This window comes from Martinezella lusitana (assembly GCF_014207095.1).
GTDB lineage: Bacteria > Pseudomonadota > Alphaproteobacteria > Rhizobiales > Rhizobiaceae > Rhizobium > Rhizobium lusitanum_B.
In genome coordinates this window covers 286,310-343,360 of sequence record NZ_JACHBG010000007.1, presented here as the reverse complement: position 1 = coordinate 343,360, position 57,051 = coordinate 286,310, and the positions used below count along the sequence as shown (strand labels likewise).

The 57,051-nt window shown below is 59.5% G+C and carries 55 protein-coding genes, 1 pseudogene and 1 riboswitch (2 of these 57 only partly in view); of the genes and pseudogenes, 37 read left to right on the top strand and 19 right to left on the bottom strand.

The features are described 5' to 3' along the window. The 10 genes from GGD46_RS17760 to GGD46_RS17715 all read right to left on the bottom strand — a co-directional run. On the bottom strand, nucleotides 1–29 hold the 5' end (the start) of the coding sequence (locus GGD46_RS17760) for an acyl-CoA thioesterase (protein WP_184706203.1). The gene continues 490 nt to the left of window position 1, outside the view; 29 of the gene's 519 nt are visible here — the first part of the coding sequence; it begins with the start codon at nucleotides 27–29; its stop codon lies beyond the left edge, outside the window. Between the two features lie 4 nt (nucleotides 30–33). Next, entirely contained in the window at nucleotides 34–2,091 is a 2,058-nt protein-coding gene (paaZ, locus tag GGD46_RS17755) for a phenylacetic acid degradation bifunctional protein PaaZ (protein ID WP_184706201.1), read from the bottom strand. 68 nt (nucleotides 2,092–2,159) lie between these two features. Then, nucleotides 2,160–2,915: a Phenylacetic acid catabolic protein gene (locus tag GGD46_RS17750; protein ID WP_184706199.1), complete on the bottom strand. Its 756-nt coding sequence runs from the start codon at nucleotides 2,913–2,915 to the stop codon at nucleotides 2,160–2,162. Nucleotides 2,916–2,944: 29 nt separating this feature from the next. Then, entirely contained in the window at nucleotides 2,945–4,021 is a 1,077-nt protein-coding gene (paaE, locus tag GGD46_RS17745; RefSeq protein ID WP_184706197.1) for a 1,2-phenylacetyl-CoA epoxidase subunit PaaE, read from the bottom strand. A gap of 25 nt (nucleotides 4,022–4,046) precedes the next feature. Then, nucleotides 4,047–4,571: a 1,2-phenylacetyl-CoA epoxidase subunit PaaD gene (gene paaD, locus GGD46_RS17740; protein WP_184706195.1), complete on the bottom strand. Its 525-nt coding sequence runs from the start codon at nucleotides 4,569–4,571 to the stop codon at nucleotides 4,047–4,049. A gap of 9 nt (nucleotides 4,572–4,580) precedes the next feature. Further along, nucleotides 4,581–5,363 (bottom strand): 1,2-phenylacetyl-CoA epoxidase subunit PaaC, encoded by a 783-nt coding sequence (gene paaC, locus GGD46_RS17735; protein ID WP_184706193.1) that lies wholly within the window; start codon nucleotides 5,361–5,363, stop codon nucleotides 4,581–4,583. After that, nucleotides 5,363–5,647, bottom strand: coding sequence for a 1,2-phenylacetyl-CoA epoxidase subunit PaaB (gene paaB / locus GGD46_RS17730; RefSeq protein WP_069061017.1), 285 nt, complete (start codon nucleotides 5,645–5,647; stop codon nucleotides 5,363–5,365). The genes paaC and paaB overlap by 1 nt, the downstream gene beginning before the upstream one ends. Before the next feature lie 30 nt (nucleotides 5,648–5,677). Further along, on the bottom strand, nucleotides 5,678–6,685 hold the full coding sequence (paaA, locus tag GGD46_RS17725) for a 1,2-phenylacetyl-CoA epoxidase subunit PaaA (RefSeq protein ID WP_184706191.1): 1,008 nt from the start codon (nucleotides 6,683–6,685) through the stop codon (nucleotides 5,678–5,680). Between the two features lie 299 nt (nucleotides 6,686–6,984). Then, nucleotides 6,985–7,893 carry a PaaX family transcriptional regulator C-terminal domain-containing protein gene (locus GGD46_RS17720; protein ID WP_184706189.1) on the bottom strand — a complete coding sequence of 303 codons (909 nt, stop codon included), beginning with the start codon at nucleotides 7,891–7,893 and terminating at the stop codon, nucleotides 6,985–6,987. A 76-nt stretch (nucleotides 7,894–7,969) separates the two neighbouring features. Further along, a complete protein-coding gene (locus GGD46_RS17715; protein ID WP_184706187.1) occupies nucleotides 7,970–8,449 on the bottom strand; it encodes an Lrp/AsnC family transcriptional regulator in 480 nt (159 codons plus the stop codon). A 118-nt stretch (nucleotides 8,450–8,567) separates the two neighbouring features. Here GGD46_RS17715 and GGD46_RS17710 point away from each other — a divergent pair, with 118 nt between their 5' ends. Further along, a complete protein-coding gene (locus GGD46_RS17710; RefSeq protein ID WP_184706185.1) occupies nucleotides 8,568–10,646 on the top strand; it encodes a transketolase C-terminal domain-containing protein in 2,079 nt (692 codons plus the stop codon). A 2-nt stretch (nucleotides 10,647–10,648) separates the two neighbouring features. Next, complete coding sequence (locus GGD46_RS17705) at nucleotides 10,649–11,872, top strand: dihydrolipoamide acetyltransferase family protein (RefSeq protein WP_184706184.1); 1,224 nt, start codon at nucleotides 10,649–10,651, stop codon at nucleotides 11,870–11,872. A gap of 86 nt (nucleotides 11,873–11,958) precedes the next feature. On the opposite strand, the gene GGD46_RS17700 is transcribed toward GGD46_RS17705, so the two are convergent. Beyond that, the gene (locus GGD46_RS17700) at nucleotides 11,959–12,444 is read right to left on the bottom strand and encodes a hypothetical protein (RefSeq protein WP_246806364.1); all 486 of its coding nucleotides are present in this window, start codon (nucleotides 12,442–12,444) and stop codon (nucleotides 11,959–11,961) included. A 592-nt stretch (nucleotides 12,445–13,036) separates the two neighbouring features. Here GGD46_RS17700 and GGD46_RS17695 point away from each other — a divergent pair. Continuing rightward, a complete protein-coding gene (locus GGD46_RS17695) occupies nucleotides 13,037–13,786 on the top strand; it encodes an SDR family oxidoreductase (protein ID WP_184706180.1) in 750 nt (249 codons plus the stop codon). Between the two features lie 68 nt (nucleotides 13,787–13,854). Here GGD46_RS17695 and GGD46_RS17690 read toward each other — a convergent pair whose 3' ends face one another. Then, on the bottom strand, nucleotides 13,855–14,460 hold the full coding sequence (locus tag GGD46_RS17690; RefSeq protein WP_184706178.1) for a TetR/AcrR family transcriptional regulator: 606 nt from the start codon (nucleotides 14,458–14,460) through the stop codon (nucleotides 13,855–13,857). A 116-nt stretch (nucleotides 14,461–14,576) separates the two neighbouring features. Between GGD46_RS17690 and GGD46_RS17685 the strand changes: the two genes are divergently transcribed. From GGD46_RS17685 to GGD46_RS17645, 9 genes are all read left to right on the top strand, one after another. Then, a complete protein-coding gene (locus tag GGD46_RS17685; protein ID WP_184706176.1) occupies nucleotides 14,577–15,449 on the top strand; it encodes a metallophosphoesterase in 873 nt (290 codons plus the stop codon). 16 nt (nucleotides 15,450–15,465) lie between these two features. Beyond that, nucleotides 15,466–16,773: an ABC transporter substrate-binding protein gene (locus GGD46_RS17680; RefSeq protein ID WP_184706174.1), complete on the top strand. Its 1,308-nt coding sequence runs from the start codon at nucleotides 15,466–15,468 to the stop codon at nucleotides 16,771–16,773. A gap of 113 nt (nucleotides 16,774–16,886) precedes the next feature. Continuing rightward, on the top strand, nucleotides 16,887–17,828 hold the full coding sequence (locus GGD46_RS17675) for a carbohydrate ABC transporter permease (protein ID WP_184706172.1): 942 nt from the start codon (nucleotides 16,887–16,889) through the stop codon (nucleotides 17,826–17,828). Further along, on the top strand, nucleotides 17,818–18,672 hold the full coding sequence (locus GGD46_RS17670) for a carbohydrate ABC transporter permease (protein ID WP_184706170.1): 855 nt from the start codon (nucleotides 17,818–17,820) through the stop codon (nucleotides 18,670–18,672). The genes GGD46_RS17675 and GGD46_RS17670 overlap by 11 nt, the downstream gene beginning before the upstream one ends. Next, a complete protein-coding gene (locus GGD46_RS17665; protein ID WP_184706168.1) occupies nucleotides 18,672–19,250 on the top strand; it encodes a tyrosine-protein phosphatase in 579 nt (192 codons plus the stop codon). Before GGD46_RS17670 ends, GGD46_RS17665 begins: the two co-directional genes overlap by 1 nt. Beyond that, nucleotides 19,222–19,404: a tyrosine-protein phosphatase gene (locus GGD46_RS34255; protein ID WP_184706166.1), complete on the top strand. Its 183-nt coding sequence runs from the start codon at nucleotides 19,222–19,224 to the stop codon at nucleotides 19,402–19,404. Before GGD46_RS17665 ends, GGD46_RS34255 begins: the two co-directional genes overlap by 29 nt. Nucleotides 19,405–19,665: 261 nt before the next feature. Further along, nucleotides 19,666–19,834, top strand: a riboswitch (yybP-ykoY riboswitch). A 6-nt stretch (nucleotides 19,835–19,840) separates the two neighbouring features. Beyond that, nucleotides 19,841–20,407, top strand: a complete 567-nt coding sequence (locus GGD46_RS17655; RefSeq protein WP_184706164.1) for a manganese efflux pump MntP family protein — start codon at nucleotides 19,841–19,843, stop codon at nucleotides 20,405–20,407. A 143-nt stretch (nucleotides 20,408–20,550) separates the two neighbouring features. Next, nucleotides 20,551–21,438 (top strand): cation diffusion facilitator family transporter, encoded by an 888-nt coding sequence (locus GGD46_RS17650; RefSeq protein WP_184706162.1) that lies wholly within the window; start codon nucleotides 20,551–20,553, stop codon nucleotides 21,436–21,438. Between the two features lie 300 nt (nucleotides 21,439–21,738). Next, nucleotides 21,739–23,301 (top strand): glycosyltransferase family 39 protein, encoded by a 1,563-nt coding sequence (locus tag GGD46_RS17645; protein WP_184706160.1) that lies wholly within the window; start codon nucleotides 21,739–21,741, stop codon nucleotides 23,299–23,301. A gap of 24 nt (nucleotides 23,302–23,325) precedes the next feature. Here the strand turns inward: GGD46_RS17645 and GGD46_RS17640 are convergent, their stop codons facing one another. After that, a complete protein-coding gene (locus GGD46_RS17640) occupies nucleotides 23,326–24,195 on the bottom strand; it encodes a helix-turn-helix domain-containing protein (protein WP_184706158.1) in 870 nt (289 codons plus the stop codon). A gap of 106 nt (nucleotides 24,196–24,301) precedes the next feature. Here GGD46_RS17640 and GGD46_RS17635 point away from each other — a divergent pair, with 106 nt between their 5' ends. From GGD46_RS17635 to GGD46_RS17580, 12 genes are all read left to right on the top strand, one after another. Next, nucleotides 24,302–25,618, top strand: a complete 1,317-nt coding sequence (locus GGD46_RS17635) for an alpha-glucosidase/alpha-galactosidase (RefSeq protein WP_184706156.1) — start codon at nucleotides 24,302–24,304, stop codon at nucleotides 25,616–25,618. A 180-nt stretch (nucleotides 25,619–25,798) separates the two neighbouring features. Continuing rightward, nucleotides 25,799–26,593, top strand: coding sequence for a DeoR/GlpR family DNA-binding transcription regulator (locus GGD46_RS17630; RefSeq protein WP_184706154.1), 795 nt, complete (start codon nucleotides 25,799–25,801; stop codon nucleotides 26,591–26,593). Beyond that, nucleotides 26,590–27,567: an N-acetylglucosamine kinase gene (locus GGD46_RS17625; protein WP_184706152.1), complete on the top strand. Its 978-nt coding sequence runs from the start codon at nucleotides 26,590–26,592 to the stop codon at nucleotides 27,565–27,567. Before GGD46_RS17630 ends, GGD46_RS17625 begins: the two co-directional genes overlap by 4 nt. Nucleotides 27,568–27,580: 13 nt before the next feature. Further along, nucleotides 27,581–28,837 carry an ABC transporter substrate-binding protein gene (locus tag GGD46_RS17620; protein WP_184706150.1) on the top strand — a complete coding sequence of 419 codons (1,257 nt, stop codon included), beginning with the start codon at nucleotides 27,581–27,583 and terminating at the stop codon, nucleotides 28,835–28,837. Next, a complete protein-coding gene (locus GGD46_RS17615; RefSeq protein ID WP_184706148.1) occupies nucleotides 28,834–29,751 on the top strand; it encodes a carbohydrate ABC transporter permease in 918 nt (305 codons plus the stop codon). The genes GGD46_RS17620 and GGD46_RS17615 overlap by 4 nt, the downstream gene beginning before the upstream one ends. Then, entirely contained in the window at nucleotides 29,751–30,608 is an 858-nt protein-coding gene (locus tag GGD46_RS17610; protein ID WP_184706146.1) for a carbohydrate ABC transporter permease, read from the top strand. Before GGD46_RS17615 ends, GGD46_RS17610 begins: the two co-directional genes overlap by 1 nt. Nucleotides 30,609–30,620: 12 nt before the next feature. After that, nucleotides 30,621–31,574, top strand: coding sequence for an SIS domain-containing protein (locus GGD46_RS17605; RefSeq protein WP_184706144.1), 954 nt, complete (start codon nucleotides 30,621–30,623; stop codon nucleotides 31,572–31,574). Further along, a complete protein-coding gene (locus GGD46_RS17600) occupies nucleotides 31,571–32,869 on the top strand; it encodes a D-tagatose-bisphosphate aldolase, class II, non-catalytic subunit (RefSeq protein ID WP_184706142.1) in 1,299 nt (432 codons plus the stop codon). The genes GGD46_RS17605 and GGD46_RS17600 overlap by 4 nt, the downstream gene beginning before the upstream one ends. Before the next feature lie 87 nt (nucleotides 32,870–32,956). After that, nucleotides 32,957–34,033 carry an ABC transporter ATP-binding protein gene (locus GGD46_RS17595; protein ID WP_184706140.1) on the top strand — a complete coding sequence of 359 codons (1,077 nt, stop codon included), beginning with the start codon at nucleotides 32,957–32,959 and terminating at the stop codon, nucleotides 34,031–34,033. Between the two features lie 208 nt (nucleotides 34,034–34,241). Beyond that, entirely contained in the window at nucleotides 34,242–37,943 is a 3,702-nt protein-coding gene (locus GGD46_RS17590; RefSeq protein WP_184706138.1) for an autotransporter domain-containing protein, read from the top strand. Nucleotides 37,944–38,167: 224 nt separating this feature from the next. Beyond that, the gene (locus GGD46_RS17585; RefSeq protein ID WP_184706136.1) at nucleotides 38,168–38,917 is read left to right on the top strand and encodes a 2OG-Fe(II) oxygenase; all 750 of its coding nucleotides are present in this window, start codon (nucleotides 38,168–38,170) and stop codon (nucleotides 38,915–38,917) included. Between the two features lie 293 nt (nucleotides 38,918–39,210). After that, entirely contained in the window at nucleotides 39,211–39,978 is a 768-nt protein-coding gene (locus GGD46_RS17580; RefSeq protein ID WP_184706134.1) for an SDR family NAD(P)-dependent oxidoreductase, read from the top strand. A gap of 129 nt (nucleotides 39,979–40,107) precedes the next feature. On the opposite strand, the gene GGD46_RS17575 is transcribed toward GGD46_RS17580, so the two are convergent. Beyond that, complete coding sequence (locus tag GGD46_RS17575) at nucleotides 40,108–40,803, bottom strand: Pr6Pr family membrane protein (RefSeq protein ID WP_246806363.1); 696 nt, start codon at nucleotides 40,801–40,803, stop codon at nucleotides 40,108–40,110. 364 nt (nucleotides 40,804–41,167) lie between these two features. On the opposite strand from GGD46_RS17575, the gene GGD46_RS17570 reads away from it, so the two are divergent. The 10 genes from GGD46_RS17570 to GGD46_RS17525 all read left to right on the top strand — a co-directional run bounded on the left by GGD46_RS17570 (nucleotide 41,168) and on the right by GGD46_RS17525 (nucleotide 51,301). After that, on the top strand, nucleotides 41,168–41,695 hold the full coding sequence (locus GGD46_RS17570) for a GNAT family N-acetyltransferase (RefSeq protein ID WP_184706132.1): 528 nt from the start codon (nucleotides 41,168–41,170) through the stop codon (nucleotides 41,693–41,695). Nucleotides 41,696–41,829: 134 nt separating this feature from the next. Then, complete coding sequence (locus GGD46_RS17565; RefSeq protein WP_184706130.1) at nucleotides 41,830–42,639, top strand: DeoR/GlpR family DNA-binding transcription regulator; 810 nt, start codon at nucleotides 41,830–41,832, stop codon at nucleotides 42,637–42,639. Then, nucleotides 42,626–44,161 (top strand): alkaline phosphatase family protein, encoded by a 1,536-nt coding sequence (locus tag GGD46_RS17560; protein ID WP_246806362.1) that lies wholly within the window; start codon nucleotides 42,626–42,628, stop codon nucleotides 44,159–44,161. Before GGD46_RS17565 ends, GGD46_RS17560 begins: the two co-directional genes overlap by 14 nt. A 136-nt stretch (nucleotides 44,162–44,297) precedes the next feature. Further along, nucleotides 44,298–45,938: an ABC transporter substrate-binding protein gene (locus tag GGD46_RS17555; RefSeq protein ID WP_184706128.1), complete on the top strand. Its 1,641-nt coding sequence runs from the start codon at nucleotides 44,298–44,300 to the stop codon at nucleotides 45,936–45,938. Nucleotides 45,939–46,004: 66 nt separating this feature from the next. Further along, complete coding sequence (locus GGD46_RS17550; protein WP_184706126.1) at nucleotides 46,005–46,868, top strand: metallophosphoesterase; 864 nt, start codon at nucleotides 46,005–46,007, stop codon at nucleotides 46,866–46,868. After that, the gene (locus GGD46_RS17545; protein ID WP_184706124.1) at nucleotides 46,861–47,877 is read left to right on the top strand and encodes an ABC transporter ATP-binding protein; all 1,017 of its coding nucleotides are present in this window, start codon (nucleotides 46,861–46,863) and stop codon (nucleotides 47,875–47,877) included. Before GGD46_RS17550 ends, GGD46_RS17545 begins: the two co-directional genes overlap by 8 nt. Beyond that, a complete protein-coding gene (locus GGD46_RS17540; protein WP_184706122.1) occupies nucleotides 47,874–48,869 on the top strand; it encodes an ABC transporter ATP-binding protein in 996 nt (331 codons plus the stop codon). Before GGD46_RS17545 ends, GGD46_RS17540 begins: the two co-directional genes overlap by 4 nt. A gap of 2 nt (nucleotides 48,870–48,871) precedes the next feature. Next, nucleotides 48,872–49,807, top strand: a complete 936-nt coding sequence (locus GGD46_RS17535) for an ABC transporter permease (RefSeq protein ID WP_184706120.1) — start codon at nucleotides 48,872–48,874, stop codon at nucleotides 49,805–49,807. Between the two features lie 50 nt (nucleotides 49,808–49,857). Next, nucleotides 49,858–50,715: an ABC transporter permease gene (locus GGD46_RS17530; protein ID WP_246806374.1), complete on the top strand. Its 858-nt coding sequence runs from the start codon at nucleotides 49,858–49,860 to the stop codon at nucleotides 50,713–50,715. A gap of 166 nt (nucleotides 50,716–50,881) precedes the next feature. Beyond that, on the top strand, nucleotides 50,882–51,301 hold the full coding sequence (locus tag GGD46_RS17525) for a hypothetical protein (protein ID WP_246806361.1): 420 nt from the start codon (nucleotides 50,882–50,884) through the stop codon (nucleotides 51,299–51,301). Between the two features lie 122 nt (nucleotides 51,302–51,423). Here GGD46_RS17525 and GGD46_RS17520 read toward each other — a convergent pair whose 3' ends face one another. After that, nucleotides 51,424–51,702 carry a type II toxin-antitoxin system RelE/ParE family toxin gene (locus tag GGD46_RS17520; protein WP_184706116.1) on the bottom strand — a complete coding sequence of 93 codons (279 nt, stop codon included), beginning with the start codon at nucleotides 51,700–51,702 and terminating at the stop codon, nucleotides 51,424–51,426. Here GGD46_RS17520 and GGD46_RS17515 point away from each other — a divergent pair. Beyond that, entirely contained in the window at nucleotides 51,592–52,158 is a 567-nt protein-coding gene (locus GGD46_RS17515; protein WP_246806360.1) for an aldehyde dehydrogenase family protein, read from the top strand. The two genes, GGD46_RS17520 and GGD46_RS17515, sit on opposite strands and share 111 nt — an antisense overlap. A gap of 90 nt (nucleotides 52,159–52,248) precedes the next feature. Here the strand turns inward: GGD46_RS17515 and GGD46_RS17510 are convergent, their stop codons facing one another. Further along, a complete protein-coding gene (locus tag GGD46_RS17510; protein WP_184706112.1) occupies nucleotides 52,249–53,475 on the bottom strand; it encodes an MFS transporter in 1,227 nt (408 codons plus the stop codon). Nucleotides 53,476–53,648: 173 nt separating this feature from the next. On the opposite strand from GGD46_RS17510, the pseudogene GGD46_RS34415 reads away from it, so the two are divergent. Beyond that, nucleotides 53,649–53,825, top strand: a pseudogene (locus tag GGD46_RS34415) (LysR family transcriptional regulator); the annotation flags it as partial. A gap of 48 nt (nucleotides 53,826–53,873) precedes the next feature. Then, on the top strand, nucleotides 53,874–54,545 hold the full coding sequence (locus GGD46_RS17505; RefSeq protein WP_313206310.1) for a LysR substrate-binding domain-containing protein: 672 nt from the start codon (nucleotides 53,874–53,876) through the stop codon (nucleotides 54,543–54,545). Between the two features lie 88 nt (nucleotides 54,546–54,633). On the opposite strand, the gene GGD46_RS17500 is transcribed toward GGD46_RS17505, so the two are convergent. From GGD46_RS17500 to GGD46_RS17490, 3 genes are all read right to left on the bottom strand, one after another. After that, nucleotides 54,634–55,350 (bottom strand): GntR family transcriptional regulator, encoded by a 717-nt coding sequence (locus GGD46_RS17500; protein ID WP_184706108.1) that lies wholly within the window; start codon nucleotides 55,348–55,350, stop codon nucleotides 54,634–54,636. A 104-nt stretch (nucleotides 55,351–55,454) separates the two neighbouring features. Then, nucleotides 55,455–56,660 (bottom strand): amidohydrolase, encoded by a 1,206-nt coding sequence (locus tag GGD46_RS17495; protein ID WP_184706106.1) that lies wholly within the window; start codon nucleotides 56,658–56,660, stop codon nucleotides 55,455–55,457. A 39-nt stretch (nucleotides 56,661–56,699) separates the two neighbouring features. Then, on the bottom strand, nucleotides 56,700–57,051 hold the 3' end of the coding sequence (locus GGD46_RS17490) for an amidohydrolase family protein (protein ID WP_184706105.1). 1,016 nt of this gene lie beyond the right edge of the window; the window shows 352 of its 1,368 coding nt (coding positions 1,017–1,368); its start codon lies beyond the right edge, outside the window; the stop codon is at nucleotides 56,700–56,702.

The window sequence follows — 57,051 nt, the reverse complement described above, 5'->3', positions numbered from 1 at the left end:
CGATGCGGGTCTTGCTCGATCGTCGTCATGCGCTCACTCTCTCGTTTTCGCCACCATCGTCAGAACGTCATACTGCGCGACGACGGCTTCCAGCTGGTTCGTTACCTTGCAATCCCAACGCACCTCGCCATGCTCGGCATTGGCGCGGGGATTGATCTCCTTGCAGGTCAACTGCACCTGAAGCGTATCACCCGGATTGACCGGTGTCAGGAAGCGCAAATTGTCGACGCCGTAATTTGCAAGGACCGGACCCGGCGCCGGATCGACGAAGAGGCCGGCGGCGAAAGAGACGATGAGATAGCCGTGGGCGACGCGACCGTCGAAGAACGGATTGGCCTTTGCGGCTTCCTCGTCCATATGGGCGTAGAAAGTATCGCCGGTGAAGCTTGCAAAATGCTCGATATCGTCGAGCGTGACCGTCCTTTTGGCGGTGACGAGCTGATCGCCGATCTTGAGTTCGGCGAGCGACTTGCGGAACGGATGTTCACTGCCGGTCTGCGCAGCAGCCCCCTCCATCCAGCGACCGGTGACCGCCGACAACAGGCGCGGTGTGCCCTGGACGGCTGTGCGCTGCATATAGTGCTTCACGGCTCGGATGCCGCCAAGCTCCTCGCCGCCGCCGGCGCGGCCCGGGCCGCCATGGACGAGGCCCGGCAAGGGGGAACCATGCCCGGTGGAGCTCTTGGCACTCGCACGGTTGCCGATCATCACACGGCCATGGAACGGCGCAAGACCAAGAACGACCTCCTCGGCGAAACCGGGGTCATTGGTGAAGACGGAGGCAACAAGGCTGCCCTTGCCACGCCGCGCCAGATCGACCGCCTCTTCCGCCGTATCGTAAGGCATCACCGTGCTGACGGGGCCGAAGGCCTCGACATCGTGGATCGCCCGCGCCGAGCCTGGCTTGTCGCAATAGAGGAGCACCGGATTGAGAAAGGCGCCTGCCTTCGCGTCGCCAGACATGATGCTCGGATTGTCGGGATCGCCGACGACGATCTCGGCATCGACGGCCAGGTCGCGGATGCGGGCACGCACTTCCTCGCGTTGATCGAGGCTCGCGAGCGGCCCCATACGAACCGTCTCGTCGGCCGGATTGCCGATCGCGGTCTTGCCGAGACGATCGTTCAAGGCCGAAATGAGAGCATCGCTGTAGGCACGCGGCGCAATGACGCGGCGGATGGCCGTGCATTTCTGACCGGCCTTCACGGTCATCTCGCGGGCGACTTCCTTGACGAAGAGATCGAACTCCTCCGTGCCGGGGCCGGCATCAAGGCCAAGAACGGCCGCATTGAGGCTATCGGCCTCCATGGTGAAGCGAACGGAGTTTTCGATAATGGCCTTATGCGTCTTGAGACGCCGACCGGTCGCTGCGGAACCGGTGAAGGTAACGACATCCTGGCCTTCGACATGATCAAGGAGATCGCCGACCGAGCCGCAGACAAGCTGCAGCGCGCCTTCCGGCAGCAGGCCGGTCTCGACGATGCGGCGAACCATGAGTTCGGTGAGGTAAGCGGTCTGGCTCGCCGGCTTGACAATGGCGGGAACGCCGGCAAGCAAGGTCGGCGCCACCTTTTCCAGCATGCCCCAGCAGGGGAAGTTGAAGGCGTTGATGTGAACGGCAACACCCTGCAGCGGGCTTAGAATATGCTGCGCGGAAAAGCTCTGATCCTTGGAGAGCTGCTCCACGTCGCCATCGAGCAGCACGCGCGCATTCGGCAGCTCGCGCCGGCCCTTGGAAGCGTAGGACAGCAGCGTTCCGATGCCACCTTCGATATCGACCCAGCTATCGGCCCGCGTGGCGCCCGTTGCCGTCGAGAGCGCATAGAACTCTTCCTTCCTCTCGAGCAGAGCCTGTCCGAGCGCCTTCAGCATTGCGGCGCGCTCATGGAAGGGCATGCGTCTGAGCGCCGGACCGCCCTTGTCGCGACCATGCGCCAGTGTCTGCTCGAAATCGATGCCGGAGGAATCGATTGACGCAACGGGTGCACCGGTCGAGGCGTCGAGCAGCGGTACGCCCTCCTTGGCACCGGCGACCCAAGTGCCTCCGACATAGCTCTCAAGCCGGCGCGGCTGGTTTGCCATGATGTTCATCCGTGTTTCCTTCCTTCATTTTCCGGCAATCCCGAATGGAGGCCGCCAGGCGGTTTTCCTGGGATCGCTTAAATCAATCCGAGCGCAGAGAGTTGCGCATCGACGTCGGCCTGCCATTCGGCAAGCAGGGTTTCATTGGGTTGATGGCGCAGACCGAAGCGCGACAATGTTTCGAAGCGGGCGGAACCGGCATGGCCAAAACTCTCCGCAACGCGCGGATACCAATAGGCGACCGAAGCGCGTGCCTTCACCCGTCCCTCGTCATTGGCAATGATGCGGGCAAGACCTGCAGCGCCGAGTTCCGCGTGCCGTCTTTCGCGCGGCAGAATGGTACGAAAGACCTCGGCCAACGGCTGGTAGGATACACGCCCCAACTCTTTTAGCTGTACGATGCTGGCCGCCCCCATCAGAACGTTCATGACGACCGCATCCATCCAGCCCTCGAGCGGGTAATGGAAAACGGAAAGCCGCATGTCACCGCCTTGCCTCACAGCGCCGATGTCGGCGTCACGGGATAGCCGCGCCGCCCAGGGATGGTGGACGGCATAGCGGCCGCCATCGACACCGAAAGTCTCCATGATTTTCAGGACCTGTCCGGCGTGGTCGGTCTTTTCCAGCACGATGCGCGCTGCGGAAATCCGCTCCTGAATGCCGGGCGCGTCGTTGATGATATCGGCAAAGCCGGCGGAACCAGCCAGTTCGCTATCGACGAAGCTTGCCATCAGCCGCAACAACTCGCCGCGATAGCGCGGGCGCACATTGTCGGGCGAGGACAGTACGCCGCCCTCCTGCAGATATTGCTCGATCGGCATCGTCTCGGACATTTCGTTCCTCCCTTCGATGCGGTTTGGCGCTACTGGTCGTAGCTGACGACGATGCGGTCGGTGAGCGGATAGCACTGACAGGTCAGCACATAACCCTGGCGCACCTCGTAGTCTTCGAGCGCGTGGTTGACCTCCATCTCGACCTCGCCTTCGAGAACCTTGGCCCGGCAGGTGGAACAAACGCCGGCCTTGCAGGCGTAGGGCACGTCCATCGCGTTTTCGAGTGCGGCATCGAGCAGGCATTGGCCATGCTTTGGAAACTTGAAGACGCGCGTCGCGCCGTCGAGCGTCACGGTTGCCTCGCAGCTCGTTTCGTGATCGGCCGCGGCGGCGCTCTCCACTTTACGGCGTGCACGGCCGGGCTGCGAGGAGGCGAACAGCTCGAACTTGATCTGGTCGTCCCGCATGCCGTGCTCGCGCAGCGCCGCAGCGATTGCGAGCATCATCGGCTCGGGGCCGCAGATGAAGGCGGTCGCGACCGACGTCAGATCGATCCAGTGCTTGAAGAGCGCCTTGCATTTTTCAGCGTCGATCCGGCCGGTGAACAAATCGATTTCCTGCGCCTCGCTTTCAAGGACGTGCAGGACCGAAAGGCGACCGAGATAGAGGTTCTTCAGATCCTCCAGCTCTTCGCGGAACATGATCGAGCTGATCTGCCTATTGGCATAGACCAGCGTGAAAACCGAGTGAGGCTCGCGCGCCAACACCGTCTTGATGATAGAGAGAACCGGCGTGATGCCGCTGCCGCCGGCAAAGCCGAGATAATGCCTTGCGACGTCAGGTTCGATGAGAGTGAAGAAGGCGCCCATCGGCGGCATGGCTTCCAGCGTGTCGCCTGCCTTCAGGTTTTCGTTGATCCAGGTCGAGAAACAGCCGCCATCGACACGCTTGATGCCGACCTTCAAGACGCCCTCATCCTTGCCGGCGCAGATCGAATAGGAACGGCGCAGCTCCTCGTCATCGAACTTGCGGCGGAAGGTCAGATACTGCCCCTGCGTGAAGTCGAAGACAGCCCGATCCTCCTCGGACGGCGCAAGCGTGACGACGACCGCATCGCGCGTCTCGCGGCGTACATCGGTGACGGTCAGGGGATGGAAACGTGCCATGGATGCGGGCCTCGTCCTGTTGGGGTCAAATGCACTTGAAATAGTCGAAAGGTTCCAGACAGTCGGTACAGCGATAACTCGCCTTGCAGGGCGTCGAGCCGAATTGACTGATCTTCTCCGTATTTGCCGATCCGCAACGCGGACAGGCGATCGTGAGGTTGGAACGGCCGGCGAGCCGGTCGACACGCTTCATCAAGATGCCGTCGGCAGCCGTGCCGTCGATCGGCGGGGCGATGCCGTAGGCGCGCAACTTCTCGCGGCCCTCGGCACTGATCCAATCCGTCGTCCAGGCCGGCGACAGCCGTCGCTCCAGCCGCACCCGGTCGACGCCTTTCTCGGCGAGCGCGCGTTCGATATCGAGATTGATCACGGTCGTTGCGGGACAGCCCGAATAGGTCGGCGTCACCGTGACGACAAGCGTATCCTCCTGCCAGCCGACATCGCGGATGATGCCGAGATCGGTCAGCGAAATCACCGGGATCTCCGGGTCCGGCACTTCCGATAGCCAATGCCAGATCTCTTCGACCGGAGGGTGGAGTGCGGTCGCCATGCCAGCCTCCTACCAGGTTGCGCCCGGATAGGCGCGCTGCAGGAATTGCAGCTCAGTGAGGATGAAGCCCAGATGCTCGGTATGAACGCCACGGCGGCCACCCTTATGCATATAGCCATCCGCCGGACGTTTCAGCGTCGCTTCCGTCAGCGTGTCGGAGACGATCTCGTCCCAACCGGCTTTGAGGCTTTGCGGCTCCGGGATCACGCCGGCCTGCGCCAGCGCTGCATCGGCCGCATCGCCGACGAACATTTCGCCGGTAAACGGCCAGAGTTCGTCCAAGGCTTCCTGCATGCGGCGATGGCTTTCGGCCGTGCCGTCGCCAAGGCGGATGATCAGGTCGCGGCTGCGATCGAGGTGATAGGACACTTCCTTGAAAGCCTTCTCGGCGATCTCGGCAATGCGCCGGTCGGTTGAGCCTTTCAATGCCCTCAGCAGCAAATAGTGCCAGGCATCGAAAAGAAATTGCCGCATGAGTGTCTTGCCGAAATCGCCATTGGGGCGTTCGACCAGCAGGATATTGCGGAACTCGTAACCGTCGCGCAGATAGGCAAGAGCATCGGCCGAGCGGCCGTTGCCCTCCACCTCGCCCGCAAGCCCGAGCCAGAGCTGGGTCTGGCCGATCAGGTCGAGCGCGGTGTTGGCGAGCGCGATATCCTCTTCCAGCGCCGGCCCGCGGCCGCACCATTCGGAAACGCGATGGCCGAGGATCAGCGTGTTGTCGCCGATGCGCAGAAGGAATTCGACAAGAGCGGCCTGGTCGACCGCCGGATCTAGTGCAGCGGTTGCCATCACATATGCCCCACTTCATCGGGAATGTCGAAGAAGGTCGGATGACGATAGACCTTGGAATTGGATGGATCGAACAGCGGCCCCTTTTCCGAAGGCGCACTGGCCGTGATCTCGGACGAGCGCACCACCCAGATGCTGACGCCCTCATTGCGGCGGGTATAGACATCGCGCGCATTGTTGATCGCCATTTCGGCATCGGGCGCATGCAGGCTGCCGACATGGCGATGGTTGAGGCCATGCTGACCACGGATGAAGACTTCCCAAAGCGGCCATTCGCTGGACATGTTTTTCACTCCCTGAAAATTCGACCCGCCTTATTCGGCGGCGATCCTGGCGGCGGCACGGCGCTCGGCCGCTTTCTCGGCATGCGCCGTCAAACCGTCGCGGAACCACGCACCATCGTCCCATGCTTGCTTGCGGGCATTCAGCCGCTCCGCATTGCACGGGCCGTTGCCGGCGATCACGTTGAAGAACTCTTCCCAATCCGGCTCGCCGAAATCGTAGCCGCCTTTTGCCTCGTTCCACTTCAGATCGGGATCGGGAACGGTCAGGCCGAGATATTCGGCCTGTGGCACGGTCTGGTCGACGAATTTCTGACGCAGCTCGTCATTGGAATTCTGCTTGATCTTCCAGGCCATCGACTGGGCCGAATGCACGGAGGCATCGTCCGAAGGGCCGAACATCATCAGCGACGGCCACCACCAGCGGTTCAGCGCATCCTGCACCATGGCCTTCTGTGCCGGAGTACCCAGCCTCGCCATCTTCATCAGGACATCGAAGCCCTGGCGCTGATGGAAGCTCTCCTCCTTGCAGATCCGGATCATCGCCCGCGAATAGGGACCGTAGGAGCAGCGCTGCAGCGGGACCTGGTTCATGATGGCAGCGCCATCCACCAGCCAGCCGATCGCACCGATGTCGGCCCAGGTCAGCGTCGGATAGTTGAAGATCGAGGAATATTTGGCCTTGCCGGAATGGAGCTGCTCATACATCTCGTCGCGGCTGATGCCGAGCGTTTCGGCGGCGCAGTAGAGATAGAGGCCGTGGCCCGCCTCGTCCTGAACCTTGGCAAGCAGGATCGCCTTGCGCTCCAGTGTCGGAGCGCGCGTAATCCAGTTGCCTTCGGGAAGCTGGCCGACGATTTCGGAATGGGCGTGCTGGCTGATCTGGCGGATCAAGGTCTTGCGATAGCCTTCCGGCATCCATTCCTTCGGCTCGATCTTCTGTCCGGCATCGACGCGTTCCTGAAAAGCGCGCTCCTGAGGATCCATCTCGTCGAGGGAACGGATGCGGGTGCCGTCGGTTTTCACCATCTGTGCGTACATTGATCTTTCCTCCGTCTTCGCGCGTCGAGCGCGCTTGAGAATGATCGCAGGCCTACGGTTGTCCTGAGGCTTGCCGGCAAGGCCGACGCTTCACGCTACCAACAGTATAGGCCTGTTTTTCGTTCTCCTCCACGAAACCTCACATCGTCAGTCATCGAATTAACCGACCGATCGGTCATTGTATTAGCATGCTATATGTCACAATTCAAATCAAATTTCAGAAATTTTTGTGACATTTGAGGTGCCTGGGCCGACGTCAACGGCGACAGCATCGCTATATGATTGAACAGATTGAGCTTTCAGCGAAACTCGAGGCGACTGAGCCTTGCTTGGCTGGCTGAGGTCGTCTCCTGAAGGGTGCCGGCATCATTGACGAAATAGCGGCCGACATAGCCCTCGGCCTTTTGGGAGAGGCGCAAATAGAGATCGGCAAATAGGTGTCGCGCCTCGTCGCCCGGCCAACCCTCCGGCAAAGCCGATTTGGGAAGATGCGGCTCGCGCAGCATGATCAGGCGGTACTGATGAACGAGGAGCAGCCGTGCGATCAGGCAATCGAAGGATGAGAGGACTGCACAATCCGCGACACTTTGTGAAAACGACCCGAAGCGACGCAGGAAGTCATGATAGGCTTCGGCAAAGCGCGGCAGGTTCCAGGCCTCTTCGGCGAATTCCCTCAAGGCGCCGTTCTCGGTTGCTAGCTGGGCATCGAAGACCACGACGCGCCCCGGCAAAGGCGGCGCCGGATGCGTTCCGACCGCCAGGCGCGGATTCAATCTCGCAAAGCCATCCCGCTCCAGACCCTGCATGATCTCCTCGGGAGCAGGACCATTGATAAGGACGAATTGCCATCTGACCTGCGGCTCAGGCCCGTAGAACAGGCTGGCGGCTTGCGAGAACTCGGCTTGTGCCGTCTCCGTCAGCCGGTAGAAGCTGCGGCGCCCTTCCCGTTCGCCCACAAGTCGGCCCGCCGTGACCAAGCGCGAGACTGCAGTCCGCACCAGCGTTTCCGTAATACCGACGCTTTTGCAGGCCTCGATGAGGTTGCCGATCCAGACCACCCCTCCCCGCGGCTCGACGACGTCGCCATAGATCGTGACGATGAAACTCGCCGCCTTGATGGGCAGATCGACGAGCAGCGCTTCAACCGCCTTGTTCAGACCATCTCCGGGTTTCACATTATCAGGTGACAATCGAGCTCTGCTCCGCATCTGCAAACTGCAGGTCTATTAGCTTGGGTCGGCAGTCCTGTTCAAGGCAAGCAAGCGCCAAAGGAAGATACGCCTACTATCGCGACGCATTCGTCGGCAAGGCCGTCGTATATTTCACGCATTTCAATGAGAAGTGCGACGAGGAACTGAGGACCGCTTCATGCGTCAGGATGCCCCGCATCAAAAGCCCTTCATATTCCCTGACATCAGCCACGACAGCGCGGATAAGATAGTCCCATTCACCGGACATGGAATAGCATTCAAGAACTTCGCGATAGCTCGCTATGAACTGCTCGAAATCGCGACGGGTCGCAGGGTCATGTGTCTTCATCTTGACCTGGCAGAAGACGTTCAACCCCTTGCCGATCTTGTCGGCGTCGACGAGACGAACCGTCCGGCCCAGCACGCCGGCACTTTCCAGTGCCTTTATTCTTCTCCAACAGGAGGCAGGCGATGCGCCGACCTTTTCGGCAAGTGCCGCCTGGCTGATATCGCCTTCTTCCTGCAGCACGCGCAGAATCGCCCTGTCGACATGATCGAGATCGAAATCTTCCATTCAAAAAATCGCCATTTATGAAACATGAATTTCAAACTCTATCCCGAAAACAGAAAGATTGAAAGGAATAGCGCGAGGGTTTGAATTAGAATCATTGGGCCATTTGGAGGAGGATCACATGGCCCAGCTAGCCGTCAGGAAGCATGAGAGGAACGCACCAGACGATCGCATCGATTGGCGCAGGGTCGCCCATCTCGTCCAACTGTCCCGGGCACTCGATGAGATGGAGGAAAAGCGGCTCGTTCCGGAAAAGAAGGTTCTCTATCAGTTTTCCGCGCGCGGTCACGATATGGCGCAGATCCTTTTGGGGACGCAGCTTACCGGTCTGCACGATGCCACTTGCGGCTACTATCGCTCGCGGCCGCTTCTGCTTTCACTTGGCGTCGATCCGGCCGATGCGCTCGGCTCCGCCATGGGCCGAGCCGGCGGCTATTCCGGCGGACGCGACATCGGTGTCGTCTTCAACTATCCGAACCGCGCCGGTGCGTCCGCTCTGCCCATGTGCGGTGGCGTTGGCGCTCAATATACGCCGACCGCCGGCTGGGCACAGGCGATGAAATATTACGCGACCACGTTGGGTCGTGGCGACTATTCCAAGGATATTGGCGTCGTCCTTGGCGGCGACGGCTCGGTTGCCTCCAACGGCTTCTGGGCGGCGCTCACCGCCGCAACGACACAAGCATTGCCGATGCTGTTCTATATCGAGGACAATGGCTTTGGCATCTCCGTCCCTTCGGCGGTCCAAACGCCCGGCGGCAATATCGCCGCCAATCTTGCGAGCTGGAAGAACCTCGCGGTTTTTGATGGCGACGGGTGCGATCCGGCTGAGGCAGCAAACCTCATACAGGACGCGGTCTCCTTTGTCCGGGAGGAGCGCAAGCCCGCTCTGCTGAGGCTGACGGTTCCGCGCCTTGAAGGCCACAGCTTTCAGGATACGCAGACCTACAAAAGTGAGGAGACGGTCAGGCGTGAATGGGAGCGCGATCCACTGCCGCGACTGAGAGATTTCCTTGTCCCGGCGGTCATGACGACGGAAGAATGGAGCGCTTGCGAAAGCGACGCACGTCAGATGGCCGAAAGCGCTCGCGCCGCAGCTGAACAAAGACCGGTTGCCGATCCCTCATCGGTAACCCGCCATGTCTTCTTCGATGGCGAAATGCAGGTGATGGGCGGCCAGCATCCGATGGGGTATGTGCAACCGGCGACAACGACGGAAGCCGAGACACCCGGTGTCCGCATCAACATGGTCACCGCCATCCGCAAGACCCTCGAACACGAGATGTCGATCAATGAGCGGGTGGTGATCTTCGGCGAGGATGTCGGCCCTAAGGGCGGGGTCCATGCCGTGACGCTCGGAATGCAGGAAAAATTCGGTGACGAGCGGGTGTTCGACACGTCTCTTTCCGAAGAGGGAATTATCGGCCGGGCAGTCGGCATGGCGCTCGCTGGGCTTGTGCCGGTTCCAGAAATCCAGTTCCGAAAATATGCTGAGCCGGCTACCGAGCAACTGAACGATTGCGGCACCATTCGCTGGCGCACCAACAACCGCTTCGCGGCACCAGTCGTAGTCCGCATGCCGGGTGGTTTCTTCAAATGCGGCGATCCCTGGCATAGCCAGACCAACGAAGTGGCTTTTGTCCATCAGCCCGGCTGGAAGGTGGCGGTTCCATCAAATGCGACAGATGCTGTCGGCCTGCTGCGGACCTCGATCCGCGGCAACGATCCCGTTATATTCTTCGAGCACCGGGCAATGCTTGACCACGCCTGGGCGCGCCGCCCCTATCCAGGTGACGATTTCGCGCTGCCTTTCGGCAAGGGAAGTCTCACCCGCATCGGCAATGACATCACGATCGTGACCTGGGGTGCCATGGTGCAGCGATGCGAGGAGGCGGCCGAGGGCATATCTGCCGATATCATCGACCTTCGCACATTGATGCCCTGGGATCAGGAGGCCGTGCTTGCCTCCGTCGCCAAGACCCATCGATGCCTCATCGTTCACGAGGACCTCGGAACCGGCGGATTTGGCGCCGAAATCTCCGCCGTCATTGCCGACAAGGCCTTCATGGATCTCGACGCCCCGGTCTCTCGCCTGACCATGCCGGATATTCCAAGCCCGCATAATCCCGTTCTTCTCGATTGGGCCGTGCCGTCGACGGAGCGGATCGCCAAGCGCATTGCCGAATTGTTGGAGTTTTGAGAATGGCCAATTCGATTGAAATCACGGCTCCCATCGAGCAGGAAGGCACGAAGGCCATCGTCCGGAACTGGCTGAAGCAGATCGGCGATCATGTCAAAGAAGGTGATGCACTCGTCGAGCTCGAAACCGACAAGGTGACGCAGGAAATATCAGCGCCTTGCGACGGTATCCTGAGCGAAATCGCGATGGCCGACGGCGACGATGCAATGCCCGGGGCGATGCTTGGACGCATGATCGTTCCCGCCAATGGCACGACAGCCGAAGCGTCGATTGCCCCGACGCAGGTGCAGCCTGGGCTGACGGTAGCCAACACCCCGCATTATTCGCCCGCGGTGCGTCGGGCCGCCATGGAATATGGGATCGATCCGGCCACGCTTATGGGTAGTGGCAAGGGCGGGCGCGTGACGCGCGCCGACATGGAAAACGCGCATAGGGCGGACACGGCAGTCCTCTCACAACCGCAGCCTCAACCGGTTGTCGCGCAACGTAGTGCCATGACGGTTAAGTCCTCACCGGCGTCGACCGACGGTCGCTCCCGCATCGTGCCGCATTCCGCCATGCGCCTCTCAATCGCTAAACACATGGCGCAGTCCCTTGCGACAGCCCCGCAAGTCACGGCGGTCTTCGAGGCAGACTTCACGGCGATCATGCGCCATCGGGAGACCCACAAGGAGCGCCTGAAATCTCAGGGCATAAGCCTCTCATACACCGCATACTTCGTCGCAGCCTCCGTCGCGGCAATGAGAGTGGTGCCCGAGGTAAACAGCCAGTGGCACGACGAAAGTCTCGAAATCTTCGAGGACATCAATATTGGCATCGGGATCGCACTGGGCGACAAAGGCTTGGTGGCGCCGGTGATCCGGCAGGCCCAAGCTCTGTCGCTTGAGGAAATTGCGGCCGGCCTGCAGGACTTGACAAATCGAGCACGATCCAATGCGCTCAAGAATGACGAGATGAAGGGCGGAACCTTCACGATTTCCAATCACGGGGTTTCCGGATCACTGCTGGCATCCCCCATCATCATCAGCCAGCCGCAATCGGCCATTCTCGGGGTTGGCAAGCTGGAAAAGCGCGTCGTCGTCAGAGAGGTCGATGGGGTCGACGCCATCCAGATCCGACCGATGGCTTATATATCTCTGACGATCGATCACCGGTCGCTCGACGGCCACCAGACGAATTCCTGGCTGACCGAATTCGTCCGCACTCTGGAGAGCTGGCCTCAATAGGAACAAGCCTTGGCCAGGATATGATCTATAGGGCAGAACCGAACGCGATGGCCTGCCCTATCACACAGAAATAGGCTGAATTTAGATCAAGATGCCGAGGCGCCAGTCCTGCGATTGGATCGCAGCTTGTGGTTCGCTTTCAAGGCGCGCTGGAAATTGTCGTCGGTTCGAACATGCTCGTCGAGATCTTCGAGAAACTCGTGGACCTCCCGGAGGCTGTCGACAACGACATAACGCAGCCCATCGCCGGCATCGACCCGATCGTGACCGATGCTAACGCCGAAACCGCCGGTAACTTTGCGAAACCAGGCGGAACGCCAGTTCGTAAATCCTGCAGGGTCAGCCTCGAATTCGGAAAGCAGCTCTTTTTGCTTTTCGATCCGCGCAAGGAAGGTCGCGACGATATCGGCCGCGCCAGCCTTAGGCTTATCAGCCCTTCTTCCAGCCCATTTCTCGAAAAATCCTGAGGTAACAGGCAGGTCTTCAGTTTCATCCTGTTCAATGGCGACGCTAATGTCCGTATCAGCCGGTGCCGGACAATGTTCGCTGGCGACCACCTGTATCGAAGGCACTTCCCCATCCGCTAAATCCTGTTTCAGCTCGGAAGCGAATGCACCCCAAATCGATTTCTTCTGTTCGATCGGTTTCGCTTTGGTTCGACGAGAGCTCTTGATTTCGAGAATGAAGGGTTTGGTCTGTTTAGCCATATTGTCCGGATGTGTGCTCACTGACGCAGCGCTGTCGACGAAGGATCAGCTGGAATTGGAGGCTTGCAGGGTTTGGTTTACCATTGCGACATAACCGTGACTTGCCGTCTTTGCAAGGCGAGATCTTGCATCAGGCCGTCTTTCGCGGGAAATCCCTGCCATTGCTGGCTTTTTGTGGGATATCACTTCGTTTTGAGCGGCGACCCTGAACCTCCTGTCCCCGCTCGCTGAAGCTCTGAAGAGCTACTCAACACGCGTCCCGATCATCATGAAGGACGCAGCCTGACATCTCACCAGACAGTAGTAGACGACAGCTGACGATCGAAATGCCGCGGGGTTTTCCTGCCCAGGAACAGAAATCGATCCGCTCCGTCCATCCCGCGCAAGAAGCGGGTGGTTACGCGAGCCTGCCTGAATAGGGTGCCATCCGGAACGACAACAGAAGGATGTTCTCCATATGGCTCTACTGGAACACAAAGTCGCAATCGTGACCGGCGCATCAATGGGAATAGGCCGCGCCATCGCACTGATGTTTGCCGAGCAGGGCGCAGCAATTGTCCTGACGGCTCGGCGCCCGACGCAGCTCGAGGAGGTGGCGGGCGAGATCCGCGGCAAAGGCGGCAGGGCGATCATTGTCGCCGGCGATGTCGGCCTGCCCGATAGTCATGAACGGGCAGTTGAGGCCGCCATCAGCGAATTCGGCGGCCTCGACATCGCCGTCAACAATGCCGGCACGGTCGGCGCAATGAAGCCGCTGGCCGAGATTGCGCCTGAGGACTGGCAGAATACGCTGACCACCAACCTGACTTCTGCCTATCTCGGCGCGCGCAGCCAGATTCCGGCGATGCTCTCCCGTGGCGGCGGCGCGATCGTCTTCACCTCCACTTTCGTCGGAACCAGTGTTGGCATCCCCGGCATGGCAGCCTACGGCGCTTCCAAGGCCGGATTGATGGGTTTGGTAAAGGGCATTACCGCCGACTACTCGGCTCAAGGTATCCGGGCCAATGCACTCCTGCCGGGCGGCGTGGATACCGACATGGCGGGCGATCAAAGCCAGAAAGACTGGGCGGCCGGCCTGCATGCAATGAAGCGGATCGCCCAACCTGAGGAAATTGCCTCGGCCGCACTCTTCCTTGCCAGCCCCATGGCGAGCTTTGTTACTGGATCGGCGCTCTTTGCCGACGGAGGCAATGCTGCGGTGAAATAGCGGCCAACGCCAGGTCAGCCCAGCTGCCGCGTCAGACAGGCTGTCGACACTGACAGCTGGGCTTCCATTCAATCATGACCTGTAGAACTCATCGCTCTTGCAGGCAGGGCTGCGATGGCGTTCCAGGACATCAAGGCGATCGCATCGCGTTCCTCGTCTGAGAGAGGCGCAGGATTGAAGCGGCGCCACTTCAGCGTATTGCGGATGCCGCCGCCGATATAGCCAGACATGGTTGAGGCCGGCAGGTCCTGCAGCAGACCGGCTTCCTTGGCCGCCCCCATCAGACCGACGGAATAACGCGTTACCTCGCCGAAAATCGCATTCATTTCCTCGCCGGAAATCAACGGTACATTGGAAAGATATTCGAACAGGAGGGCGCGCTGCCGATCCTGCCATATGAAGTCGATATAGTCATATATGTAGCGGATAATCTGCTCGCGAGGGCCACCAGCGGCGGTGAGCGAAGGGATGAGATGCGCCGCTATGGTCGAGGCCAGCTGCGCATAGACCCCGCGGATCAGATCGTCCTTCGACTTGAAATAGTTGTAGATCGAGCCGGTCGCCACGCCGGCTGCTTCGGCGATCGCCGCCATTGAGCATTGCAGACCGTTTGTAACGATCAATTTGGCGGTCGCATCGAGGATACGTTCGCGTCGGGCTGGATCTAATTCCATTCTGAATGAACCTTCATTCACCTGTCATGTCGCCTGTGTATCGATGTGTCGTCACGCAAGCAAGCGCCTTTGCAAGGCATCCCCCGGAAAGCGCACCACGCACAGGAAACGACGCCATGACGGCCCATACGACCTTCGTTCATCTTACCGACTTGCACATCTCCGACCCAACGGTCACGGATGATCACCTTTATTCGGATACATCGAAGACGCTGGCCGCCATCCTGGCCGACGTCAAAAGAGTGGTACCGACACCAAGCTTCGTTGTTGCAAGCGGTGACCTCACCAATCGCGGCGATGTCGGCTCCTATGAAGAGCTTAAGCGCATTATGGCGGAGGCAGATCTCGGTATCCCGGTGCTTTACGCGCTCGGCAACCACGACAAGCGTGACGGTTTCTACAAGGCGATGACCGATCGCACCGATGAGCTGAAGGCTCCCTACGATCATGCGGCCGTCATCGATGGTATCCACATCATCGTTCTGGATTCCAGTCATCCCTTCAAGATCGGCGGCAGCTTCGAAGCCTCGCAGTTCACCTGGCTGGAAGGTGAACTTGCCAACCACCCCGCCCTGCCGAAGCTCCTTGTCATGCATCATGCGCCGGCGCTGGACCCAAATCCGGATCTTGAATGGGAAGCACTGGCAATCGCCGACACAGAAAGACTACGCACCCTTGTCGAAGGCCACAACGTCATCGGTATCCTTTCCGGCCACATCCATTTCGACCGCGTCAGCAACTGGTACGGCATTCCGGTGATCATCGGCGTCGGCCAGCACGCGGCAACCGACGTGCTTTACCTGAATGAGGGCATCCGCATGCTGTCGGGCGCCTCGTTCGCAGTCGGCACTCTACGCTCCTCCGGCCTGACGGTTTCCTTCGTGCCGCAGCCCTCCGAGCGGCGGGAACTGCATAGCTTCACCTTCGCCATGATGGGCGAACTCATCAAACGGTACGAAGAACAGGCAGCACTTGCCGCTGCGGAATGACCGGGAGATTTAAAAGATGAAACGCAGAGCTTTTTTTGGTGCCGGCATCGCTTTCGCGACGCTTGCATCGGTAGCGTTCGCGGGCCAGATTCCGGCCAAGGTCGATACGACCGTCACCATCAATTATTATAACTACAACCTTGCCTCGACAGGCAACGGAGCGGCCGCGACCAAGCGTCTGATCGCCGAATTCGAAGCCGCCAATCCGAACGTCAAAGTCAACGGCATCGGCGTGCCCTCTTCCGACATCAGCACGCGCATCCAGGCTGACGTCGCCGCAGGGCATGGACCGGATATCGCCCAGATGGTGTTTTCCGACCTCGATTTCTTCGTCAACAACCTCGGCGCGGTCGCACTTGAGGATACGGTGCCAGCCGAGGAACTGTCCTCGCATTTCGAAGGCATGTCGCCGAAGGGGCTGAAACTCGGCGTCTATAACGGCAAGACCTATGGCCTTGCCTATACTTTCTCGACGCCGGTCCTTTTCTACAATGCCGACCTGTTTCGCAAGGCGGGTCTTGATCCCGACCATCCGCCGCAGACCTGGGCGGAGGTGAAGGTCGCGGCAAAGGCGATTGTCGACAAGACCGGGCAGGATGGTCTTGCCACCGGCATTTTCGGACCATCGGCGGGCGACTGGCTGTTCCAGGGCCTGATCCGTTCCAACAACGGTGACGTTCTTTCAGCGGACCGCAAGAGGCTGGTTTTCGCGGAGCCGGCGGCCGTCGAAGCGGTATCGATGCTGCACGACCTCTACACGTCAGGCGTCTACACCAATCTCGACATCAATGCCGCCATGGACGGCATGGCGGCCGGAACGGTCGGCATGTATCTGCAGACCTCCGCCATCCAAGCCTATCTGGTCAAGGGCGCTACCGGCAATTTCGATCTGCGCGCCACGATGATGCCGCGTTTCGGCGAAAAGCCGGTCCGGCCGAACAATTCCGGCAGCGCGTTGGTCATCATGAGTGCCGATCCGCTCAAGCAGCGGGCCGCCTGGGAGCTCATGAAGTTCATGACATCGAAGCATGCCTATACGGTCATCACATCGGAAATCGGCTATCTGCCGCTGCGCAGCGATATCGTCGACGATCCGCAATATCTCGGCAACTGGGTCAAGGAACATCCCCTCGTCCAGCCCAATCTGAAGCAATTGGACGTGCTGGAACCCTGGAAATCCTTCCCCGGTCCCAACTATCGGCAGATCGCCAAGGCGATGATGGACGGTGCCGAGCAGGCGGTGTTCGGAGGTGGAGATCCGACTGCTGCAATGAAGGCAGCACAGGATACCGCCCAGGCTCTGATGCCGGCGAGCACCAACTGAGCTGATGACACGCCCTCCTCCCCCGCATGCTGGCGGGAGGAGGGTTCGCAAACCGTCCGATAGTCTGGAACCGGCACCGACGCGTCACAAGAGACGAGGCAGGCAAGCGCATCATGACCACTCTAACCGCCTCCCCCACATCGCCGGTCGCATCCGCGCGACCGCGACGCCGCATCCTTAAGCAGACCCATCTCCCGTGGCTCTATCTGTCGCCGGCCATCGCAACCTTTCTGCTCTGGATCTACTGGCCGCTGATCGATGCCTTTCGGCTAAGCTTCTACGAATGGAACATGCTGGCGACCTCACCGATGACATTCGTCGGCTGGACCAATTACATCAACATCTTCTCGCTTCCGAAATTCTGGCAGGCGCTGCGCAATACCGGGATTTATGTGATCGGCCTGTTGCCGCTCGCCGTCCTGTTACCGTTGGCGATTGCCATTTTCACGGCCGATCTGCCTTCGCGCGCTCGCAATATCTACCGCGCGATGATCTTCGTACCTATGATCGTCGCCCCTGTGGTCGCGGCAGTGTTATGGCGCTGGTTGCTTGATCCAGGCCACGGCATGGTCGCCATGACCCTGAAGTCTTTGGGATTTTTCGCCCCGCGCTTCCTGCAGGATCCGAAAATTGCCATCTGGACGATCACGGTGCTGACCGGATGGAAGCTGATCGGTTTTTCGACGCTGATCCTTTCGGCCGCCAATGCCAACATCAACCCATCTCTGATCGAAGCCGCGCGCATGGACGGCGCCAATCGCTGGGATATCGTCCGCGACATCCGGCTACCGCTCCTGAGCTCAACCCTCTTGTTCTTGGTGATGATGACGATTCTGCTCGGGGCGCAATGGAGCTTTTCTTACATCAATGTGCTGACCGGCGGCGGTCCGCTCGGGGCAACGACGAACATCTATTATCTCCTTTGGGACTTCGGCTTTTCCAGCCTTTCGGTCGGTTGGAGTTCTGCGGCAGCCGTGGTCCTCTTCATCAGCTTCGGCGTGCTCGCCTATTTTCTGTTCCGACTGATCGACAGGTTTTCCTTCTATGACAACTGATAGCCTCACGCGACCGCCGCGGCGCGGCAACGCTATTCTTGGGATCGAGAAGGCCGCCGGCCATGCGGTGATGGTAATCCTGTCGCTCTTCTGTCTGTTTCCCGTCTACTGGATGATCGTTACGTCGCTGCGGCCGGCGAACCGTGTCTTCGAGAAGAGTATTTGGCCGACGGCGGCTTCGCTCGACAATTATGTCTACGCACTCAATGCTATCCCGATCGGACGGATGCTGATCAATACGCTGATCGTCTCGGCCATTGTCACCGTCATACAGCTGCTCACAGGATTGCTCGCAGCCTATGCCTTCGCGCGCTGGCGTTTCCCTGGCGACAGGATCGCCCATGCCCTAGTTGCCTTGACATGGCTTGTACCGCTGCAAGTGGTGATGATCCCGAATTATCTCATGGTCGCCAACCTTGGCCTGCTCGACAGCGTCACGGCGCTGATCCTGCCGCACTTCGCATCGGCGCTTGCCATATTGCTCCTGCTGCAGACCATGCGCAGCTTTCCAAACGAGGTGCTGGAGGCAGCCCGCATGGATGGCGCCGGCAGCTGGCGCACACTCTGGGAGGTGATCACGCCCAATCTGCGCGGCACGATCGCCTCTCTTGCCATCCTGATCTTCATTTCGACCTGGAATGAGTATTTCTGGCCGCTTCTCCTGACGCGCACGCCCGAAAACAGCGTGATCCAGATCGGCATTCAGATGTTCATGACTTCGGAAGGCACGCTATGGGGGCCGCTTATGGCGGCGGCGACCATGGCTAGCCTTCCGATCTTCATCCTCTACATCATCCTGCAAAGACACGTCGTTTCTTCCTTTATGAAATCGGGAATACGTTGATGACTTCAGAAAAGTCGCGCCATCTGCCGGTCAATGGCACCTATAATGTCCGCGATCTCGGCGGCTACCGGGCCGGTGCCAAAACGACGCTCTGGCGCCGGGTGCTCCGCGCCGATGGGCTGCATCGTCTGGATGAGGAGGGCATGGCGTCCCTCGTCGGCGAAGGTGTGCGTGTCGTGATCGACCTGCGCAACGCGACAGAGCTTGAGCACCAGCCCAATCCATTCAGCTGCAACGAGGCGGTTCGCTATCACAACATCTCACTCTTCGATACGCTGGCTCCGAGCTACAAGCCGGGTACCGACACCCTGCTCGATCTCTATATTCAGGCCCTGCGCGAGCGCCGACAGGCGATCGCCAAGGTCATATCGCTGATCGCGGAGGGGGATGAGGATACCGTCCTCTTCCATTGTACGGCCGGCAAGGACCGAACCGGGATCATCGCCGCCCTTCTGCTGGCGACCGCCGGCGTCGACACAGCGGAGATTCTCGAAGATTATGCGTTGACGGGCCGTATGATCGCTCCCATGGTCGACGAGATCCTTGCCAATGCGGTTGGCGCAGGGCGGCGATATTGATAAGTTCTGCCCGTTGCTTGCCTGCGAGCCGGCGACCATGGCCGCGACGATCGCTTTCATCGAAGAGGAATATCGATCTGCCAGCGATTATCTCGCCTGGGCTGGGGTACCGCCCGAGGTCATCCGCCGTCTCGAAGAGCGGTTGCTCGGATAGCGGCATATTGTAACGCCGGGGTCATGCCTCATCTCTGCCCTGCATGGGAAGCACCAGAGAGAGGCAGCAACCACACCTTCGACTTGCCTGGTGTTTGCCGACGAAACCGACGCCCTGCCGCGAAAAAGGCTTTTGTTTTTGCGACTGATTTGCATGTGCAATTGCAACCGAGAAATCCCCAACAAATTGTTGTTATATAACAGTTATTTCACGTTTTATTTCGCCGCCTTTAGTTGACATGCAAAAGCCGATGCACTACCTGCTGCGCTTATCGGGGAGTAGCCACCGCTGACTTGGCGGGAACGTGTCAACATGCTCGTGCGAAGCGCACGTGGCGCGTTCAGTCGAAAGATCGACTCGGCAAGACCGTGGCAATACCGCCTGGTTCGGACAGGGCGGAGGATGCCCGGCTTCCCATGTCCGCAGGATTATTCAAATGTCGTTCTTTGCAGTTGTCGTGCTGGCATTCAGCATGTCCATGGATGCGTTTGCAGTGTCAGTCGGTCGCGGTGCGGCGCTCGTGCGGCCCCGCCTCTTCGAGACCATCAGAACAGGTGCCGTGTTCGGCATCGTGGAGGCGATCACGCCGATCATCGGCTGGGCAGCAGGTATTGCCGCCGCCCAATATATCAGCGCGGTCGACCATTGGATTGCGTTTGGCCTGCTGGGTGCGGTTGGAGCAAACATGCTTTATGCCGCTATGCGACGCAGTAATGAACAAGAGCGTGATAGCCGACCCGCCATGTCCTTTGCCGTGCTGATGGCAGCGGCCATAGGGACGAGCCTGGATGCGATGGCCGTCGGCGTGTCGCTCGCTTTTCTTCAGGTCAATATCGTCATCATCGCCGTAGCAATCGGCGCGGCGACCTTCGTCATGTCGTCGGGCGGCATGCTGGTCGGCCGACTGATCGGCGCTCGTTTCGGTCGAATTGCCGAAGCATTCGCGGGCCTGGCGCTTATCGGACTTGGGAGCTCCATTCTCTATGAACATCTGCTTGCCTGATCCTCAACGAAGATCGCGGCTCGGTTCAGTGGACTTCGGTCGCCAAGACGATTGCTTCGGCAATCACACGGTTTCACTATTTCAGACTAGGGATTTGGCGTCGATAAGATGGCCTGCCAAAACTTCATGGGAACAGGGCTGACATGGAACGGTCGCTGAAAATCGCACTCGGAAGCTTCTTTGTCAGTCTCGTGGTCCTCGCGATCAAATATGCCGCCTATTGGATAACGGGCAGCGTCGCACTGCTGTCGGACGCTCTCGAAAGCATCATCAACGTCGTCTCGGCGCTCGCCGTCATTCTGTCGGTGAAAATCGCCTCGCAGCCGCCCGACGAGGAACATCCCTACGGCCATCACAAGGCGGAATATCTCTCGGCGGTTCTGGTGGGGTCGCTGATCGTCGTGGCGGCTCTCGCTATCATGCACGAAGCCTATATGGGCTTCCTCCATCCCAAGCCCATCGACGCGGCATGGACCGGCCTTGCCGTGAGTTCGATCGCCACGATCATCAATGTCGCCTGGGCGAGCCTCCTCATTCGACAGGGACGCATCCAGCGCTCGGCTTCACTTGTGGCGGATGGAAAACATCTGATGGCGGATGTCGTCACCTCCGTCGGCGTCGTTGTCGGCGTGGTTCTGGTTGTTCTGACCGGCATCACCCAGCTGGATGCGGCCATCGCCGCTCTGGTGGCGGTCCACGTCCTTTGGAGCGGTTGGGGGGTCCTTAAGGAAAGCGCAAGCGGATTGCTGGATGAGGCTGCACCTCCCGAAGAGCTCGCGCGGATCAAGGAGATCATTTCGCTCAATGCCGATGACGCCATCGAAGCCCATGCGCTAAGGACACGCCATGCCGGCAAAGCGACCTTCATCGATTTCCACCTAGTCGTGTCGGCCGAGATGAGCGTCGGCCAATCCCATGACATCTGCGACAAGATCGAGGACGCGCTGCGAAAGGCCATATCGGGGGCCATCGTCACGATCCATGTCGAGCCCGAACACAAGGCCAAGCACAAAGGGATTATCGTCGTCTAGATCAATTCCAGGAAAGTGCGAAGCGGTTTTCCGTCCGGAATTGCGTAACGATAGGGGGACAGCGCATTTTTGCGATTCGAAGAAAAGCGGAAAGCATCTAGAAGTTTCTCAAAGGCTTGCGAGAGACCAAGGTGACCTTGCTGATACTTAGCCGATGCTTGCGCCCGCGCCGATCAGCGCGGGTCTGGTGGCAAAAGACCCCATATCAACCTCCAGAATTATGCCGGAAGCCGTTGCGCGCGCGTTATATCTGTGACATTGCGCCAACATGACGCCATTGGCACATGCACGGAGATCGGGATGAAACCTCTGGGGAATGGCAGCTTTGCCGATGTATTGGAAGACGGTGCATCGACCGGCAGCCTTAACGCACCCTCCGACTTCCGCTGGGTATCCTGGGCCTTGGCGGCGTATTTCCTGGCACAGACAATTATCCGCATCGCCATTTCCGACTCGCTACGGATCGATGAAGCCCAGCAATTTGTCGTCTCACAATGGCTCGCATGGGGATATGACGCGCAGCCGCCGCTCTACAATTGGCTTCAATACGGCGTTTTCGAGATCTTCGGCACAAGCGTAGCGTCCTTCGTCATCGTCAAGAACCTGATGCTCTTTTGCGTCTACATTGCTTATCACAAGCTGCTGCGCCTGCTTGTGGTCGACAAGCGGCTGGCGGCGATCGGCGTCCTGTCTCTTTTCACGATGCCTCAGATGTTCTGGCAGGCACAAAGAGATCTTACGCACACCGTGCTGACGCTGCTCGCGGTGGTCTTGTTCATCTATTTCGTGGTTTCGACCATTCGTCGGCCTAGCATCTTCTCCTACGCCATGATTGGCCTATGGGCCGGGCTCGGGATGCTGACGAAATACAACTTTGCGCTCGTCATACTAAGCGTTCTTGTTGCAACTTTCTGTCATCCCGAGGGCCGCAAGCGACTTTTCGATCTCCGGCTCCTGTTGACGCTTTCGCTTGCCGTTCTGGTGGTTCTGCCGCATGCGGTGTGGATGATTTCCAACTTGGATCTCGTCCTGACGTCGACAGTCAACACCATGGCGGAACAAGGAGCCGGCGGGAAGCTTTCCGACATTGCGCACGGAATTTCCGACCTGATAAAGACAACTGTGGAAATCATCGTCCCGACATCAGTGGTCTTCCTTCTCGTCTTTCGGCAGTCATTCTTGCGATCGCTGCGCGCCCGAAGCGAATGGAGCGATTTCATCGGGAGAATCCTGACAAGCACGGCAGTCATCCTGCTGGCCTTGATCTTCATCGTGACGCTCACCGAGCTCCGTGACCGCTGGCTTCTTCCCTTCCTGTTTCTCGTACCGGCTTATTTCTGTCTGAAGCTTGACGCTGCCGGAAGACAAAGCCAGACGGACATCAAGAAGTTTCTCTATATCCCGATCGTTATGATGGTGGCGCTGCCAATCGTCATCGCAGGTGACATTCTTCTTGCACGTTTCTTCCATTCCTATCAGCATCTGAATACGCCCTATGGGACCTTCCTCGACAAGGTCATCGCCGCGGAAGGAAAGCAGCCTTCAGCCATCGTCACTACGACTTGGCACAAGGCAGGCAACATACGCGTGAACATGCCCGACACATCAGTCGTTTCCACGGCTTACCCGGCATCGGACCTTAGCCGCCAGGCTCTTGGGAAAGGACCCGTCCTGCTCGTCTGGAACGAGCGTAACGGAAGCCAATCGTCCATGCCGGACGAGCTGAAACAATGGCTCGAAGCAAAATTCGGCAAAGCAATTCAGCTTCCCTCCCAACAGGATATCGCCGTTCCCTATTATTACGGCAAGGAACCGGACCGCTACCATTTCGGCTATTCCTGGTACTATCCTGCAGCCGAATGATCGACTTGAACCGGCCGGAGCCGGCTATTCATCAACGTCTGAACCGCCGACTATCCTGCGGAAGGCAAGCGGCGTCTGACCAGTCCGGTCTTTGAAGGCCTCATAAAAGCGGCTGCTCGATCCAAACCCGCAATCGTAGGCAATATTCAAAACGGCGATGTTCGTATCGGCAAGCAATTGCATGGCGCGTGCTATACGATAACGGGTGAGATATTCGTTCACGGAAATCCCGAGGACATCCCGAAATGCCTTGTTGGCCGTGGCTGGATGAATACCCGCGAGCTTGGCAAGCTGCGACATGCTGAGCGGCTCGGCGAAATGCTCGTTGATGAGGTCGGTCAGTGTTTCGGCATGGCGCACTGCCGGGCCTGAAGAGGTTGCTTTCGACCGGACAGATAGCCACTCCTTCCCCGCTTTTCCGTCCAGGATGAGACGGCGCACCCTCAACCTGACCTCCTCGACGATCAGCTCCCGGCGCATCGGGTCGCCACCACTCCAATCCTCCACCCAGCGTTCCGCGGCCATCGCATCGGATATATCGATACGTGGATTGCTCAGAAACTTGCCCTGCATGATTGAACGTCTGATGTCACGGTCAACCGACAACCCCAGGAAATCCGCCAGAGGCAGGTAGATGCAGACCAGAGAAGCATTGTCGCTCACCTCAATGGTTTGATGCGGTATGGCAGCCCAGAAAAGGATAAGGCGATTGGCCTCGACATATTCCTGTTTCCCATTGAAGAGATATGTCATCCGCCCCGCCGGAAGCAGGTTCAGTTCGACATGGTTGTGCCAGTGGGCGCTTGCCATGGTGTTGGCGATATGCCGCTCCACCCAGAAGGCGCCCTGCGAAGCCGCCAACGTATCGGGCTTCAGATCGAATTTCTCTGGCATGGATGAGGTCTCACTCGAATCCCGGAATATTTATGAGAATAACAGGAGGAAACTCTCGTTTAAAAGAGCGATCTGTCTGGCATGAACCGCTGAGAGGAAGCCAGTCATGCCGAAGATTTGTCTCGTGGGTGCCGGAAGCACCGTGTTTGCTCAAAATATTCTAGGTGACGTGTTATCGTCAGAAATCGGCGGCGCCTTTGTTATCAGCCTGTTCGACATCGATCCCGAGCGACTGAAAACCTCCGAAATCGTCGCCCGCCGCATTTGCGAGACCCTCCGTCTCGACAACATCAGGATCGAGCCAACGCTCAATCGCCGGGAGGCGCTGCAGGGATCCGATTTCGTCATCCTGATGATGCAGGTCGGTGGATACAAGCCAGCCACCGTCACCGATTTCGAAATTCCAAAGAGACATGGGCTGAGACAAACCATCGCCGACACGCTCGGGATTGGCGGCATCTTCCGCGGGCTTCGCACCATTCCGGTTCTCGAGGCGATCTGCCGCGACATGGAAGACGTATGCCCCGATGCCTTGCTGATGCAGTATGTCAACCCGATGGCGATCAATTGCTGGGCGATCAAGGAGATTGCACCAAGCATTCGCACCGTCGGCCTCTGCCATAGCGTGCAGCATACGGCGGCCCATCTCGCCGCCTGCCTTGGTGAGGATGTCGCTGACATCAACTATCTATCGGCCGGCATCAATCACATCGCCTTCTTTCTCAAATATGAAAAGCTGCACGCCGATAGCAGCCGCGAGGACCTTTACCCACGCCTGCGCGCGCTTGCGGAAGCGGGGAGCGTGCCCGCCGACGACCGGGTCCGTTTCGACGTCTTGAAGCGGCTCGGCCATTTCGTCACGGAATCGAGCGAGCATTTTTCCGAATATACGTCCTGGTACATCAAGGAGGGTCGCGACGATCTGATCGAACGGCTCAACATTCCGCTCGACGAGTATATTCGCCGCTGTGAGGTCCAGATTGCTGAGTGGCATGAGTTGCGCCGCGATCTCGAAGGCTGCAAGCCGATCGAGGTCTGCCGCAGCAACGAATATGCCGCCGGCATCATTCATGCAGCGGTAACCGGCCGCTCCGCCCTGATCTACGGCAATGTTCCGAACAATGGACTGATCCAGAACCTGCCGGACGAATGCATCGTCGAGGTGCCCTGCCATGTCGACCGCAACGGCATCCAGCCCATCAAGATCGGACGCATACCGTCGCAGCTCGCAGCGGTGATGCATCTGAGCATTTCCGTTCAGGAACTGACGGTCGAGGCGGCACTGACCCGGAAGCGTGAGCGCATATACCAGGCAGCTCTTCTCGATCCGCATACATCGGCAGAGCTTTCGCCTGACCAGATCTGGAGGCTCGTCGACGACATGATCGACCAGCATGACGACTTGCTGCCCGCCTATCACTGATCCCACGCTGTTACCCAAGCGGCATTCCTGGACGCGGGCTTCGCAAGAAGCCCGCGTTTTGCCCTTCCAGATCGCAAACAATCGCGATTAGATCAGAATAGATCAAAATCATGATTGACAATGATCGTATTGAATGGAAATCTGAGCGAAATAGAAGTGATTATCGGAGAGGAACCTTCGTTGAGCCAAGCCGGGGGAGTGAAAGTCGATCGCCTCGATGCCATTCGCAGCCATCTTTACGCGAATGGATTTTCGACCATTCAGGCGCTTGCCGACGCCATCGGCGCTTCTCTGGCGACGGTGCGCAGAGACCTGCAGGTTCTCGAAAGCGAGGGCGTGATCGACCGTGTGCATGGCGGAGCCCGGATCGCAGAAGGTTCCTCGGTCGAACTTGCCTTCCAGGAGCGAGCCAAACGGCACCTGTCGGCCAAGCGTGCGATCGCGACCGCAGCCTATGATCTGCTGGCACCGCGCACCGCGATCTTCCTCGATGCAGGCACTACCGTCCTTCAGCTTGCGCGTCTCATCCGCCTCAATCCGATGCCGCTGCGCATCTTCACCAATGGCCTGACGGTTGCCCAGGAATTCCTCAATATTCCTAATCTTGAGGTCGTGCTGCTCGGCGGGCAACTGCGCAGCGAGAATGCCTCGCTCGTTGGGCCGCAGGCCGAAGCGATGCTTGAATCCATCTGGTTCGACCAGCTTTTTCTCGGTGCCAGCGCGATCAGCCCGGATGGCGCGATCTACAGCGTCGACAGCGCCGAGGCGAGCCTCAACAAATGCATGCTCAGCCGCTCGGCGCACCGCTTCGTGCTCGCCGATTCCTCGAAGTTCGGCACAATGGCAACCTACAAGGTCGCCCCGCTCAGCGCCTCCAAGGTCATCACCGACGCGGGTCTTTCCACCCATTGGCGCGGCGAACTCGCCGGTCTCGGCGTCGATGTGACCATTGCGGATCTGGGAGGACGGGAGTGAGCGCCGATCTCATCCTCGGCATCGACGGCGGCGGCAGCAAAGTGCTGGTAGCGCTCGCCGATCGAGCCGGCAACGTCCTGAGCATGGTGCGCAGCGGCGGTGTCAATCCGATGGATAATCCGAACTGGCGGCGGGAACTGGATCGTTCGCTGCGCCCTTTCATAGAGGAACAGCGTCTGACGGCGGTCGCTGCAGCCCTGCCCGCCTATGGCGAGGTTGCTCGCCTGTCCGAACAGCAGCGCGATGCGATCAAGATCAGCTTCCCCAAGGCGCGTCAGCATATTCTCAATGATGTCGATGCCGCTCATCTCGGCGCCTTCGCAGGCAAGCCCGGAATTCTCATCCTTTCCGGTACGGGGTCGATGGCATGGGCGCGCAATGCCGATGGCGTGTCTGCGCGTGTCGGCGGCTGGGGAGATGTCATCGGCGATGAGGGCAGCAGCTATTGGATCGGTCGCGCAGCGCTCGGCCTTGCCAGCCAGAGCCTCGATGGACGTGCTCCGCCGACGGCGCTGGCGGCCGCCATATTCGAATTCCTGGAGCTGGACGGTTCCGATCCGATCAACGCACTTGGCGGCTGGGCAAGTGAGCTTACCAATCCCCGCGCCCAGATTGCCGGGCTTTCCGTTCTTGTCGATCGGCTTGCGAGCACAGGAGATGCCGGCGCCAGGCATTTGATCGAGCAGGCTGCGGCAGAGCTTGCAAAACACATGGAAGCCATATCGCCTCATTGCGAGGCGGCAGCCAACTGGACCTATGCGGGCGGCACCTTTGCGAGCAGCACGCTCCTTGCCGCACTTGAGCGGCGCATTGGCCGCCCTGCGGCGGAGCCTCGACTTCCTCCCATCGGCGGCGCCCTTCTGGCTGCCGCCCAACTCCTCGATTGGCCGGTCGCTGACGGCTGGATCAGGCAAATTGCCGCCACGGTCGCGACCGTTACGGTGCATTCAGGTGAAGCAGACGTCAAACAATAAGGAAGAAGGGAACATGCGTAGATTTACTTTGCCATTCGTCGCCTTGGCGGCAATCATTGCCACCGTTCCGGCTGCCGCTCAGGATGCCAAGCCTCTTGCCGGCCAAACCATAACCGTTCTGATGCCCTCGCCACAGGCGGCCTATATCGCCGGCGATTTCGAAGCCGAAACAGGCATCCATGTCAACATGCAGACGCTCTCCTGGGACGATATCCGCCCGAAACTCGTCACCTCGCTGATCGCGGGTGCAGCCCCCGCCGACGTCACCGAGTTCGACTGGTCGTGGACCGGCCAGTTCAGTGCAGCCGACTGGTATCTGCCACTCAACAACGTGATCGATGCCGATGCAGTCAAGGATATCGGCGTCTCCAAGATCTTTACCGTCAACGGCAATCTGCTTGGAGTACCCTACACCAACGACTTCCGCGTCATGCTGGTCAACAAGAAGCATTTTGCCGATGCGGGCCTCACCAAGATGCCGAAGACGCTCGACGAGCTTGTCGCAGCCGCCAAGCAGATCAAGGAAAAGAAGATCGCGACCTATCCGATCGGCCTGCCGCTCTCGCCGACCGAAGGCGCTTCGACGAGCTGGTACCTGTTGACCAAGGCTTTCGGTGGCGAGCTGTTCGACAAGGACTTCAAGCCGCTCTTCGTTTCGAAGGATTCCGCCGGCTACAAGGCACTCGCTTTCGAACTCATGCTGATGAAGGAAGGGTTGGTCGATCCGGCATCCACCAACTTGAAGGATAGCCAAATTAACGAGAGCATGTTTGCCCAGGGTGTTACCAGCATCATGATCTCCGGAGAGCCTGGCCGTATCGGCCAGATGAATGATCCGAAGCAATCGAAAGTAGCCGGTCAGGTCGAAGCGATCCTGGTTCCCACCGCAAGCGGCGAAACCCGCAGTTTCGGTCTTCCGGAGGCACTCGCCATCCCCCGCGTTTCCCAGAACAGGGATGCTGCCATCGCCTTCATCAAATGGTTCACCAGCAAGGAGTTCCAGAAGAAGAATGCCGCCAATGGTGCCTTGCCGACCCGAACCTCTGCGCTTGCCGAGCTGAACACCTCTGGTCAGTTGCAAAGCGGTGACGCGCTCGTCGCCCAATCGAAGACTGTCGAGCCGTTGTTCCCGCAGGGCACGCCGCCCTGGTACCCGGAATTCTCGAGCGCCGTTAATACCGCGATCAACAGTGCCGCGAAGGGCCAGGTCAGCATCGATCAAGCAATGCAGAGCATTGCCGATGCGGCAAAGCAGGCATCGGCCCAATGACGCTAACAATGTCTGCCGGTGGCAGGACTAAACGTGGTGCCGGCGTAAAAGCCGACACCACGCTCGGGATACTGCTTGTTTCCCCGATCCTGATCACGATGGCCGCCCTTGTCTTCTATCCGATCGGAAGAACCGTGTGGGACAGCCTCCACAGGATCAATCCGATGCAGGCGGGAACGCCCTTTGTCGGCCTCGACAACTACACGCGCATGTTCTCGGACGGACAGCTGGCGACGACCTGGATCAATACGCTTTTCTATGTCGTCCTTGCGGTCGTCGCGGAAACGGTCTTCGGCGTGCTTGCCGCAGCCCTGATCAACCAAGTCAAGGTCGGCCGGCAATGGCTGCTCGCGGCCGTCGTTCTGCCTTGGGCGCTGCCCGGTGTCGTCAATGCGGTGATCTGGCTGTGGATCTATCAACCCGGTGCCGGATTGCTAAACGGCGTTCTCTCAGCGGTCGGCCTCCCCTTTGAAAACCATGTCTGGTTCAACGATCGAACAAGCGCCATCATCGCGGTGACTGTCGTGCATGTCTGGCGCATGATGCCTCTGACTGTCGTCATCGTCCTTGCCGCCATGCAGAGCATTCCCGCTCATCTCTACGAAGCGGCACGCATCGACGGCGCCACCCGAAGCCAGATGTTCGCTCTGGTCACCCTCCCGCTGGTGCGCAGCGCCATCGCCGTTGCCATGACCAACGCGACCGTCAATGCATTCAACCTCTTCGACGAAGCTTGGGTTCTAGCGGGCTCCAGTCTCGAAACACGGCCGGTTCTCGTGCAGATCTACCTCGAGACGTTCCAGAATCTACGCTTCTCCTATGGCATGGCGCTTTCACTCGTGATCACGCTGGTCTCGCTGCTGGTTTCGCTCGTCTATGTCCTGCGCGTCTATCGCAACACCCGGTTTGACTGATGAAACAGAGCCTTTCATATCGTTTGCTGATCTGGGTCGGCGTCGCCGTTCTTCTGATCTGGTCGCTCGGCCCGATTTACTGGACGCTTGCAAGCTCGGTGACGCCAACCGAAGATTTCTCGGCACGCCCGATCCATTTCTTCCCGCAGCACTTCACCCTCGATCACTTCTCGCGTCTGTTCGGCATCGATATCGCCCGAATTGGCGGGGTTCAGGTCTGGTCGCAATTTCGTGCCGCGCTCATCAACAGCATCGTGACTTCGGTTGCAGCCACGCTGCTTTGCGTCGCCATCTCGGCGCTCGGTGCCTACGCCTTTACGCGAATCCGTTTCCCCGGCCGGGGCTTTCTGTTCGGCGCCGTTGTCGCGACCCTCGCAATTCCTGGATATGCGGTGCTGATCCCGCTTTACCGGATCATGATCAGCCTTCATCTCGTCGATACCTATGTCGGCGTGGCGCTGATCTATGTCTCGGCCTATCTGCCTCTATCGCTGTGGTTGCTGCGCAGCGTCTTCGAAGCGCTGCCGATCGCGCTTGAAGAGGCAGCCCAGCTCGACGGTGCCGGCAGGCTCTACATCTTCTTCAACATCGTGCTGCCGCTTGCCGGTCCGGGGCTTACGGCAGCGGCGATCCTGACCTTTCTTGGCGCGTGGGGGCAGTATCTCGTCCCGCTCATCTTCTCACCACAGGCGACGAAGCCTTTGACGGTGCTGATCCCGGAATTCGTCACCAAGAACTTCATCGACTACGGGCTGATCACGGCAAGTGGCGCAGTTGCCATCGTCATTCCCGCCCTGGTCGTCATCTTTCTCAATCGATACCTCGTCAGCGGTCTGCTGGCCGGATCGGTCAAGTAAATCGGAGCTAGCATGAATACGACCGAAAAGGTGATCTTCGAACAATTCCCTTTCTGGGAAAAGGCAATCGGATCAATCTCCGCCCCGCACGATGCCGAATTGACGGTTTTTCTGGGCTGCGGCACATCCTACAATCTCGCCTTGTCGCTTGCGACCTATGCCAATCGCGCCGGCTATCCGGCGATCGCCGTACCCGGTGCGGAGTGGTTGAACCGCCCGAGCGCCTTCTGGCCGCGCTGGCAAAAGGCCCATCTGGTTGCCCTTTCACGTAGCGGCGAAACCACAGAAACCGTGGCCGCGGCGAAGGCAAGCCGCAAGGCGGGAGTCTTCGTCACCGCCATCACGGTCGAGCCGGATAGTTCGCTTGCCAAGAATTGCGATAGGCTCATCGAAGCCCCGACCCATAGCGACGAGGGGATCGTCATGACGGTCTCGGCAAGCCTTATGCTGTTGTTGGGCATGCAGATGGTCGGAATGGAGATTTCACCCTCTATCATCCGGTCCGCACGCCTGCTTGCCGACCAGCTCGACAAGGCCCTACCCGGCATCATCGCGGGGCGCTCGCATTTCGTCTTCCTTGGCAGCGGCTCGCTCTACGGCATTGCTCTCGAAGGTGCATTGAAACTGATGGAGATGAGCCAGAGCATGACGCAGGGCTTCCATCCGCTCGAATATCGTCACGGGCCGATCAGCCTCGTCGATGAAAACACGGCTGTCATCATGCTCTACAGCGCCGACCAGAAGGATGCTGAAGCGCTGCTGGTCGACGAGTTGCGACAGAAGGGGGCGACAGTCATCGGCTTCGGTGGTCCGGGCGATCTGGAACTGCCTGTCGATTGCGATCCGGCACTTGCCGGCCTCTGCCTGCTACCTGCCCTGCAGATCCTCGGTGAGCGCGCAGCACAGTCAAAGGGTGTCGATACCGTATCACCCCGACACCTGACCAAGGTCGTGATGCTAGGATGAACGCTGCCATCGAAAACAATCGCGAGGCTGCGCTGAGAAAGCTTCTCGGAGACCGCGTCGATTCACTGCCGCGCGGGATTACATCCGTGTGCTCCGCACATCCACTGGTCATCGAGGCGGCGCTCAGGCGCGGGGTGTCAGAGGGGGCCATCGTCCTGATCGAAGCGACCTGCAATCAGGTCAATCAGGAAGGCGGTTATACGGGGATGACGCCGCGCGATTTCCGGCAGTTCGTCGAGGACATCGCCTCAGTGGTGGGCTTCCCCGGCGATCGCATCATCCTTGGCGGCGACCATCTCGGGCCTAACCCTTGGAAGAAGTTGCCCGCCGAGGAAGCAATGGCAAAGGCCGAGGCGATGATAGCGGCCTATGTTGAGGCGGGTTTTGAGAAGATTCACCTCGACGCCTCGATGGGCTGCGCCGGCGAGCCCGTCGCTCTCGCGGATGAAGTAACTGCCGCGCGGGCCGCGAGACTGGCGACAGTCGCGGAAGGGACCGCTCGACGCAGTGGCCGGCGGCCGCCCGTCTATATTATCGGCACGGAAGTCCCACCGCCGGGAGGCGCCACCCACGCTCTTGATGAGCTGGACGTCACAACACCCAAGGCGGCGATCAATACGCTTGCGGTGCATCGCGAAGCCTTCGCGAAAGCCGGTACCGAGGCGGCGCTGGAGCGTGTCGTCGGGATTGTCGTGCAGCCCGGCGTCGAGTTCAGCAACGCCGATGTCGCCATCTACCAGCCGGATCGGGCGCGATCTCTGATCGGCGCACTGCGTGAAATGCCTGGCCTGCTCTTCGAGGCGCATTCCACGGATTATCAGCCGGCCGAAGCACTTTCGGCTCTCGTGGATGGCGGGTTCGCCATCCTCAAAGTTGGTCCCGGTCTGACATTTGCCTTGCGCGAGGCGCTCTACGGCCTCGATGCCATTGTATCGAAGCTCGACGGCGATGCCGTCCCTAATTCGCTTTATGCGACCATGGAGGCGGTGATGATGCAAAATCCAGCCAACTGGGACTCGCATTACCATGGCTCGGCCGAGGAGCGGCGACTGCAGCGACATTTCAGCTATAGCGACCGCATTCGCTATTACTGGCCGCACGAGCGGGCGATGGCGGCTGTCGATAGCCTCCTGAACCGTTTCGTTGATGACATCCCCGAGACATTCATCAGCCAATATCTCGGCCGGCTTTATCCGGCTGTTGTCGCCGGGAAGATTTCATCTCGAGCGCGCGATCTGTGCATCGCCTCGATCGATTCGGCCTTGGCACCCTATTCCGCAGCAACAATCGTTTGAGGTCGCCTTGGTCCCTTAGCCGGCCTGGACAATCCGCAGCGGCGCTGACGATCAAGCAACTCGCGTTTCTACCAATTGGAGAACATCATGGCATCTGTAAACGTGGCGAATGTCCGCAAGAGCTACGGTCATTTCGAAGTTCTACACGGCGTGGATATCGATATAGCCGACGGCGAATTCGTCATTCTCGTCGGTCCTTCCGGCTGCGGAAAGTCGACGCTTCTTCGCATGATCGCCGGCCTTGAGGAGATCAGCGGCGGCGATGTCGCGATCGGCGGCCGCGTGGTCAACGATGTCGAGCCAAAGAGCCGAGACATCGCCATGGTGTTTCAATCCTATGCGCTTTATCCCCATATGACCGTCGAGGCGAATATGGGCTTTTCGCTACGGCTGGCAAAGGCGCCGAAGGACGAGATAGAGCGCCGGGTGCGTGATGCCGCCCAGATCCTAGGTCTGGAAAGCCTGCTCGACCGCTACCCGCGCAATCTGTCCGGCGGCCAACGCCAGCGTGTCGCCATGGGCCGCGCGATCGTGCGCCAGCCGCAAGTCTTCCTGTTCGATGAGCCGCTCTCCAATCTGGATGCAAAGCTGCGCGTGCAGATGCGCTCTGAAATCAAGCAATTGCACCAGCGCCTGCGCACGACCACCATATATGTCACGCATGACCAGATCGAGGCGATGACCATGGCCGACCGGATCGTCGTCATGCGCGACGGCTATGTCGAGCAGATCGGCTCGCCTCTCGAGCTCTATGATCGGCCGGCAAACCTGTTCGTCGCCGGTTTCATCGGATCTCCCGGCATGAACCTCATCCGCGGTAAGATCAGCGCAGACGGCCCTCTCGAATTCATCGCCGATGGCGGTGCTCGCTTGCCGCTTCCGCAGGGGATCGATGTCACTCGCGGAGCAGAGGTGGTCTATGGCATCCGGCCGGAGAATATCGCAGTCAGCGAAGGCGGGATCGATGCCGAAGTCGTGGTGGTCGAACCCACAGGTGCGGAGACCTTGATCGTCGCAAGTATCGGCTCCGATAATATCGTCCTGGCTTTGCGCGAGCGCATCGGGTCTCGTGCCGGCGACACGATTTCACTTCAGCCCGATACCGGGAAACTGCACCTTTTCGAGGGAGTAACCGGTCGTCGAATCGGGGGCCGCAGGAACTGAAGAAGGTACTCGGCAGACCGGTGGAGTTTCCCGCTGGCTGTCTCGATCCTGGCAGAGCCGATCTCATATCCGTAAGGGCGATAGTGGAGAGGGACAGACGATCCGCCAGCTAGCGGCCAGAGCAGCAAATAGGCGCCAAATTTACGAAGCCTTAACCATAATGTCGTTTCTACAGCTGTGCAACATCACGTTGTAGGAAGCTTTCCAAATGCTGGCTGCTGTCCGCGCCGCCCTGCGCATCTCGACCTTTCTGGTCCCACTCTCGACCGGCCTCACCTCGGCAGCTGCCATTGGCGCACCCTTTTCGTGGACGGGTGCGGTCGACAGCAATTGGAACAATGCGGCCAACTGGTCGCCCGCATCCCTTCCCGCTCCCGTCAACTCGGTGGTGGTCGACGGCGGAACATTTCCAGCAGAAATCACCCCTGGCAATTCAGCATCGACGGGCGACCTCACCGTCGGCCTCAATGCCGATGGATCTCTGACCGACCTCGGCACGCTTCAAAGCTCATCCGCCGCAATCGGTTCGAATGCCGGCTCATCGGGCGTCTTCGACCTCACCGGTGGGGCGGCAAACTGGCGTAACAGCGGGACACTATTGGTTGGCGACCGAGGTGCCGGAACATTCGCGATCAGCGCTGGCGGCCAATATATCGGCGGTGGACCCGTTTATATCGGCTCGTCCGCCGGAAGCACCGGCAGCGTCAAGGTCAGCGGCCAATCGTCTTTCACGCTCTCCGGCGGCCAACCATTATTCATCGGCTATGACGGACAAGCCTCCTTCGTTCTGACGGATGGCGCTACCACAAACACAGGCGATGCGACGCTTGGATATGGCACCGGCAGCTCAGGCTCCGTGTCGGCTTCCGGTTCAGGCACTGACTGGCTGATCAACGGTGATCTGATCGTCGGTCGCGACGGCACTGGGACAATCGCCATATCCACGGGCGCGACCGTTTCGAATGACAACGCAACAATCGGCGCAGGAAACGGATCGGGCACCAGCTCCGCAACGGTTTCCGGCCTTGGCTCGCAATGGACGACCTCCGGACTATTGACTGTGGGTTCGACCGCGGCAGGCGCACTCGCTGTCTATTCCGGGGCAAACGTGTCTAGCAACTCCGCCCTGATCGGTCGTTTCGCCAACGGCACGGTTACCGTCGGCGGCGCGGGGTCGCTTTGGGACACCAGCTCATTGCTTGTCGGCGGCGATCAGGCGGATGCGGACAGCTCTGGCGCAAACGCCACACTCAACATCAGCACAGGTGGCGCGGTCAGGAGCAGCTCTGCCTCCATCGCCGATGGGCGAAACTCGGCCGGCGCCGTTACAGTCGACGGGGCGGGTTCGCATTGGGACATCAATGCCGATTTGACGATCGGCAACGAAGGAACCGGCTCCTTTACGGCATCGGGCTCGGCAAGCGCCAGTTCCGCCACGACAACGCTCGGCGCGAAAGGCGGCTCCAACGGCGCGCTGGTTGTCGTCGGCAATGGCAGCCATTTCGACATGAGCGGCGAGCTGCAGGATGGTGTTGCCGGAGCCGGATCCGTGAAGGTGCTGGCGGGCGGTGGCCTTTCTTCGGGCAACGCATCGCTTGGCACCGGCGCAGGCGGTAGTGGCCAGGCGCTCGTCAGCGGCGCAGGAAGCCATTGGGCGATCAATGGCGATCTTAATGCCGGCAGCGCAAGCGGTGGCACGGGAAGCCTTGCGGTATCGTCGCAGGGTACGCTCACGAGCCAGAACGCCAGCCTGGGCACGCGGGCCGGCTCGACCGGCTCGGCGACGGTAACGGGAACAGGCTCTGCCTGGAGCAACCATGGCAATCTGATCGTCGGCAATGCCGGCAGTGGCGCACTGGATGTCATCCAGGGAGGCTCGGTCAATACGGCGACCGCCACCATCGGCAATGTGGCGGGCAGCAACGGCGCAGTTACCGTGACTGGCGACCGGTCGAAATTGTCGGCAAGCAACGGACTGACGATCGGAAATGCCGGCAATGCCAGCCTCACTTTGAGCGGGGGCTCTGCGCTTTCGACACCAAGCCTGACGATCGCCGCCCAGGCCGGCTCGACCGCCTCGGTGAATATCGGCGCGGCCCTTGGTCAGACGGCCACCGGTGCGGCAAAGCTTGATGTTGATGCCATCCATTTCGGTGGCGGCAATGGTTCTCTCGTCTTTAATTTCGGTGGCGCTCCCCAGACGCTCGGCGCAGCAATAGACGGCAACGGCTCGCTCTTTGTCGCCTCCGGCACCGTGACCCTGACAGGCAACTCCAGCGCCTTTTCTGGGGTGACCTCCGTTTCGGGCGGCAACCTCATCGTCGACGGAACACTTGGCGGCTCCATCAGCCTCAGCGGCTATGGTCTACTCGGCGGAACAGGCACCGTCGGTTCGACCGTTGTTGGAGCGGGAGCGACGCTGTCACCCGGCAACAGCGGCATCGGCACGCTGAAGGTCAATGGCGATCTGACAACACAAAGCGGCTCGACGCTCCTTGTCCAGAGCAATGGCGGCGCAACCGGCCGGGTTGACGTCACTGGAGCGGTCAATCTGAACGGCGGAACGCTTTCCCTGGTTGGCGGCGGTCTGAAGGCGTCGACCAACTACACCATTCTGTCGGCTGCCGGCGGCATCTCAGGCAGTTTCAGCGCCGTGCAGTCGAACTACGCCTTCGTCAGTCCCGTCCTTGGATATTCGAGTGGCTCGATCGATCTCACACTGGAGCGCAACAGCACGTCCTTTGCCGCGGCAGGCTTGAATGCAAACCAACGCTCGGCGGCATATGGCATCGAGAGCCTGGGAGCATCAAACCCTCTCTACGGTGCCGTCGCATTGCTAAGCATGGACGAGGCCACCGGGGCACTGAAGCAGCTGGCTGGCGACATTCATATTTCGCTTGCCGCGACCGCTTTCGACAATGGCCGCTTCGTACGCGATGCTGCGATCGATCGCCTGCGCAGCATACAGGGTGGTGTAGTCGGCGGCACCAAACAGCCGCGGCTCGCCAGTGATCCAGGCCTTGCCTATGCCAATGCCGATCAGCGCCAGAGAACCGAGCCGCAAAAGGCGATTGAGGGCATTCTCGCCGATCCGGTCAACGGCCTTGCCGCATTTTGGGGCGCGCCCTATGGCGGTTGGTCGTCTTCCGACAATGGCAGGGGCAACGCAGGCGGCGTGCTGTTCGGTTTCGACACGACGCTTTATGACTCCGACTGGCGGATCGGTGCGCTTGCCGGCTATGGACATAGCCGCTTTGATCAATCCGGCGTTTCCGCCCATGCTGATGCCGATAATTACAATCTCGGCATTTACGCGGGTAGACAATGGGGGCCGCTCGCCCTGCGGCTTGGCGGAACCTACAGCCTGCAATCCGTCTCGACCCTGCGCAATGTAGATTTCGCCGCCTTTTCCGACGCATTGCGGTCGAACTACCATGCCTATACGGCACAGGTCTTCGGCGAACTGGCCTATGAGATCTCGATGGGCGATGACCGGCTCGAGCCCTTCGCGAACATCACCTTTACCGACGTGCGAACCAGCTCATTTTCGGAGAGCGGCGGTGCTGCTGCTTTGAGTGGCAAGGCCGATCAGTCCGCGATCACCTTCGCAACGTTTGGCGCACGCGCGGAAGAGGACGTGACTATCGCGGACATGCCTGCCACGCTCTACGGCTCGCTCGGCTGGCGGCACGCATTCGGCGGTCTGGACATCACGTCGCGCATGGCTTTTGCGGGCGGGGATATCTTTGCCGAGAGCGGAACGGTCGTCGACAGGGATTCGCTGGTGGCCGATGCTGGGTTCGACATTGCGCTCAGTCAGCAGGTTTCGCTTGCGTTTGACTATAATGGCAGCTTCGGCGCTGAAAACCGTGCCCATCTCTTCCGGCTGCTCCTGCAAGCGCGCTATTGATTGCCAATCAGCCGTTTGTGCGCAAGAGGTAGGTGCCCCGTAGGCCCAGTGTCTGATCCCCCAGGCTTTTTTGAGCACAATCGCCCTAAATGATGATCGTTGCGCGGATCTTCCCTGCCCATTGCAAATCGGGTGGCGGAGAGTTTCGTCTGGACGCTAGGGTTTGGCTTCTCGCGCCGATGCCTGATGGGCCGGCTGCGATCCACTCAAGCCGAGGATACGCCATGAATAGCCCGCGCCCCACCATTTCCCCCGCATTACCAGAAGGACCTACAAAGGCTCGGGTCGATGCCTATGATTGGCGCGCCCTTACCGGCGAACTAGACGGGTTTGGCTGCGCCGTTCTTCCAAAGCTTCTCACGCCCGAGGAATGCAGCGCCCTTGCCGGCCTTTATGCCGAGGAGCAACATTTCCGCAGCCATATCGTCATGGCGCGCCATGGCTTCGGAAAGGGCGAATATCGCTATTTCAAATATCCCTTGCCGGGGCTGCTGGACGGATTGCGCGCCGCACTTTATCCGCATCTAGCCGGTATCGCCAACGGATGGAACGAACGTATGGGTATCGCGGAGCATTATCCCGACGAACACGCCTCTTTCCTGAAGCGGTGCCATGAAGCCGGCCAGACGCGCCCGACGCCCCTATTGTTGCAGTATGTGCCGGGAGATTTTAACTGCCTCCACCAGGATCTTTACGGCGATCTTGCATTTCCCATCCAAGTGGCAATCCTGCTTTCGGAACCGGGTCGGGACTTTACCGGCGGCGAATTCGTGTTGACCGAGCAGCGCCCGCGCATGCAGAGCCGGGTAGAGGTGGTCCCGCTTCGGCAGGGCGACGCCGTCGCCTTCGCTGTCCATAATCGGCCCGTTAGCGGGACGAAGGGAAATTATCGCGTCAATCTCAGGCACGGCGTCAGTCGCGTCCGTTCGGGGATGCGGCATACCGTCGGCATCATCTTTCACGACGCACGCTAAAAGCCGTGAACTCGTCAGGTAGTGATGCCGTCCAGATCCGCAACTGGGTTGGATGAATTGCCGCGTTCCGCGTCGCGGCAATTGAGCCGCCGAGAGCTAGTCCGATTGCACGGCATTTACCTCACAAGGCAAATGCTTTTCGCCGGCATTCTTGCTTCGGGCGGGCTTGAAGTGCAATTGTTCCAAAGGCGTGCCGACAGGTTTCGGATCTGAAGAAACCTTCGAAGGCGTTGAGCGACCTCGCGGGCGGCAAGCAGCCCGCGGCAAATCAGGACTAGAAAAAGGGGGGATGCATGACGGATAGGCTCAAGGGCAAGATTGCCATCATTTCAGGCGGTGCCACGGGGATGGGCGGAGCTGCCTCGCGCCTGTTCGCGGCGGAAGGCGCCAAAGTTGCTATTATCGACCGAAATGGCGATGCGGCGGCGGAAACGGTGCGGTCGATCCGCAATGCCGGCGGCATTGCCGACCATTGGGTAGCGGATGTTTCGGACGAGGAGGCCGTGAATGCCGCCGTCAAAGGCATTGAAGAGCGTTTCGGCGCCGTGACCGTGCTCTTCAACCACGCGGGCACTATTGTCATCAAACCGTTTCTCGAAACCACGCTTGAGGAATGGGAATGGCTGCATGGCGTCAATGTGCGGTCGATGTTCCTGATGACCAAGGCGGTCCTGCCGGGCATGATCGCGGCCGGCGGCGGCTCGATCGTCTGCACCTCTTCGATCTCGGCGGTTGCGGCAACGCCGATGGAAGTGCTTTACGATACGACGAAGGGTGCCGTGCATATGTTTGCACGCGCCATCGCCGTCGAGTTCCGTGACCGCAACATTCGATGCAACGCGGTCTGCCCCGGTTTCATCCGCACGCCACATGGCCTGCGCGAAGTCGCCGAGCTGCAAGCGCTCGGCGTCGACGTCTCCGATGCCGCAATCGCTGCGCAGCAGGGCCGCATCGGCGAACCGGAGGATGTCGCGCGGGCGGCTCTCTATCTGGCGTCCGATGAATCCAACTTCGTCAACGGCGTCCATCTGTTCGTCGACAACGGTTTTACGGCAATCTAGCCATCGAGCGCGTTGAACTCATCCGATAGGGCGCTTCTCATTTTTTGGAGCAGAAGCTGCCCTATCCTATTGTTTCTTCGTGACCTTCAAGTGGAAACGCACTGTGTGTCTTTCCTGAAAATGCCGCATCTATTCGGGTTGCGGCGCCCTTTTACCAAGCCTTGCCGCCATGCGATCGACAAGGGTGATCGTGCCTCCGAGAAGCAGGAAGAGTATGCCCAGGAGCGCCATGTTGCCCAGAACCTCCTGGAGACCGACATCGTTTACGTCCAAAAAGGGATAGGGATAGAAGCCCGAGAAATAACCATGGACGAGCGAATACGCCGAGTAGAGCGCCGGAAAAAGCAGCCACCAGAATGCATCTCGCCAGGTTAGCCTGCCGCGCTCGACAAAGAACAGCCAATCAATCGCAGCAAGCAAGGGGATGCAATAGTGAAGCAACTGGTCTGCCCGCAGCTGCCAGCCGCGCGGGTGCCAAACATCCTTCAACATCCAGAAATAGACACCGCCAGCAACGCCCACATAAAGAAGGATAGCCGTTTTTGTTGACGAGCGTCTGGCCCATCGCCCAATCTGGGATGATGGTGCGATCTCCGCCGCCAGCAAGGCAACGACAAGCAAAATATTGGACTGTATCGTAAAATAACTGAGGAAATTCGTCGTCAATCTGACGCGTGAGACATGCGCCCCAGGTATGATGGCAACATAGGAAATCACGATCCCTGTCAGCGCAAGCAAAGCAAGCAAACAGCGGCAGAAACTCACAGAACCTTTCATGGACATTGGGACCCGCAAAACTCCGAGGCAGGCCGCAAGCCCGCGCAAGCAAACACACGCACCAGCCATACTGGCCAATTCGACAGGATCTGTCTCTAGCGCATCATTTCGAAAATCGGAACAATTTCCGACGGAATGATTGGACGCAAGGCACGGCCTTTGTGGGCGAGACTGGCATCTCTTCCAATGTGGTAGTTTATGGACTGCCGCCCCTCAGAACGACCGAACACACAAAGTTCAAATAAATTTCACGCAACTGTAATTTTGCGCGCCCCTTGATCTTGTAATAGCGAGGGCAGCGGTCGAATGCCTGGAGACTAACCTCCTTATAGTGAGAGCACCCTCGTCCGACTACGCCGACCGATCAGATCTCGTCCGCCTCCATATCAAAACAGCCATTCGAGCATTGCATATGAAAAATCCGGCACTCTCCAGTTTCACCATTCGCCCCTGGATGGAAACCGACTCCATAGCCGAGATGACGGCATTGCTTCATCGCGCCTATAGCGGCCTTGCGAACATGGGGTTGCGATTTATGGCGACCCATCAGAGTGAAGAGGTTACGGCCAAACGCATCGCCGAAGGGCAATGTTTCGTTGGCGTGATGGGCGGGACGATCCGGGGCACGATCCTGTTCAAGAACATGGGCCAGACGAAAGGCTGCGACTGGTATGACCGGCCAGAAGTGTCGAGCATTGCCCAATTCGGTATAGAGCCCGGCCTGCAGGCAAACGGACTTGGCCGGCAACTTATCGACTTCGCCGAACAGCAGGCGATCGCAAGCGGTGCCAGAGAATTGGCGCTCGATACGGCCGAGCCGGCCACGCATCTTGTCGATTGGTATTCTCGCCTCGGATTTCGCTTCATCGGCTACGAACAGTGGTCCCACACCAATTATCGCAGTGTCATGCTGAGCAAGGCCCTCCCCGCCGGAATCTAGGGCGGCACATATCGAATGTGGAACTTTGTGTGATAATGTTGATATGAAAACTACTTTGACGCAAACTTCAATAAAATGTCACGTCACTGTAATCTCGAACCTCTAAGTCTCGTTCCCGAAGCAAGGAGAGACTTTTGTCGAAACTTCCAGCAGCCGGCAGGCATCAGAACATTGTAAGCCTCGTTAACGGCGGCCATGGCATGTCGATCGCGGCGATGGCCGAAGCTTTCGGGGTCTCGACCGAGACGGTGCGGCGCGATTTGGTGGCGCTTGAGCGCAACGGCGCGCTACGCCGCGTCTATGGCGGCGCGATCCCGTCGGATCGCAAGGCGCCGCTCGAAGAGCGAGTGTTGATGGAGCGGGCTGGGAAGCAGGCCATCGGTCGCAGGGTCGCCTCGCTGATCGAGGCCGACCAATGGATATTCATGACGGGTGGCTCGTCGGTGCTGGCTGTTGCAGAGGCGATGCGCGATGGTCCGACGGTTTCGGTAATGACCAATATGCCGGCCATCGGCGAAGCATTGCAGGCAGGCCAGCGCCACCGCGTTCACTTCACCGGCGGCGAATATAACGCATCGGCCAAGATGCTGATGGGCGACGAGGTTTTCGATGCCATCGAAAACTGCAGCTTCGATCTTTCCATCGTCGGTGTTTACGGCCTTGACGAGCGCTTCGGTCTTGTCGAGGAAACCCGCCATAATATGCGGCTTAAGCTGCAGATCGTCAGCCAGTCGCGCGACGCGATCTATGTGGCCGACCACACCAAGATCGGCGCGCCGGGTCGCTACCAATCAATACCCTTCAAGGACATTGGCACTTTCGTCACCGACGAACAACTTGCCCCCCATTTTACCGCTTTGCTCGCGGAAGCCGGTACCAACGTGCTTTACCCGGACACAGCGGAAAATTCACTTCCTGCAGCAGAGGCGCATGACCATGAGTGATATCGCCCACGTCATCATTCTTGGCGTTGATGGGCTTAGGCCCGACCAGATCAATGCCCTGACCATGCCGAACCTTCATGCCCTCAAGCAAAGGGGCGTTGTCAGTAGCGATCATCGCACTGTGTTTCCAAGCGAAACGCGCGGCGCGCTGTCGGCGCTTGCCAATGGTGCAAGACCCGAAAGTACGGGCGTGCTGGGTAATGATTTCTACGCGCGTAGCGGCGGCGGCAGACTTGCCGGCACCGACACCATTCATGACTGGCGCTATGGCGAGGCGCATTACGCCGGCGGCATGGTGCGCACGGTCAATCTCAGCGAAACCCTCGCCAAAGCCGGCAAGTCCTTCGCTGTCGTCACGTCAAGCGGTCAAGGTTCCTTTACGGCACTCAATTGGAAGGGAGCGGATTTCGGCCAAATCGGCTTCAATGTCCGCCACCCCCAGCTCGCCTTTCCGCATGATCTCGCCGTCGACATCACGGCGCGCCACAAGGTCCCAAGTACCGGCTTCGAACGCGGCGCCGAGGCAAAGGCCATCGATATCTTTGTCAATTCCATCTGGCCGGCCAGGAAGCCGAGTGCTTCGATCATCTGGTTGACCGAGGTCGATAGCGCGTCCCATCTCCATGGCCTCGGCGCCGAGGGGCAGCTCGAAAGCCTGCGCCAGTGCGACGCGGCAATCGGTGCTCTCCTCGATTGGCGTGAGCATCGGCCGGAGCGCGAGGCGATCGCCGTCTTCATCACGTCCGATCACGGTCACTCGACATCATCGCGCTTCATCAATCTCGATGATGCCTTCAAGGCGGCCGGCATTCGTGCGGCCACACGCTTCGACGACGGCATAGACATCATCTTCCGCCGCGGTCGTGCTCCCGGCCTGTGGCTGCGTCGATACGACAAGGGACTGCTGCAGGCGGCCTTCGATGCTCTCGTCGCTCAGGACTGGTATGGTGCAAGCTTCACCCGAGCCATCGAGCCCGGCTCGCCGCTTGGAACGATCGAGGGAACGCTGGCGCTGGAGCTGACCGGCGCCGCGCACTACCGCGCCCCTGATCTTTATCTCAACCTTGCCGGCGACGACGAACCGAACGAATTCGGAATACCCGGCAGGTCGGTTTGCGATGTCGGCAACTACAAGATCGACGTCGGCGGCGGCACGCATGGCGGCATGCATCTGGCCGAGCTGACGGCCGTGCTGATTGCCGATGGCGCAGGCCTCAAGGCCGGCGGTCAGGTCATCACCACCCGCACCGGCATTACCGACCTTGCCCCGACGAGCCTGCATATGCTGGGCGTCACAGCGCCGGACACCATGACCGGTCGCGTGATGCATGAGCTGCTGGATCACGGTGAGGTAGTTGCCGCGCCGGTCATTGAAGAGTTTACGGCCACAGCTCAGGGCAAGGCCTCACATCTGCGCTTTGGTCGCATCGGATCACAAAGCTATGTCGACGAGGCTTGGGCCTCGCCGGCAACTATGGTTTCCAACCAGTCGACAAGGCTTGTCGGATCGCCAGCCGAATAACGCGTACCGTTTCTAAGACCCATCGCGTTGCGGGGCGATCTCGCAGCGTCCATTGATCGCGCCCGCCTGCCGAAATCCTCTTCGGCAGGTAACGGCGAAGCCATGCCGCGGGCAAGCGGCCTCACCGGAGACCTCAATGCACACGACTTTCAAGACCTTCGCTCGAGCTGCCTTGATAGGCAGCCTCTTCCTCGGCGCTGCTTCATCTGCACTGGCCCGGGATACCACCATCAACGTTGCCGTCCAGTCCATGGGCACGGCCGGTTCGATTGAAATCAACGAGAACAACGGTACGGCGGCGCGCAAATTCCAGAATTCGGTATTCGAACAGCTTATTGCCCTTAATCTGCAAGACCCCAATCTCGCTTTCAAGCCGGGGCTCGCCACCGAATGGAAGTGGATTGACGACAAGACGCTCGAATTCAAGCTGCGTCCGAACGTCAAGTTCCACAACGGCGATATCATGACCGCCAAGGATGTTGCCTTCTCCTTCTCCGACGAGCGCTTTGGCTTGCTGCCAGCGCAGATCGCGGCTCGCGACAAGGGCGAAAGCACCTTCACCCGCGCCGACGGCAGCAAGGGTATCGTGCCGCCGGCGACCGTTGCCGCCAGCCGCGCCTCCGAATGGCCATTGCTCGACCATGTCGAAGCGGTCGATGACCTCACCGTCCGTATCGTCATGAAGAAGGCGACGCTTGACACGGAAGCCCGCCTCGCCCGCGTCAATTATGCCGGTGTCATCTCCAGGCGCGGCTTTATGGAAGCTGCAAGCTGGAACGCCTGGGCAGCCAAGCCGATCGCAACCGGCCCCTATAAGGTTGAAAAGCTGGAGTCCGGTTCAGCCGTTCATATGGTCGCCAATGGCGACTACTGGGGCGGTAAGCCTCCGATCGACAAGCTCAATATCCTTATCGTGCCGGAAGCCGCCAGCCGCGTGAACGGTCTTATGTCGGGCGAATATGACATTATATCCGATGTCGGTTCCGATCAGGTTCCGATGATCGAGGGATCCTCCGATTTCAAAGTCGTCGGTGGCCCGGTCGCCAATGTTCGCTTCATTGCGCTTGATGAAAACAATGGCCCGCTCAAGAACGTCAAGGTGCGTCAGGCGCTCAGCCACGCCATCGACCGCAAGACTATTGTCGACGCGCTCTGGGGCGGTCGGACTGCAGTGCCGCAAGGCTTCCAGCATCCGCTATTCGGGGATCTGTTCGCCACCGGTCACCAGACCTCAAGCTATGATCCGGAGCTCGCTAAGCGGCTGCTGGCCGAGTCCGGCTACAAGGGCGAGGCGATCACCTATCGCGTTCACAATAACTACTACCCCAACGAACTGACCATCGCACAGTATAACCTCGAAAATCTGCGGGCCATCGGCTTCAATATCGATTTCTCGGTCATCGACAATCCCAATGACCCGAGCCCCGACCGCATGATGCAGGATCTCTCGAACACGGCATATTTTGCATTTCCGGCGGCACTTCTCGCCAATAATTGCCCGAACGGCGTCTACAACTCCAAGACCAATCCGAAGGGCGGCATGTGGCAAAGCGACGAATTCGATGCCCTCTGCAACGTGCTCAACACCTCCACCGACCGTGCCGAAGTCAAGAAGGCCTTCTCCCGCGCACTCGACATCCTCGAGAATGAGGATCCCGGCATGATCGTTCTGCACCAGAACGCCATTCTCTACGGCAAGAAGGCAAACATCGAATGGGCACCATCCGCCATGTTCGCGATGGATTTCACGCCCGGTCATTTCGCCGTCAAAAACTAAAGAGACCGAGCGGGCGGGCGCATCCGCGCCCGCCCGCGGCATTCCCGACCCTGCAGGACGAATTTAGTGACCAACCCTTTCATGCGGCAGCCCCTCCCGATCGACCTGAGCCGTGGCGGCTGGAACCATTTTCGCGATGTATCGCCGGCCGATACCAAGAATGTGCGCATCTATGCCATCGGCGATATTCATGGCCATCTCGATCACCTGCTGGCCATGCAGGTGGCCATCGATGCCGATCGTGCATTGCATCCGATTGCACGTGCGGTCATCGTCTATCTCGGCGATCTGATCGATCGTGGTCCGCATTCCCGATCGGTCATCGAACGGGTCGCTGCCCAGCAAAATGAAGCCGACGAGAGGACTTGCGTCGTCTGCCTCAGCGGCAATCATGATGCCTGGCTCAACGAGTTCTTAACCGATGCGACCATTCTGCCGCTCTGGGGCCGCAAGGGCGGGCTCGAGACCCTTGCATCCTATGGCTTCTCTCCCGAGGAGGTGCTGCGCGGCATGGCCAATCCGGCGGCGGCCGAGGTCGTGCGATTGGCGCTGATCGCCCGCATGCCGCAGCAGCACAGAGATTTCATTGCCGGGCTGCCGCTATCCTATCAACTGGGCGGCTACTTCTTCGCCCATGCGGGCGTCAATCCCGACCGCAGTCTCACGGACCAGCGCAAAGAAGATCTGACATGGATCCGCGACCGGTTTTTGACTTCCACGACCGACTTCGGGAAGGTCGTAGTGCATGGTCACACGTCAGGTGCTTCCGTCGAAAGCCTCCCCAATCGCATCAATGTCGACACGGGAATCTACGCCACCGGTGTTTTGAGCTGTGTGGTGCTCGAGGGTGTCGCGCGGCATCTCATCACCATCGATCGTAACGCCTTGCGCGCGCTGCGCGAGCAGCAGATGGAACCGCAACATGGCTGACGCCGTCCCGCTTGTTGAAATTTCTAATCTATGCGTCGATTTCAGTGGCCGGCATCATGTCGCGCGTGCGCTGCACGGCGTCAGCCTGTCCGTTCGGCGTGGCGAGACGCTTGGCATTGTCGGCGAGAGTGGTTGCGGCAAGTCGATCACCTGGATGGCAAGCCTCGGTCTACTTGGCGCCAATGCCCGGGTCGAAGGTTCGGTGAAACTGGACGGCCGTGAAGTGCTCGGATTGGCCGAGCCGGAACTCAATGCGATCCGCGGCGGACGCGTGGCCATGATCTTCCAGGATCCCGCCAGTTCGCTCAATCCACTGCACCGGGTCGGCTGGCAATTGACCGAAGCCCTGGCGCTACATCGGAACATGCATGGCGGGGAAGCCCGCAAAGAGGCTGAACGCCTGCTTGACCGTGTCGGCATTGCCAATGCCTCGCGCCGGATGAGCGAATATCCGCATGAGTTTTCCGGCGGCATGAACCAACGCGTGATGATCGCCATGGCCTTGGCCGGAGATCCTCAACTTCTGGTCGCCGACGAGCCGACGACGGCGCTGGATGCGACCATTCAGGCGCAGATCCTTGACCTGCTCGATGATTTGCGGCGCGAGCGCAACATGGCGCTCGTGCTGATCTCTCATGACCTCGGCATGGTGTCGGAAATGACCGAGCGCGTCGTCGTCATGTATTGCGGCCGGGTCGTCGAGGACACGCCGACAAAAGCGTTATTCGCCAGGCCTGCTCATCCCTATACGCGCGGCCTGATCGCCGCTCTGCCTGACCTTGAAGGGCCGCGCCGCAGGCTGACTGCCATCCCAGGCACGGTGCCGCCGCCTGACCGGTTGCCAACCGGCTGCCCCTTTGGCCCTCGCTGTTCCCTCGCAACGCAAGCCTGCTCGCTTGCCGTGCCGACGCTCCGCACCGTAGGCGGCCAGATTAAGCATCGCGCCGCCTGCATGCTCATTGCACCCTCAAGCATGCCGACCCATGCCGCAACAGGAGCCTGTTTGTGAAAGGCGCGCTCAAAGTCCAAAATCTGAGCCGTAGTTTCAAGCTGCGGCAACGCGGCCTGTTGTTTTCCGCGACCAAACGGCTGAAAGCCGTAGATGGGATTTCCTTCAACGTCGCACCCGGCGAAATGCTTGGCATCGTCGGCGAGAGCGGTTGCGGCAAGTCGACGACCGCCCGGTTGCTGCTCGGACATATTCCAGCAAGCAGCGGCGAGATCCGCTTTGGTGGCGAAAGGGTCAGCGCCAGGGTAGACGCCAATTGGCGCCGCATGCGCCGGCACATGCAGATGGTCTACCAGGATCCGCTTGCAGCGCTCGACCCTCGCATTCCTGTGGGGTACCAGATCGAAGAACCGCTCATCGTCCATCGGCCGGACCTCTCAGCCGCCGACCGCAAAACGCTTGTCGCAGACGTCATGAGGCAGATCGGCCTGCTAGCCCATCATGGCAGTCGCTATCCGCATGAAATGTCCGGCGGTCAGCGCCAGCGTGTCATCATCGCACGTGCGCTCGTCCTCGACCCGGAACTGCTTGTCTTCGACGAACCCGTGTCAGCGCTCGATGTCTCGGTGCAGGCGCAGGTTCTCAACTTGCTTGAGGATATTCGAGCCCGCATCGGCTTTACCGGCGTCTTCGTCAGCCATGACCTCAAGGTAATCCGTCAGATCGCCGAGCGAGTCGCCGTGATGTATCTCGGACGCATCGTCGAGATCGGGAATGTCGAAGACATCTTCGCCAACCCGGCTCATCCCTATACCCGCGCGCTCGTTTCGGCAGTACCTGTACCCGGACGCAGCAGGCGCAGTCGCATCGTCCTGAACGGAGATCCGCCGAGTGCGGTGAACGTCCCGAGCGGCTGTCCATTCCATACCCGCTGTCCGCAGATGCGCGCCACCTGCCGATCCATCCGTCCCAATCTAGTCGAAACGGGCGGACGAGCAGTGGCGTGTCACCTGGTCAACGATCCCTCCCCCTCCGGTATCGAGGCGATTTGAGCATGGCCCAGTTCATTCTCTCCAGGTTGTTGCGGGCGCTGATGACGCTGTTCATCATCGTTACCTTTGCCTTCTTTGTGATGCGCCTGTCTGGCGATCCCCTCAGCCGGTTTTTCGATGTCGCCACGACGCCGCCCGAGGTCATCGAGGCATTCCGCCGCCAATGGGGTCTCGATCAGCCAATCTGGGTGCAATTCTATAAATATCTGGGCGCCGTACTGCACGGCGATCTCGGAAATTCGATGCGAGAGAACCGGCCAGCGCTTGATGTCGTACTCGACCGGCTTCCGGCAACGCTTGCCATCATGGCACCGACGCTGGTGCTGAAGACAGCGCTTGGCCTTCTTGCCGGGATTACCGCTGCACTCCATCGCAACTCTGTGTTCGATCGCCTGATCATGTCGATCTCGGTGCTAGGCTTTACCGTGCCGACCTTCGTCCTTGCCCTCGTATTGGCGCTGATCTTTGCGGTACAATTGCGTTGGCTGCCATCGGGGGGCTATGCGACCCCGCTGCACATGGTATTGCCCATCGTGACGCTATCCATCGCCGGGGCAGCGGTCATTGCGCGTTACGCCCGCTCGGCCATGGTCGAGGTGCTCGGACAACCTTTCGTAAGGACCGCCCGTGCCAAGGGCGTACCATGGGGGAAGATCGTCACTCGCCATGTCCTGCCGAATGCGGCCGTGCCCATCGTCACCATCTTCGGGTTTATGCTTGGCTCGATGGTTGGCGGCGCCGTCGTGGTCGAAAGCGTGTTCTCATGGCCCGGGATTGGTCGCCTGCTGATCTCATCGGTCACCTCTCGCGACCTTGCCGTGGTTCAGGTGATCCTCCTGCTGATTGGCGCGATGATGGTCATATCCAATTTTACGGTCGATCTTCTCTACGGCGTCATCGACCCGCGTATGCGCACCCCGCACCAGGTCGAAACTTAGGAGCATTGCCGATGACTGCAGAAGCCGAAAACGCAGCTGCCCCAGGCGGCATGGTGCAGCGAAAAAGCGGCCTCGATGTCTTTTTTTCGACCTGGCCGCCGCTGGTGTTGATCGCCATCTTCTGGCTCGCGCTGGTGCTCTTCGTCGCGCTATTCGCCTATTGGTTGACGCCCTATGATTTCATGGCCACCAACGTCCTTGCGCGCCTTCGCCCGCCTGCCCTTTTTGGCGGCACGTTCGAGCACCTGCTCGGTACGGACCAACTGGGACGTGACGTCTTCTCCCGCGTCATAGCCTCGATCCGAATATCGATCATCATCGCGGTGGCAGCCACCATTATCACCACTATTATCGGCGTGACGCTCGGATTTCTCGCTGCCTATTTTCGCGGCTGGGTCGATCAGGTGATCCTGATGCTGGTCGATGCCCAGCTAGCCATGCCTTTCATGATCATCGCCATTGCTGTATTGGCGTTTTTTGGCAATTCACTTGTTATCTTCGTGCTGCTGCTCGGCCTCAACGGCTGGGAGGTCATCACCCGCATTGCGCGCAGCCTTGCCATATCGGCCAACGCGCGAGGCTATGCCGTGGCAGCGCGCGACATCGGCGCATCGCCGGTTCGCATCTATCTCAGGCATATTCTTCCCAATATCGCGACAACCATCATCGTCGCCATGACGCTCAATATTCCCGGTGTCATCCTGCTCGAATCGAGCCTCTCCTTCCTCGGGATCGGCCTTCAGCCGCCGCAAACGAGCCTCGGCAACATGGTCGGCTATGGTCGCGACTACATTCAGTCGGCCCCATGGATCATGTTGACGCCGGCAGTCATCATAGTGCTCACCACATTGTCGGTATCGATTGTCGGAGACTGGCTGCGCGACAGGCTGGACCCCACCCTAGGGTGACTGGCACGATCTGACGCCTTCGACCAAGCTCTCAATGTCCAGGTATGAATTCGGGAACCGCGAGTGACAAAGCACGAAGCCACTCAAAATGAGCCTCTGCGATTGAAGCAAAAGATGCGATGCTTGCGAGAAACTAAGACCCTCAGCGATTCCCTCAAGGATTAAAATGCGCCGCCTTCTCCTTTCCAGCGTCCTCAGCATCCTCATGGCCACAGCCGCTTTCGCCCAGCAGGCGGACCACTATACGGCGATGAGCAATACCGCCATCAGTGTTACCGGCGATGTCTGGATGGATGATTTCAGCATCAAGTTCGAAAACGGCGAGACGCTGGAATTCTCCGACCTTGTCGCGGATCATTTCAATGTGGATGGCCGCTCTGTGCCGGCATCCGTATATCGCGTCAAGGAACCTGCTGATCCTGAACTTCAGAACGACAACCAGCTCTGCGGTTCCGGCGATGTCACCTTTGTCGCAACATGGGCCGAAGGTGAGGGAACGACCGCAATTGCCGTCTTCACGAGCGAGCGAGCTCCCAAGAGCAACGGGCAGATGTGCGCGCAATATTCGTATGAGGATCCGAAATAGCGCGAGCGCGGATCAGGTCGATCGAGCGATCGATTTCGATCTAACCACCGTATCGACCAGCATTCAAAGTTATTAGGCAGCCTGGATTGCTAAACGGCTCTGATCGTCAGTGGCTATCTGATTCATGTATTGTCCGGGCAAATATCCCGCTCGCCGTGAAGCACGCGCCGGACATCGATATGGTCCGGTTGATCACGGTAGAAAGCGATATAGGGATATCGCTGTAGGGAAATACTGCGCAGTTCAGGTAGTCCCAAATCATATCCAAATCGCAGTGAGCCTGCCTGTGGATGCCTTGCGATGAGATCGTAGGCGACCTTGAGAGCGTCAATGAAGCCGGGAGCAAGTTCAACGCCGGGCTCCTGCAGATAGTGATCGAGGCCTTCATTCACCCTGCGCATCTGGACAAGGTCGCTGAATATGTCGAGCAAGGCAAGGCTGACGAAGCGCAGCTACTGGTTGGCGGCAGCAAGTTCTCCGACGCCGGAGCCTTGTACCCTCCGACGATTTTCACAGACGTCATCCCGCAAACGGCCATTGCCTGGGACGAGATCTTTGGCCCGGTATTGACCACTTTTCTCTTCAGGACCGCAGAGGAGGCCATTCGCAACGCGAATGACGCGCCTTACGGTCGTTCCGGCTATGTCTGGTCGATGAACCTGTCGACTGTGTTCCAGGCTATCCGTCGTATCAAAGCAGGTCGAAGCTGGATCAACGGCATGGGTGGCGGCGCTCCGCAGCTGGCAATCGGCGGCCATAGACGGAGCGGTGTCGGCCGCGAGCTCGGCAAGCACGGCTTCAGCGAATATTCAGAGCTGAAAAGCACTCACGCTTCGCTCTCGGCTCTGCCGGTATAGCGCCCCGGATCAGACGGACTACGGCAAGGCCACACGCAGGTTTCCGTGTCCGGCCTTGCCGCGTCGAAACTCATTCAGTCATTGCTGTGGTCAGTTTGAGCAAGCATCCCGTGCCAGGACCTTGTTGACCCCGAGAACCACCACGCCGAAAGACACGGCCAGCATCGCAATGATAACCCACGGGAAGGATGTCGGGCCTATTCCATCGAGCAATATTCCGCCCGCAGCCCCGGCGGCGGCAACGGCGCAATTCCAGACCGTCGTATTCATCGACAAGGCAACATCCACAGTGTTGCCGGCAAATCGCGCCAATATGGTTTGCGTCAACGTCGCAAAGCCGCCGAACGCCAGCCCCCATGCGAAAACGGCGGGATAAATTATCGCCGGCATTGCGCTGCAAATGCCGAGCAGCAATGCAGCAAAAGCGAAGATGACGACGCTTGCAGCGATGAGAGGACGCAGCCAACGATCGACAGTTACGCCGACGAACCACAGGCTCACAAAAGAACCCAGTCCGAAGATGAGGAGAGCCGTACCCGCATCTCTCGACGGAGCAACCGACCCGAGAAATGGCTCGATGTAGACATAGAGAATGCTATGCGCCGCCACGAAGGTGAAGACGACGAGGAGCGCCGGTCCAATTCCGGCCGTCAAGACTATGGTGACAAGGGACGGACGTTCACCCTTCTTCTGGCCCGGGAAATCGGGCAGGACGGCGAGGCCGCAGACGATCAGAAGAACGGCGGTTGCCGACATGATGCCGAAAGCACCTTGCCAACCGATGATCCGACCAAGAAGGGTGCTGGCGGGCACTCCGAGCACGAGGGCGACCGCAGCCCCGGCGCCGGATATCGCGATTGCCCGCCCGCCTAGATGCGTCGGCGTCATGCGGACGGCATATCCGGCGAGCAATGACCAAACCACACCGCCGAATACACCCGCAGCGAAACGCGCCATCAATGAAATCACATAGTTCGTTGACAGCGCGGTGATCAGATTGACGACGGCGAACCCGGCAATTGCGGCAAGCATCAATGGCCTGCGGCGCACACCTTGGGTCAGGGCCGTTACCGGAATGGCTGCGATCAATGCACCGCAAGCAAAAGCGGTGATGAACTGACCAGTCAGGCTCTCGGAGATGCTCAGGCCCTTTGCCATCGACGACAACAGTCCGGCCGGCATGATTTCCGTCATGAGCGTCATGAAAGCCGCACCTGCAAGGGTGAGCAATCCCGCGAGCGGCAGCTTGTCCGTTTGGCAGGAGCTGCCGGCAGGTGGGTCATCAGTGCGAATGGCCGGAGCCTGACTTCTCGTCATTTGAGTGTTCCTTTAATAGATCTGCGGGACAGCGCCAGCCGTTGGGACAGTCATCACATAGCGATGCTCAGCCGAGCGCCTGTTTCGACGGCAAAGGGTAAAGGGTCGCTTTTGAATGAAAAATATGCTTCAATTCATTTCACTTATGAATATTTGTCGCTTATGGAGTTGGTATGGATCGTCTTGGCTCCCTGGCCGCATTCACGGAGGCTGCCGATTCCGGAAGCTTTACCGAGGCCGGCCGCCGACTTGGCATTTCGGCGTCGGCCGTAAGCAAGGCCGTCCTGCGCTTGGAAGAACGCTTACAGACGAAGCTCTTCCACCGATCGACACGCAGCGTCACGCTCACGCCTGAGGGCCGTCTGTTTCTCGAACGCTGCCGGCGCATTGCGGCCGAGATGGAGGCTGCCGAACTGGACCTTGCTCAAATCCACGAGGCTCCACGCGGCAAGCTTAAATTCAGTCTTCCATCGGCGGGAATGCCGTTCATGTCGATGCTGGCAGAATTTCAGAAACGCTATACGGAAATCGAGCTCGACATCGATTGCTCTGATCGGCTGGTCGATGTGATCGATGAGGGTTTTGACGTGGTGCTGCGTACCGGTCGTGCGACCGATTCGCGACTGATGTCGCGGGTTGTAGGCGCCTATCGTCAGATCGTCGTCGCGGCACCCGATTATCTCAATCAAAGCACCGTTCCAGAAACCCCCGAGGATCTGAAACAGCATGCCTGCATAATGTACCGGCAAATCGCGACGGGTAAGCTTCTTCGATGGCTCTTCCGTGATGGCGACGCCGCAATTGATATCGAGCTACCTGCTGCAACGATTACCAATTCACTTGAGCCGCAGCTCGTCTTTGCAAGGCAGGGAGCCGGGCTGGCCTTTCTGCCCGACTTCGCGGTTGAGGACGACATCGCGCGCGGTACGCTGGTGAAAGTGCTTGATCGATATGTCGGAGACGCGACAACACTGCGCCTCCTATGGCCATCGAACCGACATCTGGCACCCAAGGCCCGTGTATTCCTGGATTTCGTGGGCGAACAGCTGTCTCTCAAATTGCGCGCGTAGGGAGCGACAAAGCGCTCCGCCCACGCCATCTCTCATTTCTACTCCTCGAGAGCAGGATGTGCGGTACTCGCGAGTTGTGAGCAGGCTGCTACAGCCCCTCCTCACGCGCGTAAGCGCTCAACAGGTCCGGAAAGTCCTTCTCCGGCGTCGCCTTCAACAAGGCACGGGTGGTGATGGCCTCGATGTGATCCGTCATTAAGGTTCGTACCTTCTCGCGATCGGCGCTGGCGAGTGCTGCGATCAGCTCCCTATGCTCCGAGACGGCACAATCGGGGGAATGCGGGCGGCCGTAGAGCGAAAGAATAAGCGACGAGCGCGAAACGAGCTCGGTGACATAGCGCGACAGCACATCGTTCTCGGTCAATGTGGCGAGTAGCACGTGGAATTCGCCGGAAAGCTGGATCGAGGTGGAGGCGTTGTTGGCCCTTGCATTATCTTCCGCATCGACATGCGCTTCCAACTGGCGGATCTGCTGCGATGTCAGTTTGCCAACCAGCGTTTCCACCACCATCGCTTCCAGGACGCTGCGCACCGCCAGGATGTTGCGCCCGTCCTCGAGGCTCGGTTGAGCAACGCAGGCGCCCTTGTGCGGGCGCTGTTCGATCAAGCCTTCGCCATTGAGCCGGGCAAGCGCCTGCCGAACGATCGTCCGGCTGACGCCGAGGCGATCGCCGATCGAATCCTCCGGCAGCTTCGTTCCTGCCGCCAGCGCCTGGTCGAGGATAGCACGCTTCAAAGTGCGGTAGACGGCATCCGACTTGGAGACCGCCGATTTCTGTTTCTTGTCATTGGAATTGTGCGCCATGATCATCCTGAACTGAAATATCCGAGAAGGCCAACGAGGAAGAACGTCTCAAATCGGACAGCGGGCAGGAACCATTCTTGCCATGTCCGAAGCCTTTGGTGTGTTTAACGAGTCAGATCCTGCACATGCGAAAGCTGATCGCTCGGCACACCATCGCGCACCACGATGCGACCGCGGCGGATGACCGTTCGCCGCTGAGGCGTCAGCGCGACCGCCTCAGCCAAGGTGCGGGCCGGCACGAGGACGACGTCGCCATAGCATCCGCTCGAAAGACCGTAGTCGGCAAGAGCGATACCTTCCGCCCCTCTGAGAGTGCAGATACGCGCCACCTCAGCCAGATCGGTGTCGTTGGTCATGCCATTGCGCTGTGCCAAATATTTAGCTCGCTCCAGCATGTCGCCATTGCCCCATGGTTCCCACGTGCCTTGGATGCCGTCTGATCCTGAGGCCAGCACAATTCCGGCCCGGCGCATCGCCCGCAGCGGCAGCGCCGGCGCAGATGGGCTGCCGACCGTCATGATGGCGACGCCTTCGGCAGCGAGCAGATCGATGAGTGCCTGCTGCCTTCCCGCGTCCAGCATGCCGAGACAGTAAGCGTGGCTGACCATGACCTTGCCCCGCATCGAAAGGGCACGTGTCCGCTCAATGATCAGTTCGAGACAGAAGGCGCCAAGGTCGCCCGGCTCGTGCAGATGGATATCGACCGGCTTGCCATGGCGCTCCGCGAGCGCAAAGATTGCATCCAGATGGCGTATCGGATCGCGGTCTATGCTCGCCGGATCGATGCCGCCGACAATGTCGGCGCCTGCTTTCAGCGCCGCGTCCATCAGATCAAGCGTCCCATCCCGCACCAGCATGCCACTCTGCGGAAAGGCGACGATCTGCACATCGACCAGATCTTCGAAGGCATTTCGCGTCTCGACGACGCCTTCTATGTTGGAAATGCCGATTTCCGTGTCGACATCGACATGACTGCGGATATGCAGCACACCAAAGGCCAGCGTTTGCAGGATCTGCTGGGCGGCTTGCCGGCGTGCGTCGATGCCAAGTTCTTGTTTCGCCCGCCGGTCGGCGATTATTCGCTGGTTTCTTGTCGGGCCAACGCGGTTCTCGAACCAATCCATACCGATCAGATTCTTGTCGAGATGCGTATGCGCCTCGACCAGTCCGGGCAAGGCGATGCAGCCGCTACCATCGATCTCGGCCACCGCTCTATCCGGTCGACTGTCGGCAAAGCGGCCATTCACGATGTAGAGATCCATCCTCTCGCCACCGAATGGGCTGACGTTGCGAATGAGAAGCTCGTTCATTGCATAGTCTCCAATCAATCCTCGGGTTGAGCTACGCCCTCATGCGAGCGCCATACGTTCCGTCATCTGATGAAAGGCGCGCTCGGCACGTGCCAGGATCGCATTTTCGTCGTGCCGGACCAGACGCCTTGAGCGCATGAGGACCTGACCGCCGACGATCGTCGTATCGACATCGGCGCCATTGGCAAAGCGGGCAAGCCGCTGGACCGGGTTGGCCGGTGGAAAGAGATGTGGCTGCCTCATGTTGACGAGGATGATGTCGGCACGCTTGCCGACATCAAGCGACCCGATCTCCTCATCCATCGAGAGTGCACGCGCGCCCTCGATAGTCGCCATCTCCAGAAGCTGCATGGGTGGCAGAACCCCGTCATCCTTGAAGTGCCGAGCATGA

Bases quoted from the DNA above. Each gene is read 5' to 3' on its own strand.
- paaZ (WP_184706201.1), bottom strand. From the start codon at position 2,091: ATGAACATCATGGCAAACCAGCCGCGCCGGCTTGAGAGCTATGTCGGA.
- GGD46_RS17750 (WP_184706199.1), bottom strand. From the start codon at position 2,915: ATGTCCGAGACGATGCCGATCGAGCAATATCTGCAGGAGGGCGGCGTA.
- paaE (WP_184706197.1), bottom strand. From the start codon at position 4,021: ATGGCACGTTTCCATCCCCTGACCGTCACCGATGTACGCCGCGAGACG.
- paaD (WP_184706195.1), bottom strand. From the start codon at position 4,571: ATGGCGACCGCACTCCACCCTCCGGTCGAAGAGATCTGGCATTGGCTA.
- paaC (WP_184706193.1), bottom strand. From the start codon at position 5,363: ATGGCAACCGCTGCACTAGATCCGGCGGTCGACCAGGCCGCTCTTGTC.
- paaB (WP_069061017.1), bottom strand. From the start codon at position 5,647: ATGTCCAGCGAATGGCCGCTTTGGGAAGTCTTCATCCGTGGTCAGCAT.
- paaA (WP_184706191.1), bottom strand. From the start codon at position 6,685: ATGTACGCACAGATGGTGAAAACCGACGGCACCCGCATCCGTTCCCTC.
- GGD46_RS17720 (WP_184706189.1), bottom strand. From the start codon at position 7,893: ATGCGGAGCAGAGCTCGATTGTCACCTGATAATGTGAAACCCGGAGAT.
- GGD46_RS17715 (WP_184706187.1), bottom strand. From the start codon at position 8,449: ATGGAAGATTTCGATCTCGATCATGTCGACAGGGCGATTCTGCGCGTG.
- GGD46_RS17710 (WP_184706185.1), top strand. From the start codon at position 8,568: ATGGCCCAGCTAGCCGTCAGGAAGCATGAGAGGAACGCACCAGACGAT.
- GGD46_RS17705 (WP_184706184.1), top strand. From the start codon at position 10,649: ATGGCCAATTCGATTGAAATCACGGCTCCCATCGAGCAGGAAGGCACG.
- GGD46_RS17695 (WP_184706180.1), top strand. From the start codon at position 13,037: ATGGCTCTACTGGAACACAAAGTCGCAATCGTGACCGGCGCATCAATG.
- GGD46_RS17690 (WP_184706178.1), bottom strand. From the start codon at position 14,460: ATGGAATTAGATCCAGCCCGACGCGAACGTATCCTCGATGCGACCGCC.
- GGD46_RS17685 (WP_184706176.1), top strand. From the start codon at position 14,577: ATGACGGCCCATACGACCTTCGTTCATCTTACCGACTTGCACATCTCC.
- GGD46_RS17680 (WP_184706174.1), top strand. From the start codon at position 15,466: ATGAAACGCAGAGCTTTTTTTGGTGCCGGCATCGCTTTCGCGACGCTT.
- GGD46_RS17675 (WP_184706172.1), top strand. From the start codon at position 16,887: ATGACCACTCTAACCGCCTCCCCCACATCGCCGGTCGCATCCGCGCGA.
- GGD46_RS17670 (WP_184706170.1), top strand. From the start codon at position 17,818: ATGACAACTGATAGCCTCACGCGACCGCCGCGGCGCGGCAACGCTATT.
- GGD46_RS17665 (WP_184706168.1), top strand. From the start codon at position 18,672: ATGACTTCAGAAAAGTCGCGCCATCTGCCGGTCAATGGCACCTATAAT.
- GGD46_RS34255 (WP_184706166.1), top strand. From the start codon at position 19,222: ATGCGGTTGGCGCAGGGCGGCGATATTGATAAGTTCTGCCCGTTGCTT.
- GGD46_RS17655 (WP_184706164.1), top strand. From the start codon at position 19,841: ATGTCGTTCTTTGCAGTTGTCGTGCTGGCATTCAGCATGTCCATGGAT.
- GGD46_RS17650 (WP_184706162.1), top strand. From the start codon at position 20,551: ATGGAACGGTCGCTGAAAATCGCACTCGGAAGCTTCTTTGTCAGTCTC.
- GGD46_RS17645 (WP_184706160.1), top strand. From the start codon at position 21,739: ATGAAACCTCTGGGGAATGGCAGCTTTGCCGATGTATTGGAAGACGGT.
- GGD46_RS17640 (WP_184706158.1), bottom strand. From the start codon at position 24,195: ATGCCAGAGAAATTCGATCTGAAGCCCGATACGTTGGCGGCTTCGCAG.
- GGD46_RS17635 (WP_184706156.1), top strand. From the start codon at position 24,302: ATGCCGAAGATTTGTCTCGTGGGTGCCGGAAGCACCGTGTTTGCTCAA.
- GGD46_RS17620 (WP_184706150.1), top strand. From the start codon at position 27,581: ATGCGTAGATTTACTTTGCCATTCGTCGCCTTGGCGGCAATCATTGCC.
- GGD46_RS17615 (WP_184706148.1), top strand. From the start codon at position 28,834: ATGACGCTAACAATGTCTGCCGGTGGCAGGACTAAACGTGGTGCCGGC.
- GGD46_RS17610 (WP_184706146.1), top strand. From the start codon at position 29,751: ATGAAACAGAGCCTTTCATATCGTTTGCTGATCTGGGTCGGCGTCGCC.
- GGD46_RS17605 (WP_184706144.1), top strand. From the start codon at position 30,621: ATGAATACGACCGAAAAGGTGATCTTCGAACAATTCCCTTTCTGGGAA.
- GGD46_RS17600 (WP_184706142.1), top strand. From the start codon at position 31,571: ATGAACGCTGCCATCGAAAACAATCGCGAGGCTGCGCTGAGAAAGCTT.
- GGD46_RS17595 (WP_184706140.1), top strand. From the start codon at position 32,957: ATGGCATCTGTAAACGTGGCGAATGTCCGCAAGAGCTACGGTCATTTC.
- GGD46_RS17590 (WP_184706138.1), top strand. From the start codon at position 34,242: ATGCTGGCTGCTGTCCGCGCCGCCCTGCGCATCTCGACCTTTCTGGTC.
- GGD46_RS17585 (WP_184706136.1), top strand. From the start codon at position 38,168: ATGAATAGCCCGCGCCCCACCATTTCCCCCGCATTACCAGAAGGACCT.
- GGD46_RS17580 (WP_184706134.1), top strand. From the start codon at position 39,211: ATGACGGATAGGCTCAAGGGCAAGATTGCCATCATTTCAGGCGGTGCC.
- GGD46_RS17570 (WP_184706132.1), top strand. From the start codon at position 41,168: ATGAAAAATCCGGCACTCTCCAGTTTCACCATTCGCCCCTGGATGGAA.
- GGD46_RS17560 (WP_246806362.1), top strand. From the start codon at position 42,626: ATGACCATGAGTGATATCGCCCACGTCATCATTCTTGGCGTTGATGGG.
- GGD46_RS17555 (WP_184706128.1), top strand. From the start codon at position 44,298: ATGCACACGACTTTCAAGACCTTCGCTCGAGCTGCCTTGATAGGCAGC.
- GGD46_RS17545 (WP_184706124.1), top strand. From the start codon at position 46,861: ATGGCTGACGCCGTCCCGCTTGTTGAAATTTCTAATCTATGCGTCGAT.
- GGD46_RS17535 (WP_184706120.1), top strand. From the start codon at position 48,872: ATGGCCCAGTTCATTCTCTCCAGGTTGTTGCGGGCGCTGATGACGCTG.
- GGD46_RS17530 (WP_246806374.1), top strand. From the start codon at position 49,858: ATGGTGCAGCGAAAAAGCGGCCTCGATGTCTTTTTTTCGACCTGGCCG.
- GGD46_RS17525 (WP_246806361.1), top strand. From the start codon at position 50,882: ATGCGCCGCCTTCTCCTTTCCAGCGTCCTCAGCATCCTCATGGCCACA.
- GGD46_RS17515 (WP_246806360.1), top strand. From the start codon at position 51,592: ATGCCTTGCGATGAGATCGTAGGCGACCTTGAGAGCGTCAATGAAGCC.
- GGD46_RS17520 (WP_184706116.1), bottom strand. From the start codon at position 51,702: ATGCGCAGGGTGAATGAAGGCCTCGATCACTATCTGCAGGAGCCCGGC.
- GGD46_RS17510 (WP_184706112.1), bottom strand. From the start codon at position 53,475: ATGACGAGAAGTCAGGCTCCGGCCATTCGCACTGATGACCCACCTGCC.
- GGD46_RS17505 (WP_313206310.1), top strand. From the start codon at position 53,874: ATGGAGGCTGCCGAACTGGACCTTGCTCAAATCCACGAGGCTCCACGC.
- GGD46_RS17500 (WP_184706108.1), bottom strand. From the start codon at position 55,350: ATGGCGCACAATTCCAATGACAAGAAACAGAAATCGGCGGTCTCCAAG.
- GGD46_RS17495 (WP_184706106.1), bottom strand. From the start codon at position 56,660: ATGAACGAGCTTCTCATTCGCAACGTCAGCCCATTCGGTGGCGAGAGG.